Here is a 57,671-nt window from a genome sequence, read left to right as displayed (position 1 = left end):
CCAAAGGAATGAAAGTATTTTTCACCAATTTGTTTCCAATCTTCAAATTGAATACCGAGCTTGAAGGTAGCGTCAGTTGCCTTCATAAACTCTTGCTCATCAATACCCAGCAGACGGTGAAAAGTTCTCATAGGTGGTATGGTAGCTTCGCCAACACCGACAGTACTAATCTCCTCTGACTCTACCAGCGTTATATCCAGCAGCTCCCCAAGCTGATGAGAGAGCGCCGCTGCCACAATCCAGCCGGCGGTGCCACCACCTGCTATTACTACTCTCTTCATGCTACCTGACATTTTCTGTATTCCAATTTTAATGGGATTAGCGATTCAACTTGTTGCTGAGCATGGCCCGCAGCTTCCTAGCTGCGAGCCTATCTAAAGTACGCAAAAATCCTCTCGATTCTGGCGGGAGGTGGGCATTAGACATTTCCGATCCACTAAAAATATAATACTCAAATATGTGCTTCCAAGCTTCCCGCTCGCGAGAAGACTTGTCACGTATACCCAACATAGCAAAGTAAAGCGAGTTCATACCCGAGGTTAGAAAATCTGGAGTATCTTCCCACCAGTAATTTACCAGGACGTTATAAGAAGCTAAGCTTTCCACATGGTGCCACCACATAGTCGGAATATACAATGCATCTCCAGGCTCCAAGTCAACAACCTGAGCCGCCAGTAGCGCATTTCCGAAACGTGGAAATTTATCAAAATCAGGATTTTTAAAATCAACCAGACTGATAACTTGCCCCCCTGGTGTTGGGTCGAGAGGTCCTGGATAGAGATTGCCTATTTGGTTAGGAGGAAAAAGCGTAAACCTGCGCTTTCCTGCGACGCAACAAGCTATATTTTCTAATGCGTCAAAATGACAAGTAGCGGTAGTTTCACCACCAATCCAAATGCTGACCCTTTCATTCAAGGCTTCTGGGTGTTTATCACGCGGTATTACAAGACCATTTTCATCACTGAATCCAGGAAAGTGAGTATTGATTACATTAGATGCGATATAGTATGCAGGCGAACCTCGGCAATCTAGACCCGCTAGAATCGCGTCCATTGTTTCATCAATATAACCTTTGTAACTTTCATAATTAAGTTCTGTATAGCTATCATTGTAAAACATCCTCCCGTTATTCTCTGGAGGTATTTTACAAACAACGGTTGGAGTTCCATTGTAATAAGATTTAAGGTAGTCAACCGAGGCCGAATCTGAAATTCGACCATATTTAACAGCAGGCCAATTACTAACCAACTGTCTAATGACCACCGGCTCAGACGAACCTAGAATTTCTAGGGAAATATTCTTTGAATTGACTTCACTAATCATCTTTATTTTTCACGGTATTATTTTACACCTTCCGAGTTCTTTCTATTTTTCCAACCAATCAGCTTTTTAACATTAGACATCGACGTAGCCATAAAATACGCCGCCTGAAGAAATCCAGATTTGTTAAGCTCCTCAAGCACATCCCCACTCAAATTAGACAATCTTTCCGTACTAACAGTTTCAAAACCCTTAATCTTAATTCTATCTTTATTCAAGAGCTCCACATCAATTGTTACAGCTTCAAGTAGGTCATACCTATTAAATGCTTCGAACATCGACTTTGTAAGGCTTACGCCATCATTAATGGTATTCAAAACCGCCGTGATATAAATAAGATAAGAACTGTGGCCACCATTCTTCTGGAAAAGAATTCGCCCATCATCACATCTCGCCTTTGGGTGCGCCAAATCAATCTGCACCACTGGCCTCGGGTCTTCTTTTACATTATAGGAATCGCGCTTAACGCCGATAAAAAAGGGGCCTCTCGCCAAAGCGGCTGGTACATATTCAGCGCACCACCCATGATGCTTTTGCCTTGTCGGGTCAACCTCGGATAAATACAGATTTTCATCTTTCTGAAGCCCGAATAAAACAACGGCTTGATAATTTCCTGAATCCGGATCTTTACGACAAAGGATTGGGTACTCTTTTTGGACTTCAGAAAACTCGGTTATAAATGTGACCGTGCTCGACACGTCATCACCGAGCTCAGCAGAATACCCTGGATTCACTTTCAGATTTTCATGATCGATATTATTTAGTGATTCTATTTTGCTCATTTGCTTATACCGATTTGTTGACACTCTCTAAGTAGCCACATGAATAAAACTTGAAAAGAGTCGCTTACGCGACTCTTTTCAAACATGCAACCTTCACTTTTATAACCTAGAAGGTGTATCGAGCGCCTATCTGGTAGCGTGCTCCAAGATCGTTGTAGAATATCAACATATTTTCGTTACGAGCATGCTCCCGATAATCCTCACCTGTCATATTGATTCCTTCGAAAGATACAACAAAATTGTCCGTAAAGTTATAACTCAAGTTAAGATCAATTTGTTCATAAGCCTCAACATATCCTGGATTGTTGGCACCCCAACCAATTTGGTTTAGATACTTATCACGCCAGTTGTACGCAAGACGCGCTTCAATTCCATAATTCTCATACATAAGAACCAGGTTCGCAGTGTCACTAAGACCAATTAACGCAAACTGATCTGAAGAAAGGTCAAGATCATCAAACTTCACATCCCCTCTTACAATAGTATAGTTTGCCTGAATGCCAAAGCCAGTGTCACCAAAGAAGTGTTGACCAGCAAACTCAGCCCCATAAAGTTTTGCTTCGCGATTATTGATGGTGGTACTGAATTGGTATTCCATCAAAGGATCATCTGCATTTGGAGTGATGAACTCATAGCCCTCTTGGTCGTTGAGATCATTCACTAAAACGCTATTGAACTCAGATGCCCCACCAGGATACCTATTAGGGTTCGCCAGAATCTGCATCATTGCGTAGAGGCTGGCGTCGTCTTGGTTTGCGCCAATATCCTGTAATGCTGATAAAGCGGCGCGTGCTCTTGGGCCAGAAGTCTGATCCCGAACATTAAACGTTTGAGTTGTGATGGTGGAGCCGGTAAAATTAATAACACGTTTTTCGAACAAACCACCAGATACATAGCTAGCATCGTCAAAATACCACTCCAATGAAATATCCACATTGTTTGAGATAAGCGGCTTCAGCTCTGGATTCTGTCCTGTAGCCTGAACAGTTGTACCCTCATTAAGCGTAGAACCGTTTGGACTTCCGAATGAAATTACCGAACCGAGGCTAGATAGGTTTGGACGAGCAAGCGTTTTACTGAATGAAACTCTACCTATCAGATCATCTCTGATATGGATAGAAACATCCAGATTTGGCAACATCGCGTCATAGTTGTTATATGCGACTGTTGGGTTACCGGGGGGCTCACTTACGGCAGTAAAGTCGTTGTCTGATGACCATATATAGTAGGCCAGGGGCGGGGTATCCGAAGAAGACACCTGGTCTGTTGTTTCGTAGCGCAGACCAGCAAGAACATCCACGTCAACACCCCCCATTTTGCCTTTAGTGGCGAACTGAACATAAACAGCATCGGTATCTTCCTCAATAAGGTTATTACTTCTGCTATTTCTTGTTCCGGAAGGATTTTCATTATTTTCGACACCAATAAAGGTATTTAGATGATCATACTCCTCCACAAGGAAGGCTGCGAGATCACGAGCGTCAGCTCGGAAGCCGATACGGGGTGTGTTACCGACATCAGGGTCCTCAAACTCGCCAGGCAAATCAAAAGCATCAAACAAACCATCAGGGAACTCGCCTGACGCAGTAGCACCCCAGCCACCCAGAATTTGCGGATTGTTACCGTTGTAGTTAATTGAGTTAGAGCTCATTTCGCGACGTTCAATACCAAAATCAAACCGACTGTCGTCATCGAACTCCCAACTACCGTCCAGTTTAAACTGATCCACCTCGGATATTTGCTCGGCGGACCAAATACGCAAGACCGATGAACTGAGATTTTCTTCCAGGTCACCATCTATCGTATGTGTCCATGTAGGGATATCCCGGCCACTAAACCACCAGCTTGCACCGGTCTTAATGTTTGAGCCGACTCCTACGTCAACTGAACCTGCGTGTCCAGGGCCGGTAGGAACACTTTCCATGGTAGAGCTGTGCGCATCAAACGTCATGGTCAAATGATCATTAACCGCCCACTTCAGATTCAGGCCCGCTTGCTCCAGAGTGTCTTCCTGAGAACGATATTGCTGTGAAAAGCCCACATCCCTTCTCGACGTAGTGGGGTCCCCTGCGGTTCCATACACCTCATTTATGAATATTGGCGTTTTAATTTCTGAGTCGTCAAACTCTACATCGGTAATGAACCCACCATTATTCACCCAGGTCGTTAACTCGCCACGGTGCTCTGTTTGATCATTTTTTGTGTATACATAGTCCAGAGTACCAGTCAGATTCTCCATCGGCCGGAATTGAAGAGTGAGTTGGGCATTCGTTCGCTCGCGCTCACGATCAGAGAACGTGTACCGAACGTCATTCGGGCGAGAATAAAGTTGTCCGGCCTCGGGCGCGTTAACAAAAATATCGCTGTCCGCCGGGTTGTTATACAACGTCTGACCATCAGCCTCAGGCCAAGCTTGAACACCCCAGTCGTTGACGGTAGCGCCGATAAATCCTGAATGACGAATTTGATGGCTTGCGCTCAAGGATACACCAAAAACTTCAGAATCATCAGACCAGCTAAATATGCCAGAGACTTCAGGAGTAAAATCATCACCGCTGATAGTAGTGGTGTCATGTACTGCCTTGGCACCAAGGCTGGCAGTGAGGCCGGGATTTTCTAAAGGACGAGTGGTTGAAATATTTACGGTTGCCCCAATGCCACCGGTGGTAATATTAGCTTTGCTAGTTTTGTAAACTTGGATACCTGAAACTGCTTCTGAGGCTAAATTCGCGAAATCAAATGCGCGAAAGTTACCGCCACGACTACTGGAGTCGGCACCCGAACTACCACCGTATGCGGTTCCGCCGGGCAGAGTTCGACCATTCAGAGTTACCATGTTAGTATCCGGACCAAAGCCTCGAACCGTTATGCGCGACCCCTCACCGTTATTTCGCTCAATTGAAACCCCTGTAATTCGCTGCAGGGATTCCGCCAGATTAGTGTCTGGAAACTTACCTATATCTTCCGCAGAAATTGCATCAACTATACCCGCTGAATCACGCTTGATATCCATTGCACGCTCTAACGACGCACGAATACCGGTTACAACTACTTCTTCCAACATTTGGTCGTCCTGGGCCATAGCGCCGGCGCTGGCCAAAACGCAGGAGGAAATACTCGATGCGAGAAATTTTCGTTTAAAACTATATTTTTGTTTACGGTTATTTGAATCAACTTTCATAGCTTTTCCTCAAAGTCAGGTTTTTATTGTTTTGCGCTCCTACCGAGCTGTATACCCTTTAGGAGAGCATTCGGGCAAACGTACACCCCAGTTCGAATGCATAGACTCACTCTAAACACGAGTAACTTGATCAAGAATCCCCAGGGACTGATAGTACCGCCCGACTGGGGAAACCCGGTTAAGAGCTATTGCTATACACTCGAATACTGTTCCAGCCAGAGATATCGCGACCGGATTTGTTCAACACACAACATACATTTACATATAAACTTAATAACGAGTTTGACTAGAATTAAGCCAGCAAAAAGATATATATTGAGTCACTTAATAAGAGGTATGAACTTAAAGGGAGCGGCCGCCCTGCGGCGCGAGCTTACTCTTAGTTTCGTTGGATTTAGCCTACTGCATCTAGTTTTCATCAACGTCAATCTCAATTTTCTTTATTGCGCCAGACCGTTCTAGAACATACATTCTGGTTCCATCATTTGAGAAGGCGACCGCATTGGGCATCGTGAACTCAGCAGAAAGCGCCGGTTCATCTCGCCCCCTGTTTAACCCGACTTTCCCTACGAACACGCGAACTTCACTACTAGCTGGATTTTTGACGACTAGATGATTCATACTTACTACTGGGATATACACACTCCCATCGCGATACTGGATCATATTGACATTCCCGTTAGTAAGAATAGGACCGCTAACGGACTGGATACCTAGATCAGCACTAACCTCCCATACTCTTCCTGTAGACCAGTTTGCTACCCAAATTCGGCCTTGATTGTCACCTGTAATACCGATTACATCCGTCATCTCAGGGATACTGGCATAAACGTTTGATCTGCCATCCGTATCAAATCGCCAGACCGAACTATTTTTTCCGCCATTAAACATACTTACAAATATGTAATCCTGATCATCGATCCAGATACCTGCTGGTCCATCAAGACCATTGGCAAATACTGTCTTTTTTCCATCTGGTGTTACTTTGTAGATTTCATTTGAGTAATATGCTGCAACATAGAGGTTCCCCTCTGAGTCGAAACCTGAACCATTCGCTGAGCCTCCAAGACCTTCACAAAATACCGACACGGCTCCGCTTGGCGTCACCCTCAACACTCGTGCGTCTCGCCCCGTTGATACATAAATATTGTCATCTGGGCCGACACTAAGACCATCAAACGCCGCGTTAGAACCTTGCAGTATTGTGCTTACTTCTACCGGCCTACCGGCAGCATTACACCATTGGGCAAGTAGCGGCATCATGCATACAACTGAACAAGCAATAGCATTTAAGAGAAGACTTCTCATTTGTATCCCTATAGAAATTCCTGTACGAAGTCCCTTGCCTGTGTTTTCTCATAGAAGTGCGTAAAGCATTGAGCAAAAGACTTAAGCTTCGAGAGGAATTTTAATACTGAGGCGCGAGACGATTCGTCCGGATATTTTTTCTCTACCCTATAATACGATGCACACCGATCTGTATGTCATTGTTTTTATTGTGTTTATTCTAACGCCTCACATAATTTGCGCAAAAAACCCGGAAAACGGAGTTTTCTTGAAATCCGGACAACACTATCTACATAACCCGATGTGAAACCATAGAGCCCCAGCCTATAAACTGTCCCCAGAGCATCAATTCTGTTTTTAATATTTTCTCTAAGAGACTCCCAAGACCTTATAAAACAGCAAATTAATCCTGAGATTTCGTGTTGGTGGAAGATAAACATCGTAATAATATTCTTGGTGTCGATTCATAGCATTGCCATCCATTGCAGTAAAGCCGGGTTAACAAGCGCTTGATTTAACTCTGAAATGTAGGTTGTGTGGCTACATTGCTATTCGTCTAGCCGGTACGTAACTTCGCCTTCATTCCAGCATTACCTTAGCTTGAAGCTCCGCATATAGTTGTATATTTGAGTCATAGATTCATTCCAAAAACTCAGTCGGGACTGACCAATACGTTGCCGACAACCTTAGGTAGAAAAAAAGTGGGGGAGTGGGGGAGGGGGGGGATTTACTTGTCAATTTTCGGCTTGCTTTTATGATGGATAAGGATCTTCTACGGAATCGATGCACATCAAACGACTGCGATTACTGCCTCAAAACATAACATTCAAACACACCACTTTACTTGCTTTCTAATGTTTCGATAAAAATATCAAACACTCCGAATTACAGAAGACCTCCAAACATGCAAAGTTCGTTAAAAAATTACTTCAACTGCAGTATATCTCGATCATCAGAGCCGGGTTGTCTTCAATTAATCCAAGATAAAATCTATTCCGTATTAGTATATAGTTACGAGAAATTACAATGCTTACTTATATGTGATCGCATTCCGGTTAGAATGTTTTCAATCTGCTTTGCCATGATCCGATTAACAATCAGCTTGTCCATAATGTACCCTAAAATGCCGAACTTTAGCTGATACTCTGTAAACTGTGTTAGGTTTGTTTTACCAGCCATTTCCTCAAGAGTAGTGGTCCACCGGAAGTACTCTATCGGCCATTTGTGTTCAAATACTTCCATACTGATACTAAACCCTTCTACACTGTCTATTACGCGCTCCCTTACTATACCGTGCTTACCTAATGAGCATTCCCTGGACGCGCCTGGACCCGTGAGTTTTTCAGATACGTATCGGGCGTGCTCCACCAGGGGATTATAGTCTGCAACCGATTCGAGATTCGACAATAGAGCATAAACAAATGCTTTAGGCGCCTCGATCTCAATCGAGTGATATAGTTCACCCATAGATTTTCTCCTATATAATGAAGAGATCGTCCATCTCTAGACAATAAGCCATAAAAATTTCAAGGATTTCTTTGAGCATATAATCTTGAAGATAATTTAGATTTCATAGCCTGTATAAGATTACTACAAAATCTGTTAATGTTTTCGTTAGAATAATTCATGGACTAACGCCACCGCTCATGTCACTTCGAACAATCGCCGCGGAAAATGAGAATCCTCAACAATCCGCCTTATCATTACAGAGCCAGCTATTTATATTTGTCTCAACCGTTAAAGAAAGTATAAGTATAATATTTCTTTCTCTATGTCGAGGTAACTTAGTATAATGTAGCCACCCCCTTTAAGATTGTTTCTTAACATATCGAATTCTTAGCCACCAATTTTCCAGCGTTCTTATCGATTTCACAGATGCCAAAACGAACCTGAGCTTTATATCCTTAACCAATAACCATATTTTGTCTTAATGAAGTATATTTTCCAATCTCAAATACTTCCGATAAGTGCAATAGTACTTTTACCACCAATTCTTACCGAACATGTAATTCTAGCAGTGGTACAAATCAAATATTTCGATCTCATCTCACCGCATTATTAAGCTTTTTTCTATCACTACGTTAGCTGAATTGAGACTAGCTTATTCGCAGCCAATTATATTTATTGTTCTTTAGGTAATGACTTTTGGAAACCCGGCAACATTTCTACAGACTCATACCAACGGATGATGAGAGATGATTCCAGAGTTACACTGGCGAACTTTAGCTGGAATATACTCGACGCTAAAGATAGGTCTGCAATCGTGGGATTTTCATTAACAAGAAATTTTTGACCTTTCAGATTATCTTCAAGAACCTCAAATCTGGAAACGAGTTTAGCTTCTTCTTCGCTAGCAGCATTAATATCTCCATCTTCACCTAGCAAGATCCGATTAACCACTATGGTTTCCACTAATGGGCAAAGCTGGCATTGCGTCCAATCTAGCCACTGCTCCACTTTCGCCAACGCGGCGTAATCTCTCGGATACCAGTCGAACAGCTCATGCTTGACACATAAGTAGCGTAGTATCGCATTGGATTCGTGTATTTTTATATCACCGTCTAACAGAGTCGGGACCTGATGATTCGGATTGATTGCAATGTATTTTTCGCTCATTTGCTCCTTTTCTTTAAGGTTAATCAAATGATTTTCATACTCAATTCCGACCTGTTCCATCAAAGACACGGCTCGTCGGCTGTACTGTGAAAACGGATAACTATACAATTTGTACACGTGATTCTCCTTTCATTAGCTATAAAGCTAGTCAAAGATAACTCTCAGACAATTTAATTTCATTTGTGAAGTTGCGAATTTATAACTAAAATCGCTTCACGTCAGTCACATTTAATTTCAGCACTATACTTTTCATGTCTGACTTAACATTAGGAACTAAATCCTCTTGCTAACAAATTGGAACGAGATCTCCTTTTAGGAGTTCGGGTAGAGCATGCGCAATGGGATACTCCCTCATATTTATAGATCCTACTCCAAGGCATAAAAGGCCCTTATCCCAACAACCCACTACGCCTTTATTGAGATTTCCGGAGGTCTATCTTAGATATTTAGTGGTTTTATTATCCACTTAGGTCGCAGTATCTTGTCGGCCCTGATTAGCTAAGATTTACGATACAAAGTATTCAGCTTGAATCAACTTAGCTCCTTGAAAGACAACTACGTCCAAGGCCCGCTCTAGGCAGTGATAAATAAATATATGTCACCTTCCCAATCTAGACGATATCTTCCTCTAACTAGATGGAATAAAATTTCTTCCACGAATTTATCGAGATTTCTAATACGATAAGTGTAGGCGCATACCAATACTCAGATAAAAATCCCCCCGGCCTTTCGACCGGGGAAAAGCTGGTATAGGCGGAGAGCCTATGCTCATGTACTACAATTCGAAAGTTATCACATGAAAATGAGAGTGACGTCCGGTTTTCGGGATAGTTACAGTAAATTATTCCGGACAAATCTTCATGACTATTAATAAATTTTTATACAACACTCATATCTTAGTATGTATCCCCATATCCGGAATCCGGATGTTCGCTATGTTGCTCGAAAAAGCCCTACCTTGATTTTCTTTAGAGGATTAGCAACATGTAGGTTTTAGTAATCGAGAGGAGAAACTGTCGAATAATCAACAAGTGAACCACGTGCTAGTAGAATAGTAGATTGGAAGGATTGGAAGCAGCAATCTCCCTGTGAGCGCGCATCGTGACTTACACTTGGCGCCCGGGAGCTATCGGGGTAAACTATCGATGGGTTACAACCAAGTTTCTGAAATAAGCGTCTGATGTTCGTTCAGAGTACAGGCCTATTGTTCCGGATCTGTCAGCGCCTAGCTTAAGCTCATTCACCACCAAAGAGGGCTCTATGGCTCCGTTGATATAAAGTTCCGCTTTTCCGCCACTGACTTCAATTCTTAGTCGTGTCCATTCACCCGAGACGAGTGGCGCCCAAGATTCATATTTTCCTGGGGACTGCTCACGGAGAACATGCCATGGATAGCCTGGCTTTGAAAAATACTGAACACTATGATTCCTCTGTAGCTGTGACCTGGAGTTAGAATTCAGCGGGCGGATATAGAAACCTTCAAATGAGTCATCATGCACCCGAAAAATGACTCCGACAAAGCCCCGGGCCCAATCGGGAGAATTGGGGAGTGGCTTACCAGCCACCTCAATTTCAATAGTACCGTTTTTGAACTCAATACCTTTTAACTCTAAATAGGTGCAATTGTCGCACCCTCCCTCTTGTGGACCTTTCAGGTCCGGAGTCGTTACCACATTTAATGAGTCAAAACTATGGTATCTCATTGGTTTGGCTATTACATTGTGCGCCTGGGTGTTTTCAGTGCCCACTAATGGCCACGAGCTTGTATAGCTCTCGGCAAACACATGAGCGCCAAATAACACTGAGACAAGTAATAATAAGTTCTTCATTAATTCCTCGCGAAATCTAAACAAATCTGAAAAGCCCCAAGAAAGGAAGAATCTACATGCTTTCTTCGCTAAACCAGTCCGGAAAGAGGAATACGTACACCTATTACAGATGTTTTAAACAATAAGCATCACGAGATCAATTTAACTAATTGATTAGAAGCGCACAGCTAATAGATATAATATTTGTTCAACCTATGCTGCATAGGTTGGCTCCCCGGTAAAAATACCTATCCCGAAGCATGCGTTGCCGAAACCACCTTACCGATGGCGCAACCATGGTGTTTAATAGCTAAACTTTAATAGAGTCGTGCTTTAATATATGTCCTTACACCAGCAACAGAAACGCTACTCATCGAACCTCCCACTATTGGGTATTAGTACTTAGAAACTTTATTGATGATACTTTATAGTCTCCCTCGTCCAATACTGTTAGCGACCAATCCGTAGCTAGTGAAGTCAGCTTTTTATTCTTATCATTAGGCTGAAAAACTACCCGAAATCCAATTGCTTTCCCCACATTTTCGGTAATTGTAACGCTTTCAATTTCATACATTTTTGGATTAAAATGGTAGGCAGAAAGGCACAGTGAATCGTCCTCGGTGGCGCTACTCAGCGAACTGCATCTGAACTTATCTTCCATATACTCGCTACTAAACTGCTTTACTGGCGTTTCACCGCTTAGCATAGCCAACCACGCATATACGATTGAATAGGCAACATTGGTATTATATGCATCCACGTAGCCCCCTCCTTCCTGCTTTTTTATCTCCGATAACTGAATGGTATTAAAGACTGGAGTGTGAGGATCGCTATATTCAAACCCAACTTTATACCTTATTAGAATATTATTTCTGGCCCCACTAGGAAAAACATTCTGGTAAAGCACGTCTGCAGATAGTAAATTTAGCTCTCCGGTAGTTTTTATCGTATCGATCTTTTTTATGTGATGTGAATTATTCCAATTTCGAACGTGGTTGAGTAACGCGTGAACACCTTCTCGCCCTCGGGATCGATTCCCATAGATGTCCAATACAACATCTTCGCTGGTAATTGAGCGAATATACTCGTCCTCTTTAACAAGATTTGGGCGCTCAAACAATAAAAACCATTTATAGAATTGTGCTCGCTCTTTGTAATGAGGGTCTTCTTTCTCAACGGCACACAAAGCATCAGCAGCAAAGTATATAAAAAGTAGATAGATCAACTTCACAGAAAGGTATTTCATATTACTTTCCTTAAAGGATTAGTCAATATTAGTGACTCTAGGGGGAGTAATTATGATTCAACTGTCGGTTACTTCTCGGATTAAACAAGGTAACTGACTCTCTTCATCTGTATTTTCCTTTCTTTTATCGGGAAGTCGCTTAGTGTAACAAGCACCTTAAACGTTGAGGCAAATTGTGTTCTCTACCAAAGCACACAAAGTTTATCTTTTCTTACATGCAATAAAGTATTCCGGAAGTCTCGATATTTTCTTTATTTCCAAAATTTCGAAACCCGCATCATTTAGAAGGTTAACCAGATTTCTAGATTTAAATTGATGCAATTTCGGCATTATTTCCAACTTCGACAATGTTACGACAAGCATTCTTAATAGCGACATCCGCTCACCTAGGCAAGCGGACGAAATCAAAAATAATCCACCTGGCGGCAACATATTTGACAATCTGCATAGCATTCTTTCTAGGTTGATAATATACGGGAGAACATTGAAAGACGTAATCATATTCCAGTCATTTTCGTTGTCCGAGAGTGAGAAAACAGACCCTACTTCAAAACTGATATTGGAGATTGGGGCACCTTCATTATCTGACTTAGCTACAGCTATCATGCCAGAAGAGATGTCAATTGCGCGTACAGAGTGGACGTGACGGGCCATTGCTTTCGAGATTCCACCTTGGCCACAGCCCACATCAAGCACTTTTTTGGATGGTAGTAAAAACGGCTCCGCGGCGGCAAGAACTTCTCGAGCAGAAAAACCACGTTTTTTCTCTCCAGCGAGGCTGGAAACTCTGTCCCAGAATGCTACCTGACTTTCGAAATTTTCCATGTTCTATATCCTTCTCGGCTTCTCACAATACAACCTTTTATTCCAAAAATCGTCCTCAACAGATATACAAGTTATACTCGGTCTTACACCTTAAACCACTACCATTTGTTCTTACCTTTGCGCCCATCCGAGTTCGGTTTCTTGAATTTACCTAAGCACATCGTCAGCTAGCTTAAACTGGTTAATGGGCTCTCAGAACTTTTTGCAAGACCTCCCCCCCCTGAAATCGGGCCACAACCGCCCTGCGCCTTTGCCATTACCCGGCAAAGATCTATATCGCCAACCTACTGGGGCGGCATCATAAGACTAAATTATAGGCCAAACTCCAGTACTCATTTCGGATATTTTTTATTGCCATCATCCATCGGGTATGCTCCGGGACCAGAGCACCATTAACTATTACCACTTATTGACTATGTTGCTTTTCTACTGAAGACATCGCTTGACATGATACCTTTTGGTGCCATATTATGCAATACCTTATGGTATCACTTTAGTTAGCTATCCCTCTGGAGGGGTTTACATGTCAAATCGAAAATCTTCGTTCTCCCTAATCGTCGACGCGATACTTTCGTCGCTGTGCGCTACACCACTAGTCCTCTTTTCTCTTAGCGCCGCGGCGAATGGCATTACCAGTACCCCAGTCGATCAATTGGGATATGACGTAACGCCGGAAGGCGTCGCATTTGCCCCGCTCAAAGGCAATCGATTTGAGGAACCCTACATGGCCATGGTTCGCCTGCCAGCTGGCCTTGTTAGCCCTCCTCACACTAAAACAGCAGCAATGTACGGCGTTATCGTTCAGGGCGAAATGACACACTCGCTACTAGGCACTAGCGCTGCAGATGAGATTGCTTTACCGGCCGGCTCTTTTTACATAATTCCTGCTGACATTCCTCATGTAAGTAAATGTATCTCTGATATAGATTGTGTAACTTTTCTATACCAAGACGGTAAATTTGACTTTAACCTGGTACAGCAATAATGAAGGCAGCACGAACTCCAGACCTTCAAAGCACGTTCCGCGCACTCGCCGACCCAACCCGCAGAGAAATCCTTGTATTTCTGAGTCAGCACGAAAGCTCAATTGGTGAGGTGGTCGACCAGTTTGATGTTACGCGCGGGGCAATCAAAAAGCACCTAGTTATTCTGGAAGAAGGAGGTCTAATTTCCATTCATACCAGAGGGAGAGAACGAATAAATCGTCTAGAACCAAGCGCTCTACATTCCGTGAACAGCTGGCTGCAATATTTTGAACAATTCTGGGACAATAATCTCAGAAACCTTAAAACCGCGATAGAACAACGTACCCCCACTAATCCAAAAAGGAAAAAACAATGAACTCAACGAATATTGAAAAATCAATTTTTATCAATGCATCACCGGAAGACGTATGGCCCTTCCTTGTAGAGAAAGACAAGCTAGCCGAGTGGTACCACCCAGCAGAAGAAGACCTGAAGCCAGATTCGGATTACATTCTACTGGCACGTGACAATGGCGGTAATCTTCGTCCACAGGTATGGGGCCGTGTTCTAGAGTGGAATAAACCATCTAGATTGTGCACCACCTTTAGCATTTCGCCCTTTTCTGGTAATGAAACAATAGTTACCTGGATTCTGGAACCTGCCGCAGGTGGAACTCGTGTCTCCGTGAAGCATTCTGGTATTTATGAAGCTAGTGGTTCAGAAGCCATGCGAATGTTACAAGCACTCGATGCCGGTTGGGACCAACACCTAAGCAGCCTAAGATATAGTTTTGAATAAGATTTATTCCATACATGCTACACATATCTAAACAGTTCACGTATATTTGTAAGTGGAGCTTGAGTAGCGCCGGCTCGACTTATCTTTTTTATTAAATAGTATTTCAAGGCGACCCTGTGTACCTTAGGGTCGCCGTTTTTACTGGAGTAAATATGCGTTTTAATCATTATGGTGTTCCTACTACTGAGCGTTTTGAGGGAGAGATTGATTTGCCACACTTAAAAATGACTGTGTCTGACCACCTAGCTAACCCATATCGTATACAGTTACAGAGGTACTGGCCTGGAGCGCCTTATCCAGAATTGGTAAAATCCGTACCACATATTGCATTTTCAGTTGATAGTCTAGAGAGCGAGCTTAAACACAGAAAAGTCATAATTCCTCCAAACTCGCCTAGCGAGGGTTTATTAGTGGCGTTTATTGAAATAAACAATATCCCAGTCGAACTTATGGAATTTCTTTCTGATCATACCCATTAACTGGAAACTCCCATATTTTCAGAACATTATCCAAATCTCCTATTTGGTTTTTTATAATTGATGATTCGGCCCTTTGGTATATGCTCTTAGTTCTCGCCAGTCCGTCATTTTTTGGATTGATCGATAAATTAAACCCCAAGGATTGCATTTCACAATGCGCTCTTCCTAGCCTCACAGTCACCACACTGAGCTCAAACTTCACGCATATACGTATCGCTTTTTCAGAAAATTAGTACAATCTCACGCGTTTGGAATCTTTGGATCATACGAGCCTGTAACTCCAATCACATCAGTCAGCTCTGGCGCGCTAGCGTAGAGCCAGCCATCTCCATCAGGTGTGAATTCGTAAACAGAGCTGTTCTGACCACCGTTATACATACCAACATAAACGTTGTCTTCGGAATCGATCCATAGACCGGCTGGGGTGAAAGGAATGTAATTGTTGATGGGTAGCCAAAAGAAACAGCTTCGCTGACTGACGCGTTCTCATTGCTAACGACCATGGCGGAATGATTCAAAATTGTGTCCTCTGCTTCGATGTGAACTATTTCAACTGGGCGGTTGTTGGTGGTCACTTGAAATTGGGCACCACCCTGACCGACAGCCACTTCTACATTGGCAAAACCAAAGAGACGGAGGGAGCAACTACCTGTAGCGCCATTACATCTCCAGCATTCAACGCCCCATCTTCTTCAGTACAGTCTGAGCCGTTTAATGAATATTCTCCGACGGTTACTGACACAGGCACACTCATGTTAGTGCCCATAACGGTGATGGTTTCTGACCGAACTTTGTCGGCAAATTCAGCAATCATCAACTCAATGAAAGAAGATGATTCGGGACTATCATCAAACATCGGTACAGGAACTTCTCCACCGTCATACCCCCCTCCGCAACCAAAGATAAACAGGGGCAATGTACAAAGCAGAGAAATACGAACCGATTTAGAATACTTATTATTACTGTGTTCTAACATTTTTTTCCCAGAAGTTTCTGTTTTATGCGCTCTTCGCCTTGACACCAGGTGTAATCACAAATTCATATCAGACTTCCCATCCGAGCCAGAAGTTGCCTAATTCCTTGATATGAACGAGACTTCTGCAAGGCTTCTGACCAGACTTTGGACTATTCCTCAGACACAAGCTGACCCTATGTTAGTTCCTTTTATCTGATTTATTGTTTGATTTATTGAGGCAATTCGTTTCTTTTCGATTATCCTCCCTCTAGCCTCTCAGGCAATCAATCGCTTTATAGCTGCTTTAGGTTGACTAAGATTCTATTCCTTGGTGATATGTATTTCGTCCGTTTTTGCTCAACGGCGCCGCGCACACCACTTGTATCTTTTTGTTTTTATAGAATTTTCCGACCAACTCTTCAGGCGGAGCAGTAAAATCCCGGAATCCGGAATCCGGACGTCTACTTTTAAATTTTTGCTTAGTGTAATGATATCCTGACGGCAGTTATATATGCCCAGTTTGGGCTATAATTGAATGTGTTCATTCGGCTATTCAGGTAAGCATTTTGTGAAAACTAATCTGTATTATTTGGCTATAGCTGTAGCTATGGCTATGAGCTTGTTAGTATCCACTGACGCCAACGCGAATTCTGACAGCAAACATCTCGAACCGGCCCTACCCGAGGGTAACTGGGTCGGCGAAATTGGTAGGCCGCACGGCCAGGACCACTACGACAACCTCCGCCCCAACTGGCGGGGATCTTTACAGTTTTTCACCCTCACCAACGGCTACTTCCAATTCTATGAACAAGATCGCGAGGGAAGAATACTAATGTTTTACGGCGGTCATCTTGAGAGCGCGACAAATAATGAAGCAGTCCTTATTGTCGATTTTTTTTATCCGGACGCCAGGCCCGAACTTAGATATGCAAAACATAATCAGTTGATCAGCATAAGCCCCGAAAACATGGTCGGAAGCAAAATGATTCTATCATTTGAGCGGAAGGGCGATCTGCTATTGCTTCAGGGCGACTGGTTTCCTACTGACTGGAAAGAGGGGGCTAGAATGCTTTGGCTTGATGAGGGTTACAGGGATCTTCCCTTTGGCCTAACGACTGAAGAAATATACTTTCTGGATGATCGTTTTATAGGTGATCAAAATGCAAACAATTAGCCCAATTGGCATGATTGTTGTTTTTTCCTTGTTCTTGTGCGTTGGTCAAACGCTTTTTTCATCCTCACTTTTATTGAAGTCCTTTTTCCGTGAAAGAAATGTTGCCAATTTGTACTTATTCTTTTTTATGGTGACAACATGCTCCATACTAAGTCTTTACTATTTATTCGACTTCTGGCTCCGTGAGCTCCCCCATTTTATTCTATCCTACACGCCACTGTTACCTGCAGTTCCCGTTAGCCTTTACTTGTATACGCGAGCGATAACCTCCTCCAATCGCTTTCGACATACTTGGGCGCTTGGAGCACACTTTTTACCTTGCCTCATCGTTTTCATGGCGATGCTACCTTTTTATTTCCTGCCTGGCATAGAGAAGATTGAGTGGTTATTTTTCAGAAATAGTAATTACATTACCATGTCGGACACCCAAGTTTTTACTTCTCGTGTAATTCCACTTCTAATTATCGCCATAGTCGGCCATGGACTTTGCTATACATACTTGATAGTTAGATTAATTAGAAAGCACGAGTCCAGCATATCCAATAGATTTTCATATATGGAGGGCGTTAACCTAGCCTGGCTAAAATATATCAGCTTCACTATATTTGCTTTGTACATTGCATACCCTCTTCTCAAGTATTTTCCTATATTCAATAGGAATCCGAATTTATTCTGGATAGCCAGCGTCGTAACGGGCTGCTCTTTTATCTCGATTTTCGCTTTTTTTGGTGTAACTCAACGTCCTATTTTATCCATAGCGCGTAATGAGTATCTTAATATTGACGTCGCCCCATCTGAGAATATCGAACAATCAGAACCAATTATTGGACGGGATAGTCAGCCACATGATGACCAACTCCTCGACCAAATTGCTTCTCATATCGTAAACTTGATGGAGCAAAAAAAATTGTACCTCAACCCAAAACTAAATATCGGCGAGCTTTCTGAAGCGGCTGGCCTCCCCACAAAAGATATTTCTAAAGCTATTAATAGTTGTCTAAAAAAGAACTTTATGGAGTTTATTAATGACTACAGAATACAAGATGCAAAAGTTTTATTGGCAGATGACCCAGATGTCAACGTTTTGCAGCTTGCTTTCGAGGTGGGATTTAACTCCAAAACAGCTTTCTATGAAGCGTTTAGGCGAGTAACCGGCTCTACTCCGTCACAATACCGACGGTCCATATCAAAGCCAACTCAACCAGCCTGATTTTTTTGGTAATCTAAATGATCTCAAGCGACATGATTCAATGGGAAACTAGCAATAGCATCTACTGGACACCACAAGACATTTAGTTCGGCATTATTCATCATCGCATGTATCCGCAAAAAATCGACAAACCCGTTTACGACGGAAGGGTTACATCCCATTTGCACGATCTAGAGATGGTTTTACATGAATCTTATTTCGTACCTTTGATTTTCTGTTGGGTTTGTCTTAGCAAATTACAGCCAATTTCTCACTGAAGATTTTTGGATGTACTGGACTTCCCACGATATTGAGGACAGTTTTATGATTGATAATAAACTGCCCAAGTGGAGGGTCTATGAGCAAGCAATATGACGATGAATTTCGCGCCGAGGCGGTCAAGCAAGTCATCGACAGGGGGTATTCTGTCAATGATGTCTCGAAGCGTCTAGGGGTGTCAGCCCAAAGCTTGTATAAATGGGTGAAAGCAGCCTCACCCACGAAGGAGAACGAGCTAGAGCGGGAGGTTTCAGAGGTTAAGCGAGAGAACCTTCGCCTAAAAGCGGAGCTGAGGCGAGCACAGGAAGACCGGGATATCTTAAAAAAGGCCGCGTACTTTGCCAAAGAGCAAGGGTGAAGTACGCGTTCATTTTGGAGCAGAAGCATCGTTGGCCGGTCAAGCGGCTCTGTCGCCTTCTGGGTGCCACTAGGAGCGGCTATTACAAATGGCTGGACAAGCCCTTTTCTGACCGGTACTACGAAGATCAACGCTTGCTGGAGCTCATTCGGGAGTCGCATGAGGCCAGTGGCCGCGTGTATGGTAGTCCTCGAGTCTTCATGGATCTACGTGAGCTTGGCGAGGTGTGCGGCATCCATAGAGTCGCTAGAATCATGCGCGAATATAAGCTGAAAGCACAACGGGGGTATAAGGCACCCAGAGCAAAATACACTCCACCGGCCGAAGCTTTCCCCAACCACTTGCGGCGAAACTTCACGACAGAACGGCCGGATATTGCTTGGGTCACAGACATCACCTATATTCGAACGTACCAAGGGTGGCTTTACCTCGCTGTAGTCTTGGATTTATTTTCCAGAAAGGTTGTTGGATGGTCGATGAAAGCCACGCTTGCGAAGGAGATTGTTCTTGACGCGCTTATCATGGCTGTTTGGAGACGAAAGCCAAGTGGGGAGGTGCTGATTCATTCAGATCAAGGCTCACAGTATGGAAGCGATGCCTGGCAGCGATTTTGCCAAGATCACGGATTGAAACCAAGTATGAGTCGGCGAGGCAACTGTCAAGATAATGCGGTCGCCGAATCATTTTTTAGCAGCTTGAAGAAGGAGAAAATACGGCGGCACATTTACCGTACACGAGAAGAAGCCAAGTCAGAAATCTTTGATTATATTGAGGTGTTTTATAATCGTGCTCGCCGCCATAAACACCTAGGAAATATCAGCCCAGAGGCATTCGAGAGGGCCGCAGGCTATTAGCCAGAGTGTCCTCGGTATCGTGGGAAGTCCAAACAACTGCCGCCCCACCGGCGCCTCGTTCAAGGATTGAGTGTGCCAGGGATCTCGCATGGATGTTGCCGGGGCGGCAGTTTTATTGATATCAGCGGCTCTCCTTTGAGCCCACAGCATTCTCCGTCTTAGTTGGGAGGATGCACACGCCCACTGTTGGACGAACACTCCTTTCTAAACGATTCAGGTAAAAAAATACTGCTCTATATTAGATCTAACCTTCACTGCCGTGTTGCACCTGCTCTAAGCGCAGGTGCTGCCGCTTTTTAGGCTGAGGTCAATCATTGAAAGTACGCCACCACACTCCGCCAATCCGGGTATTGCTCCGAGCCAAAGTGAATCAACTCCCCCTCAAAATGATCTTGGCCCTTTCCTGCGACATTATCATCAATCAGATAGTCGCCCCGATTGAGATCCTTGTGGGGGCTGATGATCAGCCGATTAACGGCCGCCATTCCCAGGTGTTGTTCAACCCACTGTCGTTTCTCACTGTAACAATGGGGGTTCATCTCTGACGGAGAAGTGAGAATAAACACTTCGAGCTCAGGCTGCGCGGACAGCCATTTGAAAGCGTCGACGGCACCCGGCATGGGGGCCAGGCCGATATACAAGCCCGGTTGGCTTTGTGGAAACGCCAGCTCGGGGTATTTCGTCTGGTGAGCATTGAAACCGGCCTCGTAGTCACAAAGCACGTGGTCCATATCGATGTAGACAATCTTCTTACCGTCAAAGCGCATGGAATAGCCCTTAAAGCTCGAGGTTACGAATGAATGTGTGCCGGCTCGCCTCAGGCTTCAAGCGGTAGAGAATGGCTGGCCGGCCTTTCTCGGCCGACTTCTCACCGGTGTCGACGATTAGATCCGCCTGCTCAATTCGGCGGCGAAACGACTTTTTCTGCAACGGTTTCCCCAGCAGCACCTCATGGACATGCTGTAGGTCTGAAAGGGTGAACTTCTCGGGCAGGGTATAGGCCGGGACGATTGAATACAGTGCCTTCTGTTTGAGTCGTTCGCGGCCGGCTGCGATGATACTCTTGTGGTCAAAGGCCAGATCCAGCTTTTCCAAGTCCTTTAGGTTGACCCACTTGGCATCGGATACGGTGTCTATATGGGTTTCACACTCCTGATGAGCGATGAGTGCGGTGTAGCATACCGTCACTGACCATCCACGCTTATCTCGGCTGCGATTTCCTATGGTTGAGAGCTGCTCTACGTACGGGGGGACAACGCCTGTTTTTTCCTGCAGCTTACGGATTACAGTGTCTTCAAGGGTTCCATCTGCCTCGAGGTCAACAAAGCCGCCTGGCAGGCCCCATTTACCCATCTCTGGGTGATTGGATCGCTCCACCAATAGCACCTTCAACTGCCCTTCACGGTAGGTAAAAAGTACTGCGTCCACACTCAGCAACGGCGAGTCGAAGGCCTTGGGGTCATAGTCACGCAAATACGCTTCTTCGGTCATGGTGGCTCTCTATTAGTGTCTGTTTGACACTTATTCTACGACGACTGATGGGCTAGGACAAACTTTTTGTCTAAAAGACACAAAATAACCTTGACAGTCATAGTGACCTTGAGACACTATTGCATCAACAAAGTGACCTAAAGACACTATCCAAGGAGAACGGCATGTTCGGATTTCAATACTACAAGGCAGATTCCGCCACCTACGTGATTAAGACCTCTGGCGGCAAAGTACGCAAAAAGGGCAAAGGCTTAAGCTTTTTCTATATACAGGCCACCAGCTCAATCGCCGCCATTCCCGTTAGTGTGCAGGAAGCCCCCTTTATCTTTAATCTGCAAACCGCCGATTACCAATCCGTTCGTATACAAGGGCAAATCAGCTTCCGCGTAATTGACCCAGACAAGATTGCGGATGTGCTGAACTTTAACCTCAAAGCTGACGGGCAGTCGTACGCCTCTGAGGACCCGCTGAAACTGACGGATCGGGTCGTACGAGCGGCACAATCTATCGTCCAGAATAAGGTGCAATCGGTAGCCTTGAGGGACTCCTTAGCCTTGAGCCAGCCACTTGTCGAGCTCATGAAAACCGAGCTGGCGGTTCAGCCCGTTCTGGAGGAGCTGGGTATTGCGTTGGTTGATGCCTCGGTGGCAGCCATCACCCCTTCACCCGAGACCAGCAAAGCTCTGGAAGCCGAGGCCCGTGAATCTATCCTCAAAGAGGCCGATGATGCCATCTACGCTCGCCGTAAGTCGGCGGTCGAGCAAGAACGCACAATCAAAGACGCGGAGCTGCAGACCGAGCTTGCCATTCAGCAGAAAGAGCAGGAAATCGCCGAATCTCGCATTAACAACGAACGAGCGATCATGCGAGGTAACGCTCAGACTGAGCAAGAGCGTATTAAGGCGGAGATTGAAGCGGAAAACCAACGAAAAGAGTTGGTATTGCTCAATGTCGAAAATAGCAAACAAGAGGCCGACTCTGAAGCCTACGCCATCGCCGCCCGTATGAAGGCCTTTAGCGAGTTGCCTGTAGAGAACCTTAAAGCTATGGCATTGGCCAATATGCAACCCGAGCAGATGATGGCGATGGCCATGGAGGCTATGGCACAGAACGCTGGGAAAATCGGGGAACTCAACATTGGCCCTGAGGTATTCACCAACATGATGAAAAAGGCGGTCCGCCAATGAGCCGGCGCAGTCAACAGCGGTTTGTCGTCGTTCATCGCAAGACGCGGATGCAAGAACTGGTAGAACGGTTCAACACCTGGCCCCAGGCCAGGTTCTACCTTGAGCACAATCAGGTGGATGTTCAGGACTACCTGGATGAGCACGACCTGTATCAGCAACGGCTCAATGAGGTAGAGCGCTGCCTGAAGGAGCGCGGCCGTTTTCAGTGGCTGGAGCGCAACCTGCTGCCGACCTACCAGTTCAGCCCTGACGATATCGTGGTGGTGATTGGTCAAGATGGTTTGGTAGCGAATACGCTGAAATACCTGAAAGGCCAGCCGGTCATTGCGATTAACCCGGACCCTGAACGTTGGGATGGTCAATTGTTGCCTTTTCGGGTCAATGACCTCGCAGAAATTGTAGCCCAAGTCCAGGCCAAACAATCCAATATAAAAGCGGTTACCTTTGCAAAAGCCTCGACTAATGACGGACAGACGCTTCTGGCGGTCAATGACCTGTTTATTGGCCCCAAAACACATACATCGGCTCGATACCGGCTAAGCTGGAACGGCCAGTCAGAAAGTCACTCTTCTTCCGGAGTCATCGTATCGACAGGCATGGGTTCCAGCGGTTGGTTTCAGTCCATTTTAGCCGGCGCTATGGGGGTAACCGGAAAATTCGGGCACCCTTTATCTGGCGGCTTTGCCTGGGACGACCGTTGGCTGCAGTTTGCCGTTCGCGAACCCTTCCCGAGTCAAACCACAGGGACATCTTTGGTGTTTGGTGAAGTCACTGAGAGTAAACCTCTTCAGCTGGAGTCTTTCATGCCGGAAAATGGTGTGGTTTTCTCAGACGGTGTAGAGCAAGACTACTTAGCGTTTAACTCCGGGTGTATATTGACCATTGGTGTGGCTCAACATCAAGGTGCACTGGTCGCGGCGTAAGTCACCTGGGTCCAAAGGTAAGATGAAGAGTATGGCAATTGAAGACAGAAATAGACGCTTGCTGGTACTGGATGTTGATAACACCTTACTGCACACTCCGGTCTATGACCCGACGACCAGTCTACTGGCTGGATTACCTCAAAGTAAGTCGTCGTTCTACGACTCTTTGCCCGAGGGTGGTATCGAAATCGAGAGAAATTCACCGCTCAAAGTATACCCTCGGCCCCATCTTCAGGAGTTTTTAAGCAACGTCCAAGCGCTTGGTTATGACCTAGCACTCTTTAGCACGGCAACAGAAGCGTATATTCATTCAGTTCTGCCGGCTTGTGAAGTACAACTGGACAGATTTGTCGAGGTTATAGGCAAGGAAACACTTAGACCCTGCGGCGGCGGAAAAATCAAAGACGTCAGTCAATTCGTTGACCTAGGGTACAACCTGAAGGATATCGTGGTCGTTGATGACTCGCGTGATATTCACGTACATCCCGACGCGGTTATTAGTATTTCCCCATTTTATGTGACCAACAAATACTGGGCTGAAGACTCAGAGCTAATCTCAGTCATCGAGAAGCTGAAATATATAGGGCGTCGATCGCTGGTCGAGCTTCGCGAGCAATACTGGCATGAAACTACCCGAGAAGAACACATTCGCCAACTTGCTGTGGCCGCGTTTAATAACCAGAGTCACAAACCGTTGCCTTTTCGACCGGAAGTGTTCAAAAAGGTATTGGTCGATGTCGATCACGTGCCAGACGAGCTTCCACCGATCGATCTGTCGATAGATCGGTTTCTAATCTATAAAGACAGAAAATTGGTTGGTGGCGCCGAGAAAAAGGACAACACCTTACACATAATCAATTTTTTCCCGAATGAATGGAATCAATTTTTATCTGATATCAATATCGTTCCTCTGAATAAAAACACCATCAACAGTTTCCTCTGGTCGTCAAAAAGAGTAGAGCTGCAGGAGATGTGTCAATTTCTTGGGTACAACGTCTCAGTCGATGATCCATTTACATTAGCCGCTGTTACATTGCAACTTATCGACTTTCAAGGTCTGCATATACTCGCACTTCAGGAAGATAGCCTCAATGAAACGCCGAGCCTATTTGATCTGTAATTAAGTCTCTCACCTTGTGTTTACGCCGCGCCAGCGATACCTTCCAGAGTAAGTTTGGGATACCCTATCGAAGCAGAGACCAATCATGCCAGCACCTGTCGACAAAGATCACAAATAGTGAAAATACGTACCATGGGGTTATTGACTCAATAATACTATACTAGAACTTGCCAACCGTTATAAATAAAAAGGAGGCCCGTAAAATTCACGTTAGCCTCCTGACGATACAACGCCTACTGCCTTACTAGCGTATAATCATTATTTACTTTATAAGTATCGTACACGGGCGGAATATGCCGCTCTCGGCTATAGCCCTTTTGGTTAACCCACTGAGAAGGACTGACCACCTCTTGGAGAGTAATCTTGCCAATGGACTCAGTAAAGCTATTCATGTCACCTTTCTGCAGGACCGCCGCGCCTATGACATACTGTTTATTCAGCGGTCGACCAGCCTCTTTGGAAAGCTCATGCGCCACATTTAGCAATCCTGTCGTTGCACGAAGCCGACCTGATGTATGCGAAAACATACGAAAAGCGAAATCCTTGTCCGACACATCAACTTTGTTATCTTCACTGAGAGCAGCCAGGTATTTACCGGTAAAGGTTACATACCGATTAAACCTCTTAGAAACCATGTAATCATCTAAACGGTGACGATAGCCAAATCTCGTCGAAATCTGCTCATAGCTATCCACAAACCCCTCGCACCAAGGCATTCCCGTCAACACAATAGGGACACCTACAGCGTCAGCCAAATCTCGCACCCAATCCGCAATGGTTGCAAGAACCCCTAAAGATCGATTTTGCATCAAGGTCTGAGCTTCATCCAAAAGAATAAGCTCAACCCCGCACGTAGAGCAGAGCATAGAAAGCGTTTTTAAAGCAGTACGGCTATCTTTTGCGACCCCATTTTGAGGGTCACCCAGACTAATCAATATTTCACTTAGAAATGCCTTCATGGTTTTCGGAGATCGGATATTTACGTAAAGTACAGGAACCCTTGTCCTAAACCCTTCATCCACCCGGAAATTCCTACGCTCATAACGCTTCAACAGCTCCGACTTACCAAGGCCAGACTCACCTGTTAGCAACAAGTTTAAATTCCCCTCGGACACATAGGGAACCCGCCTTAGCATGTCAAATTTTCTGTAAATGCTTCGAACCTCAGGGGAAACAATAAATGGGTAGCGGTTTTTCTCAGTCATTCCACACCTCCACTTCATAAAACCCTTCATCGTTCATACCCACAACAACGACCTCTCTCGTAGGTTCTAGATTGACTGATTCAATATTCGAAGAAATACCAACTCCAGCCAATCGAGCTTCCTTATTCGCCACAACTTGCGTTTTTCGGCGAGCGTTTCTCTGATGAATTGACTCGGCATCGGCATACAGTCGAATTTTGGCTTCCTGCAAAACAGCATTACTTAGCGTTTCCCTTGACTTATCGCGAACCCTCTTAAGAACTCTCTTGTGGGCGTAGAGTGTCAATCCGGAAGCGTATTCGTAATTTTCACACGGAACCTTTATGTACATCCCGTTCAAGTCATCCTCTACATATATATGAGAAAGATCAAATGGGCTATATTTAATTCTTAGCTCCGAAACACCATCTCGACGATATATATCCCGCAGTAGAGCTGAGTTGTATTTTAATTTTTCAAATTGTATACCCCATCGTTGTAAAGTCCTTACATCAGTACACATCAATGAGGTTTCAACGAACTTTTCATCCTCTTCAGGAACAGGAAAATCACACAAACACGCTTTCCACTTATCCAGCGGAGAAACCCCGTCCTCCCCTGGACTCAAGTGGTAATGATTTACTATCCAGTCAAGAAACTTAGTTCTGAACTCTGAAAATGTTAAGTCTGCTTCAAACTGAGCTTTGTATTCACTCTTTGAATCCTTGTTTCCGTTCGTTTTTCCAGGCTGGGCATCAAGAAACACTGTATTAACAGTTCGAAAAAACCTTTCTATAGAACCTTTGTAGTTTGGCGACCTGACTGGAGCGTAGTGAAGTACAGTACCAATTGTCTCTAGGGTAGCTTCCAAATCATTCCCCCAGAATTCCGGACCATTGTCCGTGACCAACTCCTCCATCAGCCCATGCGCAGGCCACTCTCCCAAAACACCATGGTCTCGTAAGATCTTTTCCTTACTTAATAACGAGGAAGCAATCGCCAAGGAAACGGATGCATAACTAGGCTCCTCAAACGAAACCTGAATTCCTACAATCATTTTTGAGTAGTGGTCTATAAGAGCGCTTAAGCAAGGCTTTCCTAAAAGAGTCTTACGGTCATCATCTAGTACAAATATATCAAGCTTCGTATGGTCCGCCTCCACTCGCTCCAGTATTCTAGTGCTAACAGGGGCAATCTCGTAATCTGCGCCCTCGTAGCGACCAATATTTTCGCCCGATCTTGTTCTAACTTTGTCAACATACCGCACCTTATCTAGGTGATATTTAACTGTGCTATAAGCAGGTATTTTAAGATAATTATGCTCTTCCAAGTTTAGGTTATGCTGAAGGACCTTTGCTTCAACTTTTCTCCACGCGGTTTTCGCAGACATTTTGTTCTTATTGTAAAACTGCTCTTTTACCGCCTTAATAATCCCAACAACAATAGGGTGTAATTTTATTAATCTATTCCCTTTTTTGGCGTGCAGTGGTATGAGGCCCTTCGCCTTCATACCTTGTTTCTCGTAGCTATTAATCCAATTTATTAGCGTAGATGGCTTAGGGGGGGATTGATCTTCAATTTCGCAAGAAACCCTTGAGATTATTGGCTCTAGTTTTTTCCTAGACTTTTTTCTATGATCACTTGCCAGAAACCCCTGGACATATTTCAAGCGACGGGCTACTTCATACTGAATATGCTCGGGATAATCTCGAAATACAATGTCACCCTTCCAGTACTCCTCCGATAAAAATGTTACCGAACCACGCTCCGATAATTGCTCTAGCTTTTCGCAGTTTTCGTTTACTACAGTGCGGCCATCTAAACAGGCTAAACGAATCGTTTCCCTTGATGCACTTCGTATCATCCAAGAACCATTTAGTGACTCATCCTCAATGCGAACAATTAGGCCTGGCGCCCAACGAGTATCTTTTCTCATTTTTTACACCTCAAGAGCTCTGAATATGTAGGAGTACAGGGGTGACTGCACTCTTAGAAACGTAGTCACGAACAGACCCGACCAGCTCTTGCGGCAAGCGCGCACATAGGTCAGCTATTCTTTCAGGTAAGTCTATAGGAGCTGGAACCTGGACACCTTTGGGTGAGATCTTAGCGTTACGAGACCGATATCGATGAGCTATCTTGAGATCGTGAAGAGTTTCCGGTGCTCGAATCAACTCTGCATCAGCGACAACCAGTGTTGATTTCTCGACACGAAGCAGCTCCGCCACGCGGCCAAGCTTGTACCAATATATCTCTTTCAGCTCATCAACACTTCGCTTCACCTCTACATAGACAGAAACACCATCCTTGAAGATAACTATGAAATCCGGTGTATAACTCCACTTCGGTATCTCACCCTTTGGAGAGGTAAAAGTTCTAGGCTGAGGATAGTATTCTGACACGTCAGAGTCGGCCTCCAGGTGGTAGCAAAAATCCTTTTCTAGGGCCGACTCGACCAAAACCATTTTGTAGGGAGTCAGTGAAGACTCGTAAGGTGGCGTCTTGGTTGATGGAAATTTGAACAAATTTTTTACGGTAGAAGACTTAATCTTTCTTGCAGGCGTGGCCATAGGATTCACTCTCAATCAAAAGTGTGAGTTGGCTCAAGGGGCGGGTGCTAGCGCTTTTTGCTGGCGGAGCTTTCCCCTCGACAACCAAATTCGCGTTTTCGGGGGCTTGACGACGGGCCATATTGAGGTGAGAATGAGTTCTGCGACGAAGGTCCATCCTTCCTTAAAAGCCGAAGCAAGCGTCAGTTTGTTTCGGTTTTTTCGTTTTACATACCGGCATCTCCCTCTAGAATTGACAATATCCGCCCCTGCTTCTCAGCAGGGGCCTCTCGTAAGTATTCATTCATACGGTTCATAGCCACAATATGTTCGGCGGACACCTCGCCGGGAGCTACGACTAAGCGTCTTGACTCAGCGGCTGCCTTTTTAAGCTTCTTATACCCCTCTCCGGACATATCAAGAGCTATCGCTATTTGGCGCACCTTATCTTTCGCAGGCGGCTGTCGCTTTCCATTGACCATTAAAGAGATATAGCTGGGACTCCAGCCCATGCAGCGAGCCAGCTCCTTTTGCTGACAATTACTAGACCTCAAATACTCCTTTAGCAGGCTTCCAAACGGGCTCATTACATTAACTCGGCTAATAAAAGCTATGCAATTTAGGTAGGTTAACTTCACTTGTCAACTCGCCCGAGATAAAATATTTCAACAATATCAATCACTTATATCATCATCGTGTAACGATAATGACATTTTAAGACGCCGCATACTCATGAGCGGGGAGCTCCAAGCTCGGCAGCGAGAATAGCTGACCAGCAGTCAACGCGAGACTAGAGCTCATCCTAATTAGCAATAATTCTCATATTCAATGCTATTGCGGGGCAAGCGAGATTGCGACATGGGAAAGTTACTAGCCCGTCCGTACAGACACGGTGACGAATGTGTCATCAGCCACCTTATCCGACTGAGCGAAGCGAACGGCTTTCTGCACATTGGTCATCTACTCCAATTTGCAGGCCTCAACTGGAAAAATTTGAGAATACCGACACTTGAGTTCATAACTGGCGAGCAGGATTTGAACACGTACTTGTCAGCAATGAGGATCAACCAAACACCCAACTCTCCAACAGCCCCACTGCATCGACAGCACAAAAAATCAACCTCTTCAGCCAAACTGTTCGTCAAGCACCCCAAAGTCTGTTCAATTTGCCTAGAGGAGAACGGGTACAGCTCATATCTATGGAGTATTATTGCGTACACAGCGTGCCATAATCACAGGGTGATGCTGGTTGACACTGACCCAAGCTCCCACAAACGGCTGAGCTGGTACCGCACTCACCTACGGGAGTTCAGTGAAGATTCTCCTATAATCGACGCTCCTACGCAGAGTGCCAACTCCAGCGCATTAAGCTTGAGCTCACTGATCTACCGACTTGCCGAAGGTAGGCCTGCTCTCAAGGGCCACCCAGCCGCACTCCAAGACCTTAACCTATCTGAAGTAGTGAGCATGGTGCAGTTTATCGCCCATTACCAACATAGGCTTACGGAAGGCGGGCGGTTCAACCCCGCCCAAATGGACAATCTAACCATATCCCAACATTATTCAACGGCCGTGGAGTCTCTCAAGTACTGGCCAAGAGGCTTCCACCAGCTACTAAGTCAATACCTGGTTAACCCGATGAGCAGCCGAGGCCACTTTGGCATTAACAAGCACTACCGGGACATCCACGAAAAGCTCTATCAGCAACAAGCAAACAATGGTATTAAGCGGCTCAAGGCCGCATTTGACCAATACATCGACCTAAATTGGCCAACAGCTCTGCAAACCAAAAACCTGACAAGACTCGATGTAACAACCGAAGATCGGCCTCTTATTTCACAAAAAGAAGCCCTGGCTATATTGGAGTGTCGGGAGCCGCGGCTCAAAAAGCTCATTGAGCAACGCAAACTCACACTACAAGCGTTCAAGGGGAAAGCTTATTTCAACAGAGCAGAGGTTCAGGCTTTAGCCAACCTTTATCAGGAAAACTGGAGCTTCGCACAAGCATGCAAGGAGACCGAACTATCAAGACACCAACTACTACAATTGCTCAGAAGCAAGCTAATCAAAACACTCCAACGCCCGAACCACCAAAATCGGGACTGGCTTATCGACAAACAGGCCTGGATAAAGCAAATCCAATCCTTTCAAAAAAAAGCCCAACCAGACTGTATCGGCTATACCTTGGCAGGGTTTCAAAAGCAGGGGTTCGACATCGTTAAAGTGTTTAAATTATTGAAAAAAGGCTCTCTTACTTACGAATTCAATCCCAATACAGCGAAACCGTTTAGTATCAAGCAGTTAAGACAGATAAATACACACACTAAAAAGCAGCATCAAGGATGATGCACATTTTTATTGACACTCAGACAAATAACCCCCAATATATTTGCATCAACACCAATGATGCAAATATATGAAACTCTCCGAAGTCGCCAAAATAACCGCCGGCCATCCATTTCGCGGAAGAATCGTGCATACGGAAGACTCCGTCGTAGTTGCACTACAACTTAAGGATGTCCAGCCACAAAAAGGCATTAACTGGGACTCATGTACTCCAACCAGCCTGGCCGGCAAGAAATCCCCAAACTGGCTGCAAGAAGGCGACATTTTAGTAGCAGCCAAAGGAAGCCAAAATTACGCCGTATTAGTGGATGGCACACTATTAAAGGCCAAGAAGCAAGCCGTAGCCGCCCCACATTTTTTTATTGTTAGGACAAAAAACAACCTAGTGCTGCCAGGCTACCTAGCCTGGCTACTAAACCAACAACCCTGCCAGAAGCACTTTGAGCAGGGCGCAGAAGGCACTTTAGCTAAAAGCATTCGACGGTCCGTACTGGAAAACGCTCCGATAATGGTACCCCCCATAGAAGATCAACATGCCATCATTGGACTCAGCACCGCAATGAGCAATGAGCAGCAGCTAGCCGAGCAACTACTACGAAATAGCAAAAAGATAATGACAGCTATCGCCCTAGACCTTTATAGCCAAGAGGCGAAATCTGGCAACCACACATCAACTAACAAGAACTCGGCAAAAGCCTGATTAAGGAACAAGTGGATGAGCACTATCGACACAATCAACCAAGACAGTATTAACAAAGCGCTCTGGAACGCCTGCGATACCTTCCGTGGCACCATCAGCGCCGACACCTATAAAGACTTCATCCTTACCATGCTGTTCCTCAAATACATCTCCGATGTATGGCAGGATCACTACGATGGCTACAAAGCCGAATACGGCGACGAGCCGGAACTCATCGAAGAAATGATGAAGAATGAGCGCTTCGTTCTACCTAAAATCGCAAGTTTTTACACGCTGTGGGAGCACCGCCACGAACCCGGTAACGGTGAGCGTATCGACCAGGCGTTGCACGCCATTGAAGAAGCCAACGGCACAAAGTTAAAAGATGCTGGTAAGAGCGTATTCCAGGACATCAGCTTTAATACCGACAAATTGGGTGAAGAAAAGCAAAAGAACACTATTCTGCGTCACCTGTTGGAAGACTTTGCCAAACCCGAGCTTAACCTTAAACCCAGCCGCGTCGGTACGCTGGATGTGATTGGTAACGCCTATGAATACCTGATTAAAAACTTCGCGGCCAGTGGTGGCCAGAAAGCCGGTGAGTTTTATACCCCGCCCGAAGTCAGTGACCTGATCGCCGAGTTGTTAGACCCACAACCGGGTGACAGCATTTGCGACCCCGCCTGCGGTTCTGGCTCGCTGCTGATGAAGTGTGGCCGCAAGGTCGTGGCCAACCACGGCAGCAAGCAATACGCCCTGTATGGGCAAGAGGCCATTGGCTCCACCTGGTCACTGGCAAAAATGAACATGTTCCTACACGGCGAAGACAACCACAAAATTGAATGGGGCGACACCATCCGCAACCCCAAGCTGCTCGATAAAAATGGCGACTTGATGCTGTTTGACATCGTAACCGCCAACCCTCCGTTCAGTCTGGATAAATGGGGTCACGACGAAGCCGAGCACGACAAGTTCAGCCGCTTCCGCCGAGGTGTACCGCCAAAAACCAAAGGCGACTACGCCTTTATCCTGCACATGATCGAAACCCTCAAGCCCAAAAGCGGAAGAATGGGCGTGGTAGTGCCGCACGGCGTGTTATTCCGTGGCTCGTCTGAGGGAAAAATTCGCCAGCAACTGATTGACGAAAACCTGCTAGATGCGGTGATCGGCCTGCCAGAAAAGCTGTTTTACGGCACCGGTATTCCAGCGGCGATTCTGATCTTCCGTACCGACCGTCATTCCCGCGAAGGCGGGAATCCAGGGGTTATGTTTATTGATGCCAGCCGCGACTTCAAAGCCGGTAAAAACCAGAATCTGCTAACTGAAGACAATATCGCCAAAGTAGTTGAGACGTATCGTGCAGGTAAAGATATCGATAAATACGCCTACGTCGCCAGCCTCGAAGAGATCAAAGAGAACGACTACAACCTGAACATCCCGCGTTATGTCGATACCTTTGAAGAAGAGGAAGAAATCGACTTGATGGCGGTACGTGCAGAGCGTGAACAGCTAAAAGCTCAACTGAGCGAGCTGGAAACCGAGATGGCTAAGTATCTGGAGGAGTTGGGATATGGTGCCTAGGGATTGGACGATTGGTTCACTGAGTGACCTTGCAGATACTGTTATGGGTTATGCATTCAAAAGTACGGACTTTACGCCAAATGGGATTCCTCTATTAAGGATGGGAAATCTGTACCAAAATACTCTTGATTTTGAACGTAGCCCAGTATTTCTTCCCGCGACGTATAAAGACGAATACAAGCGATTCGTCGTAAAACCTGGTGACCTAGTCATGTCGATGACTGGCACAATGGGTAAGCGAGATTATGGATTCACTGTTGAAATTCCTAAAAGTGCGCCGGAATCACTTCTTAATCAACGAGTGATGAAGTTCGTCCCTAAAGATAAGACTAGTACGGGCTTTCTACTCAGCCTTTTGAGAAGCGAAATAATATTATCGCGTCTCTATTCCTTCCCTGGCGGGACGAAGCAAGCAAATTTATCAGCCAAGCAAGTTCAGGATCTCCCGGCACCGATACCCCCATATCCCGAACAAAAGAAAATCGCCCAAATCCTTTCCGCCTGGGATAAGGCTATCAACACCACCGAACAGCTGCTCACAAACAGTCAGCAACAGAAAAAAGCCCTGATGCAACAACTGCTCACCGGCAAAAAGCGCCTACTGGATAAGAATGGGGTTAGGTTTAGCGGGGAGTGGAAAGATCACTTTTTGACTGATGCCGCACAGGTAATTGTAAGCCCAGTTGATAAAAAAACTATAGATGGTGAGATTCCTGTAGAGCTCTGTAACTACACCGATGTTTACTACAACCATCACATTACGCGCGGCTTGAACTTTATGAAAGCCACTGCGAAGCCTGCTGAGATTGAAAAATATACTTTGCAAATTAACGATGTGATTATTACTAAAGACTCAGAGACTCCTGGAGACATTGCAGTGCCTGCATTGGTATCGGAGGATCTTGGAGGAGTGGTATGTGGCTATCACCTTGCGATCGTGAGACCTAAAACTGAAACAGCAAAAGGGGCTTTTCTGAATTATCTGTTTTCATTGCCAAAAACTAGATATTACTTCTTTACCTTGGCGACAGGTGCAACCAGGTTTGGCCTTTCTATCGGCGGGATCAATAAAGTTCATTTTCGGATCCCTCCCCTTGAGGAGCAGCAAAAAATTGCAGATGTAATTTCGATCGCAGACCAAAAGATTACCAGCTTGCAACAGAAGTTGGATCGCTTGAAGCAAGAGAAAAAAGCCCTGATGCAGCAGCTGTTAACGGGTAAGCGACGGGTTATCAATTAATTAAAGGACTAAATATGCCTACAAAAGTTTTTATCAGCTACTCACATAAAGATGAAGAGTTTAAGAACAGCTTAACTGAACACTTGTCCGGTCTTGTAAGATCGGGAGCTATCAGTGAATGGAATGATAGAAAAATAATCCCCGGAACTGATTGGAGCCATGAAATCAATGGAAACCTTAAAAATTCTGATTTGATTTTATTTTTAATCAGCTCATCGTTCTTGAGTTCTGACTATTGCGTGAATATTGAAGCAGAAACAGCTTTATCAATGCACAACTCGGGAGAAGCGCAACTTATACCTATTGTTATTCGAGCCGTTGAGTGGTCGGATTCACCACTTTCTAAATTACAAGGCCTCCCCAAAGATGTTAAGCCAGTAGCATCACCGAATAATGATGAAGCCTGGGTTGACGTCATTCAGGGGATTAAAAGACATATAAGTGAGTTCCAGCCAAAAGCAAATGAATCCATTAATTTGGTCAAAGAAGGAAAAATATCTCCATCCGAATCCATACGGGAATGGCTAGACGACACAGAAATAACACTAACCCACAGAAAAGTAGACAGAATAAGACTTCCAGATATCTACATCATTCCTGACGTTGAAATTAATGACGACGCGAGGAACGAATTAAGAATATATAGGAGCGCTTGCTCTTTACCGAACAAATTTGAAAGGTTCCTCGTATTTGGCGAGGAACAGCAAGGTAAAACCTCACTTTTAAAACACTACTACAAATCATTTCTTACTCAATCAAAAACTCCCTTAATACTGGAAGGTAGCAAGGTTAAGGATGCAAACCCTGAGGTTATAATTAAGAAAGAGCTGGATCGGCAGTATGAGGGACTAACATATGAAGATTTCATGGCCTCACAAGAAAAAATTATAATAATTGACAATATTGATGAAATAGGGCTCAACCGAAGATATCGAGATAAATTCATAAGTGATATATGCCTTTTTGCTGATAAGTGTATATTTACGCATCAGCTAGCTTTCTCTTTGCTTGTGGATGAAATTCCTGCACTCGATGATTTCGGGCGAGCCGAGCTTATAGGACTTGGAAATAAAAAAAGAGAAGAAATTATTCAGCGATGGATATCGCTTGGAATAGAACAAACCATATCTGAAGAAGATCTCTATACTAGATGTGATGAACTCAAGGAAACGATAAACTCAATTGTAAAGAAAAATATAGTCCCGCCGAAGCCTATTTACATTTTAATGTTGCTCCAAATGTTTGAAGCACACTCCAAGTTAAATCTTGAGCTTTCTTCGCACGGGCATTGCTATCAACAACTTATTTATCAGTCATTCGAAAATGCCAAGATAAATGAGAGGGAATTTGATAAATATTTGAACGTATTGACTGAGCTTGCTTGGTGGATATTTTCAAACAACCAAAACCCCAACGAGGCGCAACTGGATAGTTTTTTTGAAGACTATTGCAAAGTGTACCTTGATGTAAACAAAGAGAATGTCATCTCCAAACTATCAAATCATTCAATCTTACAAGTGAAAGAATTTAGAACAGGATTTAAATACCCATACATATACTATTTTTTCGTTGGGAAAAAGATTTCTGAGTCCTATTTGGAAAATACAGACATCCAAAGACAAGTAAATTACCTTTTAGAAAATCTCCACAGAGAAGATTTCGCCAACATTTTGATATTTGTTGCTCATCACACCAAGGATGGTTGGGTGATAAATCTCCTCCAGAATGTACTCTCTGAATTATTCAATGAACACCCATCTGCAACACTTGAAAAAGAGCAGCTTTCTTTTATGGATGATTTCATGAAACAAATTCCTGAGCTTATTTTGGAGCAGAGAGAAGTTCAGAAGGAGCGAGATGCTTATAACGAAAAACTTGATACTAATGAACGATCTCACGATGATTTGGATGAATCCGAATCGCCAGACATACTAGCTGACATAAACAAAACCTTTAAAGGAATGGAGATAGCTGGTCAAATTATTAGAAATCGCCATGCATCTTTAAAAAGGGATTCTCTAAATATCCTTGCTGAAAACGGCATTAATGCTGGACTTAGGTTTCTAAAGTACTTTATTGCCATATCTGATGTAGCCAAAAATGAAATAGTTAAAGTTATTTCTGCTCATCTATCGGAGAATCCCGGACTTACAAACGGAGAAATTGAGAAGCATGCAGAGAATGCTTACCTTCACCTAACCTACGGCGTAATAAATAGCGTAGTTCGAAAAATTGCCACATCAGTCGGGTCTAAAGAGGCAATGGAAATATATAAAGCAATAGAAGAGAAAGAATCGACCCCAGCCCTGCTACTTCTTAAACAATCTATAGAACTCCATTTTTTGAAGCGAATTGATATGAAAAGCATCACTCAAAGCGCTGAGAAGTTAAAAGGAAACTTTGTTTGCACTCGGATTTTGAAAGAGCTCGTCATTCAACATATTTATATGTTCCCTGTCGATTATAAAGAGAAACAACAGCTATCAAAGTTACTTGGACTGTCAGTCAAAGGACAGCAACTAATAGAGCAAAAACAGAAACGTATTGGATAACCCTGAGCTGCTGCACCTCGAGTATCAGGGGTTGAAGAGAGATAACGAATGACACAATACACACCCAAATTTCAGGAAGAATACAGTGCCAAGTTACCGGCCCTGACGTTATTGACCAACCTCGGGTGGTCGTTCCTCTCTCCTGAACTCGCGTTAGCCGCTCGTGGTGGCAAGGCCGATGAGGTGGTGTTACGCCAGGTACTGCGTGGTGAACTGCAAAAGCGCACTTTCACCTTTGCGGGTAAGAACTACCCGCTGTCTGAAAAGGCTATCGACAACCTGATTGCCGAGGTGTGTAGCCCCGCACTTAACGAAGGCCTGTTATCTGCCAATGAGCGCCTCTACAACCACCTGCTGTATGGCATCTCCGTCACTGAGTTTGTGGATGGTAAAAAGGCCAGCCCGACTGTCACTCTGATTGACTGGCACAACCCGGCGAATAACAGCTTTGTATTTACCGAAGAATTTACCGTTACCCGCTCGGGGGGAGTGGAAAGTCGCAGACCCGATATTGTGTGTTTTGTAAACGGTATTCCTTTGGTGGTGATAGAAGCCAAGCGCCCGGATGGCAATGCCAAGAAAGGCCCCACCATTGACGAAGGCATTTCGCAAAGCCTGCGTAATCAGCGCCATGATGAAATCCCGTTATTGTTCGCCTATAGCCAAATGTTGTTATCCATAAACGGCAACGAAGGCCGTTATGGTACCTGTGGCACACCCGCTAAGTTCTGGGCTGCTTGGCGTGAAGAAGACATCACAGATGCCGAGATGTACGCCATTAAAAACAAAACGCTCAAAGATGAACAGTTGGCAGGCCTATTCAGCCACCGTCCGGTAAAAGACCTGGATTGGTACCAGAGCCTGACTGCTGCGGGAGAACTTGCGGTTACTGGGCAAGATCAATTACTGATTAGCTTGTTAAGCCCTACTCGGTTGCTGGAGATGACCCGTTACTTCACCTTGTTCGATAAAAAGGCTGGCAAAATCGTTGCCCGTTATCAGCAGGTATTTGGTATCAAGCGACTAATTGAGCGTATCAATACCCGAAGTAGCACTGGTGGCCGTGAAGGCGGTGTGATTTGGCACACCACGGGTTCGGGTAAGTCATTCACTATGGTGTTTTTAAGTAAGGCGCTGATCCTGCACGAAAGCCTGAAGCAATGCCGTATTGTAGTGGTGACTGACCGGGTAGATTTGGAAACCCAGCTGAGCAAAACCTTTGCCTCTGGCGGCGAACTGGCCGGGAAGAAAGACAAAGAAGCAGCCATGGCGACCTCCGGTAAACGCTTGGCTGAACAGATTGGCAAAGGCACTGAGCGGATTATCTTCTCGCTCATCCAGAAGTTTAATACCGCTACCAAAATGCCAGAGTGTGTAAACAACAGCTCTGACATCATTGTGCTGATTGATGAAGGCCACCGCAGCCAAGGTGGTGAAAACCATATTCGTATGAAGCAGGCGCTGCCGAATGCTGCCTTTGTCGCCTTCACCGGCACACCACTGTTAAAAGACGACAAGACCACCAATAAGTTTGGCCCCATTGTGCATGCTTACACCATGCAACGCGCGGTGGAAGACCAGACGGTAACGCCGCTTCTGTATGAAGAGCGTATTCCCGACCTGGATGTGAATGAACGCGCCATCGACAGTTGGTTTGAGCGTATTACCGAAGGGCTTTCAGAGGAGCAAAAGGCCGACCTAAAGCGCAAGTTTGCCAAGAAAGGCCAGGTATACGGTGCGGATGACCGCATTCGTTTGATTGCCCTGGATATTGCCAACCATTTCGTAAAGAACATCGACGAAGGTTTGAAAGGCCAGTTAGCCTGCGACAGCAAAGCATCTGCCATCAAGTACAAAAAGTATCTCGACGAAGCAGGCTTGTTTGAATCGGCCGTTGTGATGAGCCCGCCAGATAGTCGCGAAGGCAATACGACTGTGGATGAGGCTACCACACCGGAAGTCACTCAGTGGTGGAAAGACAACGTAGGCAGTCAGGATGAACAGGCTTACACCAAACACCTGATAGAGCGCTTCGATAAAGATGACTCACTGAAGATACTCATCGTGGTTGATAAGCTGCTCACGGGCTTTGATGAGCCGAAAAACGCTGTGCTGTATATCGACAAACCGCTGAAAGAGCACAACCTGATCCAGGCGATTGCACGGGTAAATCGCCTGCACCCGAAGAAGAAGTTTGGTCTGCTCATCGACTATCGCGGCATTCTGGCTGAGCTGGATACCACCATCCAGAAATATCAGGATCTGGCCTCCCGCACTCAGGGCGGTTACGACATCAATGATATTGCCGGCCTCTACAACCAGATGAGTACCGAGTACAAGCGCCTGCCACAGCTCTATAAGCAGCTATGGGCCATATTCGATGGCGTTAAAAACAAGAACGACATTGAGCAATTGCGTCAGGTGCTGGTTCCAAAGATTGAAGAGCGTGGAGGCGAGCTGGTTGACGTGCATCTAAAGGTGCGTGAAGACTTCTACGAAGCCCTAACAGCCTTCGCCAGTTGCTTGAAGGTAGCGTTACAATCCGCCACCTTCTTTGAAGACAAGAGCTTTAGCGACCAGGATCGTCGACACTACAAAGAAACCGTGAAGCAATTCTCCAGCCTGCGCCAACTTGTGCAGCAAGATGCGGGCGAGAGAATTGATTACGACGAATACGCCGAACAAGTGAAAAAGCTGCTGGATAAGCATGTGGTGGGTGTCGAGGTTAAAGAGCCTGGTGGCGTGTATGAAGTGGGCAAGATGGGGCAAAAGCAACAGCCGGAAGACTGGAGCGAAGATAAAACCCGTAACGAAACCGACATCATCAAAACGCGCGTAACCCGCATGATAGAACAAGAGCTAAGGGACGATCCGTATGCTCAGGAAGCGTTCTCCAAGCTGCTGCGCCAGGCCATTGAGGAAGCTGAAAAACTATTCGACCACCCTCTGAAACAGTACATGCTGTTCCGTGAATTCGAAGAGCAAGTTCAAGACAGACGCTTGAACGACATACCCGATGCCTTTGCTGGGAACCGCCATGCTCAGGCTTACTTTGGTGTATTCAAGAAAGTGCTGCCTGAAGCCTTGGCTGTCTTCGACCAGCAGGTTCAGGATAAGTGGGTCAAAGTTGCCTTTGAAATTGACCAGGCGGTAGAAACCTCCGTTGCAGAGAACTCCATCAACCCCCAAAACATTGAAGCCGACATCCGTAAAAAGCTACTGCCACGCATGTTCCAGGAATGCAAAGCCATTGGTGGCGGTATGGATCAGGCCAAGAAGATTGTTGAGATGATTGTTCAAATCACTCGGGTCGGGTTGAACGGTGCTTGAACGGGTATAACCAGATGAATGTGCCGATTAAACCTCAAAGTCAGACCATGAGCTTTCGCTACGGCGACGAGCAGATTACGTTTGAGCGAGTTACGCGCCCGCAGGCGACTGGCAAGGTGTTAATTAAGGTTCATCCCGACTGTCGGGTAATCGCATCGGCTCCTGAGGGGGCTGCGAGCAAAGCCGTGTTATCTGCTGTTAAAAAGCGTGGACGTTGGATATACGAACAGCTTCGGGATTTCCGCAAACAGCTTGAATTCACCACACCACGGCAATACATCAGTGGTGAGAGCCATTACTACCTGGGAAAACAGTACCTGCTGAAAGTGATTGAAGCGCCTGAGCAGGTTCAAGGCGTGAAACTACTACGTGGAAAACTGGAAGTATCAGTACGAGCGAAGTCCGCTGACAAGGTTAAAGAGCTACTAACAGACTGGTACAAAGCGCGGGCCAAGGAAACCTTCGCCAAGCGACTCGATGCAATGCTAGGACAAGCCCTTTGGGTAGAGGAACGACCACTGCTGCGCATACTGACCATGCAAACTCAATGGGGCAGCTGCTCACCCAATGGCCGAATCACCCTGAACCCTCACCTGGTTAAAGCACCTCGTGAGTGTATTGACTACGTGATTTTGCATGAGCTTTGCCACATAGCTGAACATAACCACAGCGAGCGGTTCTATCGGTTAATGGACCAGGTAATGCCAAAGTGGGAGAAGACGAAAGAACGGCTGGATGGGATGGCTTCAGTTTATAACAGCTGAAAGCTTGTTAACGGGTGGCCAGCCCAATGTTATCTTTTCCCAGCTTTTTATTATTCTTCCAAGGTAAATTAGATGCCTAACACCTGCTGCGAGCTTTTTATTGTCAGCTATTGGCTTGTAGATCTCTGAAACACGTATCTGCGCAATATTATTAACTGAATCCAAGTTATCCTGCTCAAAAACTGATTGCAGTACCCGATCAAGCCCCATAAATATTGCGGCGTATTTTTTATATTTTGCGCAGCTTTCCTTGTGACTGTCACCTTTATAGCTAATATATAAAGTAGTTTCATTACAAATAAGAACTAAAATTATCAGTCGTGTAATGGCGTCTTTACTGGGGGCATCTGAGCGAAGTAACTCCGACATATAATCCACTCGCGCCTCAACAGAAAGCCCCACCAAAGCCCCCGCAACAGTTTCAGCACGAAGAATTTCTAGCTTTTCCCTAATTTCAGAGATGTCAAATAACATTATTTCTAAAGCTGACAATATCTCGAGTTCGTAATCGAGGCAGCTCATCTCAAACAAGACTAGCCGCTGGACTTGCTCAGTCCCTTCATAATATTTCAGAGCTTTTAGAACGACCCCCTCATGTATACTCGCTTCTTCGTCGTTTGTCTCCGCCAGCTTTTGGTAATGTAAATGACAAAATCGGTAAGCTTTAAGTCGCCAATTGAAACGTAAGTAAGGGGCTTCTCTATAGCAATCAGGACATTTCCGGTGTTCTCTCAGCCAAATCCCACCCTCATAAACCCTAACGGGCTTGATAGTATCGGGAGAAACATGCTTTCTCAGAAGCCCTTCTAGTAACCATCTGTCACTTTCTCCCTTCGGATTTTCATAAACACCAATCTTGGGGTGTAGGCGATAATATTTTTTTAGGTACCTTTTAAAAGCTTTGACACCAGAAAATCCGTTCTTATCAGCTAACCGCTCAATATAGTCAGAAAGAAGCTCATCCACGTACTTCTCCCCTCGATACAGCAACCCCAACCGCCACCCCTTCACTCAAAATCCAGAAAAAATGCACCAAAATCGCACTTTTGTTCAAACTTATGCTGCATTTGTTCAAACTTATGTCGCATTGTTCAAACTTATGCGCGGATTTACATTCAGGCTATCACATCGGCCAGACTGCCTTTTTCCTCGAGCCACGCCTTGCGGTCAGAAGATCTTTTTTTGGCGAGGAGCATGTCCATCATCTGGTTGGTGTCGTCGCCGTCTTCTATGCGCAACTGCACCAGGCGGCGGGTGTCGCGGGCCATAGTAGTTTCGCGCAGTTGTAGTGGGTTCATTTCACCCAGACCTTTAAAGCGCTGCACGCCGACTTTGCCCTTTTTCTTTTCGGCTTCTATGCGCTCGAGGATCCCGGCTTTTTCGCTGTCATCGAGAGCATAGTAAACGTCTTTGCCCACATCAATACGATAGAGCGGAGGCATGGCTACGTAAACGTGGCCGGCCGCTACCAGTGGGCGGAAGTGGCGCACAAACAGGGCGCAGAGCAAGGTGGCGATGTGTAGACCATCGGAGTCAGCATCGGCGAGGATGCAGATTTTGTTGTAGCGCAATCCCTCTAAGGAGTCCGTAGCTGGGTCAATACCAAGCGCGACGGAGATATCGTGCACCTCCTGGCTCGCCAGAATTTGCCCGGAGTCAACCTCCCAGGTGTTTAGGATTTTTCCGCGCAGCGGCATGATCGCCTGGTAGTCGCGATCGCGCGCCTGCTTGGCCGAGCCGCCGGCCGAATCACCCTCCACCAAAAACAGTTCACTTGTGGCTGGATCGTTGTTGGAGCAATCCGCCAGTTTTCCGGGCAGCGCCGGGCCCTGGGTGATGCGCTTGCGCGCCACTTTTTTGGAAGAGCGCACCCGCTTTTGCGCATTATTGATGCATAAGTCGGCGATCTTGTCGCCCTCTTCAGTGTGCTGGTTCAGCCACAAAGCAAAGGCGTCTTTGGCCACACCGGAGACAAACGCCGCCGCCTCGCGCGAGCTTAACCGCTCTTTCGTTTGGCCGGAAAACTGCGGGTCCGCCAGCTTGGAGGAGAGCACATAGGCGCAGTTGCTCCAGATGTCTTCCGGCGCCAGTTTGACGCCGCGCGGGACCAGGTTGCGAAATTCGCAGTAATCGCGCAGCGCATCCAGCAGGCCGGTGCGCAAACCATTCACATGAGTGCCGCCTTGGGCCGTGGGGATCAAATTAACGTAGCTTTCCTGAATCAGTTCGCCACCTTCGGGCAGCCACTGCACCGCCCAGCTCGCCGCCTCGGTGGGGCCGGAAAACTCACCGACAAAAGGCGACTCGGGCAGCACCTCCCAACCCTGGGTGTTGCCACGCAGGTAATCGCGCAGGCCGTCTTCGTAGTACCAGGTGTCTTTTTCGCCAGAGGTTTCGTCATTGAACAGGACAGTCAGGCCCGGGCAGAGGACTGCCTTGGCGCGCAGCACGTGACGCAAACGGCTGACAGAAAATTTGGGCGAATCAAAATAACTGGGGTTGGGCACAAAGCGCACACTGGTGCCGGTATTGCGCTTGCCGCAGGTGTCGATGACTTCGAGGTCAGATTTTTTTTCGCCGTCGCCAAAAACAATGCGATGCACCTGGCCGTCGCGCTTGATGGTCACTTCCAGCAGGGACGACAGGGCGTTCACCACCGACACCCCCACCCCGTGCAAACCACCGGAGAACTGGTAGTTTTTGTTGGAGAACTTACCCCCGGCGTGCAAGGTAGAGAGAATCACCTCGACGCCCGGCTTGCCCTGCTCCGGGTGGATATCCACCGGCATACCCCGACCGTCGTCAGTGACGGTGACCGACTGGTCTTTGTGCAGGGTCACTTCCAGAGTTTTGGCGTGGCCAGCAAGAGCTTCGTCGACACTGTTGTCGATGACTTCTTGCGCTAAGTGATTGGGACGTGTGGTTTCGGTGTACATCCCGGGGCGTTTTTTAACGGGGTCCAGCCCCGTCAGGACTTCAATATCTTCAGCGGAATAGTTGGCCATAGGTGTTGTTGTTCAATCAGAGGACGCCGTTTCAAACGCCCGGAAAAATTCGATAATCTCTGGCAGGTGCCGTTCAAAACCAACAAAACTGTGGTCGCCGCCCTCTTCTACCAACTGCCGGCACGCGGAATACTTGGCCACCGCTTCGCGGTAGTCCAGCGTCTCATCGCCGGTTTGCACCATCAGCCAGTAATTGTCGGGGCGCTTAATCACCGCACAGTCGGCCGCCCGGATTTGCTCCAGGTGCTCGGGCTCCAGGCGGTAGCTATCATCGGTGTGATAGGCGTCCAGGTCAACTCCAAGATAACGTGGCATAAATTGCCAAGGCGCCACCGAGGGGTTCACCAGCACCGCAGGGCGGTGGTAGTGCTCAGCCAGCCAGGTGGCCCAGAAACCGCCGAGCGAACTGCCTATCAGCCAGATGGGCTCTGGCTGCAGAAATTCCATGAGCGCTTTCAGCTCAGCCTGGGTTTGCGCCGGATAGGGGGTTAATTGCGGACAATGGAACGTCACATCCGGCGCATGAGCGCCAATCCACTGCTTCACCTGAGTCGCTTTGTGCGAGTGAGGTGAGCTTAAAAAACCGTGCAGATAAATTACCGCTGCCATAACAACTGCTCAGTATCCTGCCGATCGATAATCAATGCCATATTGCTTGCCTGTAACTCGGGAGATGCCCGTTTTGAGCGTGCCATCGGGGTAGAGATCAAACCACCGGTAGCCCGGCATCACCGTATCGACGGTAAAGTCGTCGCACTGGGGTTTGAATTGCACGCAGGTCGAGGGTGTGGCCAGCATCAGCTGGCCCTTGCGCTGGCGCTCGTACAACTGGTGTACGTGCCCCCAACTAATGGCCTTTACCTGCGGGTGCTCGTCTACCACCGCGAAAAAGGCCTCGTGATTGCGCACGATGTACTGGTCAATCCACTCACTGCCCACCGGTACCGGCTGATGATGCAACATCACCAGAGTCGGCCGCTGACTGTTGGCCACCAAAGTGGTCTGTAAAAAAGCCAGTTCGGGGGCGGACAAATCGCCATGCACAAACCCGGGGACGCTGGTGTCGAGCAGTACCAATAACCAACCGCCCACCTCCATGGTGCGGTGCGCGGGCTTGCCGGGGTGATTGATAGCGGCCATAACCCCCGCCAGATCGTGGTTGCCGGGCAACCAGCCCATAGGGCAGTCAAAGTAGCGGGCCATGGTGTCGATAAAGCGCCGATAGCAGGCCGGCTCCGGGGTGCTGGCCACATCGCCAGTGCAAACCACCGCCGCCACCGCACTCTGCTCGTGCTCAATGAGCTCGAGTACATCCTCCAGCGACTGGTCGGTATTGAGCCCCAGCAGCGTCTCCCCATCGAGCAAGCCCAGATGGGTATCGGTAATTTGGATCAACCGGGCCGGCATGCCGGGGTTATCGGTTGGTGATGCAGTCGCCACCATGGTGCTTGCGGATCCTTAATTTGAGTCAAACATCGTCCGTAACGGCTAAGGCCTGTTGGCACTAACGATAAACGCTAACCGGAAATGGCGCTAGGGGTGGCGGGGGGTTAAGCACACAAACTATGACGATCTGCCCAAAATTCCAGCGGATAACGACGGTTACGTCAGATAAAGCGGTATTATTTGACCAGTAGACTAAAGTCGTCGAGCGAGTGGCCATGCTCCAGGCAGTGGGTCAACCACTCCCCGAGAAAGCGGTTGAACTGGGATTTTTCATCCGCCTGATACATTTTACCGTTGGGGTAATCGTAGCGCGCCTCAAGGCGGCGGTGCCCCTCCCAGGCCAGTACCTCGGCGAGTTGGGCGTCGTGGTAAAGTCGCACCACCAACTGAGGTGGCTGCAGCCAGTGGCTGCCGCCCTCGTCTTCGCGGCGCACTCTCACGGTAGTGGTGTAGCGCATACGCTCGGTTACATCGATGCGCATCTCCCAGCGGCTCTCGCCGCGCTCCACGGCAAATTGCCAGTGCTCGCGCGCCGCCACCCCGGGGGTCAATTTACGCAGCAGCCAGTAGTTGGCCTCACACTGGGCCATGTGCTGCGGAAAATCGACTTTGTAGCGCTCTTTTAAGGCGATGGTTTAGCCCTCGTGTTCTGCCCGAAGTGTGTCTCTATGACATTGTAACCACTGCAGCGTGATAAGTGCAGCGGGATTGTTCCAGCGGCCGGTGTAAAGCTGCGCAAACACACCCTTGGCGGGCAGCACATGGACCTTGATGTCCTCGTTTTCTTCATCCAGACCAAAAATGCCACCGGCGCCAGACAGGTCACACAAGCCGCAGTACAAGTGCAGCTTTTCATCGCAGCCACCGGGGCTGGCCAGGTAGTTGCCGATGTACCTGAGTGCCACCGACGCCATACCGGCCTCCTCCACCAGCTCGCGGCGCGCCACCTCTTCAGGCGTTTCACCGGGCTCGACCATGCCCGCCACCACCTCCAGACACCAGGGGCCCGCAGCCTCAGCCATGGCACCAATGCGAAACTGCTCCACCAGCGCCACCTCATCGCGCGCCGGGTCGTAGAGCAGCACACCCACGGCCTCGCTGTGGTAGACGATCTCCCGCGTGAGCGGGCGGCACCAGGAACCGTCGCGAAACAGCCGGTGCCTGAGCCTGACTTTTTCAGCGCGGAAAAATCCCCGGTACAAGTCCTCGCGCTCAAGGATGTCCACATCCGCGCGCCCAAACTCAGGGGGCTTAATCTGCGCACTGTCTGTCATGCCGTCACCTTTTTTACACTTTGTGATAAAGCTCCGAGCCCGTCTCGCGAAACTCGCGCGCCTTTTCTTGCATCTCGGCTTCCACATCGAGCATACGCACCACTTGCTCGCCGGTATCGGGGCTGCCTTGCGCGGCGGCGTAGTCTCGCACTTCCTGGCTGATTTTCATGGAGCAGAACTTGGGGCCGCACATGGAGCAAAAGTGGGCCACTTTGGCCGATTCCTTCGGCAGGGTTTCATCGTGATAGGCGCGCGCCGTGTCCGGGTCCAGCCCCAGGTTAAACTGGTCTTCCCAGCGAAATTCAAAACGCGCCTTTGACAGGGCATCATCGCGCAATTGCGCTCCCGGATGCCCCTTGGCCAGGTCCGCCGCGTGGGCGGCAATCTTGTAGGTAATAATACCTTCTTTTACGTCGTCTTTGTTTGGCAGGCCCAGATGCTCCTTGGGCGTGACGTAGCAGAGCATCGCACAGCCGTACCAGCCAATCATGGCCGCACCGATGCCCGAGGTAATGTGGTCATAGCCAGGGGCGATGTCGGTGGTCAGTGGGCCCAGCGTATAAAAGGGCGCCTCGTCGCAGCAGGCCAACTGCTTGTCCATATTTTCTTTGATCATGTGCATGGGCACATGGCCCGGACCTTCAATCATCACCTGCACATCGTGCTGCCAGGCAATTTTGGTGAGCTCGCCCAAGGTTTCCAGCTCACCGAACTGCGCCTCGTCATTGGCATCGGCAATTGAACCGGGGCGCAGCCCATCACCCAGGGAGAAAGAGACATCGTAGGCTTTCATGATCTCGCAAATGTCTTCAAAGTGAGTGTAGAGAAAATTCTCTTGGTGATGCGCCAGACACCACTTGGCCATAATCGAGCCGCCGCGGCTGACAATACCGGTGACGCGCTTGGCGGTCATGGGTACGTAACGCAAGAGTACGCCAGCGTGAATGGTAAAGTAGTCCACCCCCTGCTCGGCCTGCTCAATCAAGGTATCGCGGAAAATCTCCCAGGTCAGATCCTCGGCCACACCATTGACTTTTTCCAGCGCCTGGTAAATCGGCACCGTACCGATGGGCACATGGGAGTTGCGGATAATCCACTCGCGGGTTTCGTGAATGTTCTTGCCCGTGGACAAATCCATAATGGTGTCCGCGCCCCAGCGGGTGCCCCAGGTGAGTTTTTCCACCTCCTCTTCAATGGAGCTGGTCAGCGCAGAGTTGCCGATATTGCCGTTGATCTTCACCAGAAAATTGCGGCCGATGATCATTGGCTCCAGCTCGGGGTGATTGATGTTGGCGGGTATGATCGCGCGGCCCCGGGCCACTTCACTGCGCACAAATTCCGGCGTAATTTCGGCGGGGATGGCCGCCCCGAAATCGTTGCCGCCATGCTGTTTATCCAGCACGCCCAGCTCGCGCGCCTGGGCCAGCGCCATGTTTTCGCGTATGGCAATGTACTCCATCTCGGGCGTGATAATACCCTGGCGAGCGTAGTGCATCTGACTGACGTTTTTGCCGGTGCGGGCGCGCCGCGGTGTGCGCTGGTGGTGAAAGCGCAGCGGCGCAAGGGCCGGATCGCTGAGCCGCTCACGGGTAAAGTGCGAGTTGGCGCCGTCCAAAAGCACGGTATCGCCGCGCGCCTCGATCCAGCCGCTGCGAAGATCCGCCAACCCCCGGCGCACATCGACGCTCGCTTGCGGATCGGTGTAGGGGCCAGAGGTGTCGTAGACCCGCACCGCCGCGTTGGCCTCGCCGCCAAATTCTGTGGGCGTGTCGCTCAGGCTGATTTGGCGCATGGGCACGCGAATATCGACCGAGGAGCCGGTCACATAGATTTTTTCCGAGCGCGGAAAAGGCTGCACACTGGCCGTGTCTACCTGGGCGCTTTGGCTCAAATGGCGATTGGGGGACTGACTCATAAAAACTCCTTTCGGGCATAAAAGTGATTCAAAGGGCCGCGTCCGCGCCCCACCTGTAACTTGGGCGCCGCCTGCAGGGCTTGTTGCACATAGGCTTTGGCAGCACGGCACGCCTCGAGCGCCGGCTTTCCGAGGGCGAGATAGGCACAGGCGGCGGCACTGAGCGTGCAACCTGTGCCGTGGGTATGGCTGTGTGTGAGTTTGGGCGAGCGCAGCAGCTGCAGACCATCGGCGCTGCAAAACACATCGACGGATTCCTCGCCGGGCAAGTGTCCGCCGGTCAACAACACAGCATCGGAGCCCAGCCCCAACAGGGCCAGCGCCTGCTCTATGACCTCGGGCAGATCTTGCGCGCGCGGCTGGCCCAGCAGCGCGGCGGCCTCGTCAATGTTTGGGGTAATCAGGGCGGCGAGAGGAATCAGCGCCGACTTCATAGTCGCCACAGCGTCCGATGCCAGCAACACCCGGCCACTGGAAGACACCATCAGCGGGTCCACCACCAGCGGCAGGTCCAGGGTTTCCAACTCCTGCGCCACCCGCATCACTGTCTCACGGTTGGCGAGCATGCCGGTTTTCACGGCAGCCACCGGCATGTCGTTCACAACGGCCTGGATTTGCGCGGCCACCAGCGCCGCCTGCATTACCTCAACATCGGCAACGCCCTGGGTGTTTTGCGCGGTGATGGCGGTGATTGCGGTGGCGCCGTAGACGCCGCAGGCGGCAAAGGTTTTGAGATCGGCCTGAATACCGGCGCCGGCCGAGCTGTCGCTGCCGGCGATGCTCAGCGCTACCGGAAGCAGTGGTGATGCAGGTGAATCGGACGGCATGCCAAGCTCCTGTGCATAAGCGCAGGAACCAAAGCTTTCACCGAATCAATGTCTGAACAATCAAGGTTTAAACAAAGGGTAGGCGTGGCCACAACCGGGGCGGGAGACAGGGGAAAATAAACGTTGGCTGTGATCATCATAAAGCTCTCGTTCCCTACGCCGGTACTAACCGGATCAGGTCGGCGGGACTCTCTCAGCCTCGCTACGCGAAGCACCCCGACAAGAAAGACTGGCAGTCTAGTGAAAGTGACCCCCACCTGTAAAGCGGCCAATTTACGGTTTTTTACCCCTCAAGCGGAAAATGAACGTTTATTCATATCGACCTGAAAGCTCCAAACGGATAAACTTTGGGGCTGATTACAGAGGCTTCTCCCTACTCCAATTTAGGCAGTGCAACTTTTTTGGCGGGAAAGACGTCTCACTGACACCGCACACTTTGCCGCGCAGCCACGTCCGGCAGTCGCTTTCAAACGGAAGAATGACCAACTGGGAAACCAAATGAAGAAGACGAAACGCTACCTAATCGCCGCGCTGGTCGCACTGAGCAGCAGCGCCCAGGCCAACTCGATTCTGGACATTTATCAGCTGGCGCTGGAAAACGACCCCCAGCTCAAGGCCGACCGCGCCGCCTATGAGGCAGGTCTGGAAAACAAGACCATCGCCCGCGCCGGGCTCCTGCCGCAAATCAGTGGCAGCGGCAGCTACACCCTGAGCGAGTCGGAAACCACCTACGAAATCAGCAATGGACAGGCCGTCACCCAGCCGCCCGGCGAATCGGAGAGCGATGTGGTGCGCTGGGGGTTGAACCTCGACCAGGCCCTCGTTGATCTCAACGCCTGGCACACCTACCAGCAGGGCATTGCCCTGAGCGAGCAGGCCAAGGCGCAGTACTCCGCCGACCAGCAGAGCCTGATCGTGCGCGTTGCCGAGGCCTACTTCAACGTTCTGCGGGCCATCGATAACCTGGAGGCAACCATCGCCGAAGAAAAGGCGTTGGAGCAACAACTCGAACAAACCAAGCAGCGCTTTGAGGTGGGACTTACCCCCATTACCGACGTGCACGATGCCCAAGCCGCTTTTGACAGCGCCCAGGCCGCCACGCTGGAAGCGCGGGGCCAGCTGGGTATCCGCTACGAAGCCCTAGAGGTACTGACCGGCCAGTCCCACGATGCCATTGCGCCTCTGGACGAAGACTTCCCTGTGGTGCCGCCCTCACCTTCAGAGCGTCACGCCTGGGTGGAGTTTGCCCTGGAAAACAACTTTACCTTGCAGGCCGTCAGTGAAGCGGCCAATGCCGCCGAGCAACAGGCCAAAGCCGCACGCTCCAACCACCTGCCGACACTGAGTGCCAACGCCGGCTACACCGAGACCGATTCGGAAACCGACGTCATGGGCACGCCCACCAGCTACTACGAAAGTGAAGGTCATTCGGTGAGCCTGGAGCTTCGTGTGCCACTGTTCAGTGGCCTGCGCACCTCGGGCCAGCGCCGCCAGGCCTATGCCCGCGCCATGCAGGCCGATGAGGAATTTAACTTTCAGCAGCGCAACGTGATCCAGAACACCCGCTCTCTGCACCTGGCAGTTGAGACAGGCGTGGCCCGCGTTAAAGCGCGCAAACAGGCGATTGTCTCCAACGAAAGTGCGGTCAAGGCGACCCAGTCGGGTTTTGAAGTGGGCACCCGCAACCTCGTGGAAGTGCTATTGGCGCAGCGCTCGCTGTATCAGGCGCGACGCGACTACTCCAACGCACTCTACGATTACATTATTCAGATGACACGCCTGCGCGAATCCGCCGGTATGCTGACCCCGGCCGACGTGGAGCGTATCGACGACTTCCTGAAAGATGGCACCATGGTGCGCCGCAGCGACTATGGCCTGTAACGCGTCACAGTGAAATAAAAAAGCAGCCGATGGCTGCTTTTTTTATGGCTGAAGCATCGAGTCAATCACGCCGAGGGTGCGATCCAGTGCCCCGCGATTCGCCTCAGCGACCTGCAGGGCCGCCCGGCCACCGGCCAGCCTGAGGGATTCATCCTCCACCAGCGCTTGCAGCGCCGTGGCCAGATCCTCACTGCCCTGAACCACCTGCAGGGCACCAGCCTCAATCAGCAGCTTGGAGACCTCAGTAAAATTGTGCAGCACAGGACCACTCAGCAGGGGCCTGGCCCACACCGCCGGCTCGATAAAGTTGTGCCCGCCCACATCCACCAGCGACCCCCCCATAAAGACAATGTCGCTGGCGCCGAACAGCAGTTTCATCTCGCCCATGGTATCGCCCAGCAACACATCCACACCGGGCGGCGGTGTGGCGCCGCCGGAGCGCCGCTCAAGAGTAAAACCGCGCTCGGCAATCAGTGCGGCCACCCGCTCAAAACGCTCGGGGTGGCGCGGCACCAACGCCAGTAAAAGCCGCCCGGCGTCTATGCCCGCCCGACGCAGTTTTGTCAGCGTCTCCAGGATAATCTCATCCTCCCCCGCATGAGTGCTGGCGACCATCCAGATCAGGCGGCGACCACCGACAGACCATTGGGATTTGAGCACGGCCGCCTGCGAGCGCAGCTCCCCGCCGATCTCGATATCAAACTTGATGTTCCCGGTGACCTGGGTTTTGTCCTGCGCAAGACCTAGGGCGTGGAAGCGCTCGGCGTCGGCCCGCTGCTGCACCGCCGCGCGACTCAGGTCACTTAACATCTCTGCGGTAAAGCCAGGCAGGCGTGCATAACCGCGCGCTGAGCGCTCTGATAGCCGGGCGTTAACCAAAAGTGAGGGCACCCCTAGCTCGCGGCAGGCGGCCAGAGTATTGGGCCAGAGCTCGGTTTCCATGATCACCAGCAGGTCGGGGTCTACCCTGCGGATAAAGCGCCGGACGGCTCCGGGTAAGTCGTAGGGCATGTAAAAATGTTGGACTCGGTCACCCAGTGCGTGGCGAATACGCTCAGAGCCAGTGAGCGTCATGCTGGTAACGATCAGCTCGCAGTTCTCCCGCGCCAGCAAGCGCTGAATCAAGGGCAGAGCGCCGAGAAACTCACCGACCGAAACGGTATGAATCCACAACTGCTGGTGCTCACCGGTCAATGGCCGGACAAACCCAAAGCGTTCGGGCAGACGCGCCAGATGCCGGCGGTCGAAGCGCGCGCGCCACAGCTGACGCAACAGAATCAGTGGAATACAAAGATAGTAAACGAGGCAATAAACCAGTCGCATGAAAAAGCTGCCGACAAAAGCCGACAGCATAACGGCAGTAGAGATTGAGGGAAAGCGCGTTAACCCGCGGATCTGACGGGCCCGGCAGCGGGCCCGACGGGTTATCAGTGATTGCTGACTTTGAGCGCGCTGAAGACCTCGTTGAAACTATGAGCCACAGGCTCGATGTCCAGGTGGCGGCCCAGGCGATGGGCCACTTCGTCGGCGCTGATCATGCCGCAGATCTGGTCTTTGGCGTCCAGCACCAGTAGATAGTGTTGGCCTTCAAACTCCAGCACCTCCACCACATCCGCTACCTTTGCGCGCGCCAGGACCTCGCGGGTAATGCCCTGCAGCCGCACTGTGGGTGTCATAATGTCTTTGACACTGAGGTCGGCGCGAGCAACGCCCATGGCGGAGGCCGTGGCGAGCACTTTGACGCTCTCAATATCACGCAGACTGACCACCCCCAGCAGTTGCTGATTGCGGCCCACTACCAGCGTGATTCTGGCGTGGGTAATGCGCATCAGATAGGCGGCATCATCGACGCTCACCCCCTGATCCAGCACCATGGGCTGGCGAATGTCAAAATCGAGAAAGACCTTTTCGGCCGGGCTGGAAAGGGTAATGTCTGGCGTTTCAATATGGCTGAGCGCGAGGTTATGGTTTAAACGGCACACGGGAATACTGGGTACGGGTTTCATATCTGTCTCCGGGTAGCAGGCGCCGGAATCAGACGCGGCGGTGCTACGCAATGATGTTTACAAGGTTTGGTGACTTGCGAATCAGAGAGATAGAACCGGTGGGGCCCGGGCAATAAACGCCGGTATGGGTTTTAGGGCAGGAGCACCTGCTGAGGCGTAGAGCGCGGCGCCGCTGTAGGCCTCGCTGGCCGGCGCTGGCAGCGCGCGGATAACATCGTGATCGGGTTCTTCGAGGGTGTCCACCGGCGTCGGCGTGTGAACGGCCAGCAGTTCGTGGACCAAGTCGCGGGGCTCGGCCCCGGACACATCGGACTTGCGCGCCTCGGCACCAAGGGCAAGGCTTAACAACACCAGCGGCAAACACAACCAACCCAGCACCCGTGACAGGGCACCTTTGCGGTCGGTCGGTATAGCGGCCTGCAGATGCATAGTGCGTATAACCTGAAGAGGCAGGCGGCGCCGTGGTGCGAGCCATCGCCTGAGAAAAGGGGCGGCCCTTGTGAGGCCATTACTTTCTATTTAAGGCCAGCGCCGGCAGAATTCAAGTCGCCTGTGAAAACTTTACCCGCGCTGACAAAGATTGGCAGCCCTACCAGTCCATTTGCTCTTTGATGTACTGCGTTAGCCGCCCGGCGTTGGCCTTGTGATGCACCACACGTGGGTGCTGGCCGTAACCGGTAAAGGGGAAAAACACGGTGCCCAAGCGCGCCTGCGGATGAGACTGCTCAAAGCGCGCTACCGCCGCCTCAATATAACCGGGCCAGGGCGAGCCCTCCCGCGTGGCATCCATGCTGCCCAAAGCCGCCACAATAAGCGCTTCGGGGTAGCGGGTGTGAATACGCTGGATAAAGTCGTAATAGGCCTGGATACGCTGTTCATCGGTGGGCACCGGGTTCAGACGTTTCTCCACTAACCAGCTGTCATTCTGCAACAGGTTGATCACCACCACCTGAGGTGTCCAGAGGCTAAAATCCCACTGGCTGTCATTATCGCCCACCGCCGTCAGCTGATCGTAAAAATCTGGCATGGTGAAATCAAACCAGCTCACCATAATGCCTATGCCGCTTTGCGAGATGGCCCGGTAATCGGCTCCCAGCGCCCGCGCGGTAATCGCGCCGTAGGACATAAAACTGTTCTTGTCCTCCAGCCGGCCGTCCTCGCCCTCGAGCGGCGACATGTTGCCCATACCGCTGGTGATCGAGTCACCGTAAATTTCAATGCGCCTGGCGGGAAGCTCGGGCGCCGCAAGCATCTGTGCCTCGTCGTCGAGGTTCAGGCCGAGAAAGCGAGTGGCGCCCTCTTCTCCTTCAGTGCGTTTCACCAGCGTCAACCGATGCTCACCACCGGTCAGGTTATTAGCCACCGGATAGGTGTGCTTACCGGGCTTGAGGTCCAGGACCACCGGCTCATTCCAGCGCTCATCGATAAAGGCACTGTAAAAATTGCGGCCGCTGTCATCGTCCAGCACCAGGGCGACCGAGCGACCGCGAAAAGCCGCATCAATGCGTGTAGCCGGCCAACTCATCACAGGCGCCGCGGGCTCAGCAAAGTCGATGCGGCCGCGGTAACTAAAGTGTGTTTGATCCGGCGCAATCAGCTGCTCAGCGCAAAGGCCGGCGCTCATAAACAGCAGGCACAGGCAAACCGTGGCTCTCAGGGACAAAGTGGGCATGGCGTTCTCCTTATGGTAAGCGCGCATTTTAAAGCCTGTTGCCAAGCCCTCGCTACTGTTGATCGTCACGATGAATCACCACAAGCTCCCGCCCGGAGGGCAGGCGAATACGCGTTACCCGAATACCCGCATCTTTCTGCAAGGCGACATCATGCTCGTCGTTAGGATAAACGACATCTGGTTTGCGAGGCCTGTGCCGACGCAAGTATTTTTTGATAAAGCTGAACATCCCCAGCACTCCATGTGCAGGGCTCTATCGATGGCGGACTAATAAGGGGAAAGGAAAGCTTAGAAGGCCGCGATCGATTCGCGGCCCCTGTTATTTTCAGATAAATCCAATAAGCTGCGAAACGGAAAAGCGCACGTGCATCAGGCGACCGGTGGAGGCCCAAGGCTGGCGACAAGTAAAAATAGTGCGTGATTTCATAGCAATATTCGCAGTTTCACAGTGAGCGAAAGATAGTACACAAAGCAATCAACTTGCGCAACACGAAGGCGTACCACCAGCTCGCTTTGTATGGCGTTTGTGTTTGCCGAGTGTTGCAATTGTGCGTTTTCGGGTTATGACACGCCGTATTCCAACACCAGTAAAAAGATCAACATGGCCGCCAAGATCCCCGCCGCCGAGGTCACATGTGGATGCCGCAGCCGCCACAGGGCCGCCCACTGTTCACGGGCAGATAATTTGTGGGCATCACCCAGGCGCGGGTACACCCAACGCTTAAGCTCATCCTCGGCAAAAAAACGCAGATTCTGATTGCCTAAAGCGACCGCGACGTCATCGGCCAACAGAAATTGGGCGCTGTAGCGAATATTGCTGCCTCTGGCGACGGTGCGTCGACCAGCCGCATCAACTAACACCAGAGAATCGCCAATTACCCCGAGCCTGGACTTCACAATAGAGTTCAAAATGCGCTGCGCCATTAGGTTAACAACACCCAGAAACACCAACATAGCGAACATCAGCCACAGCAAGCTCGGAGAAAAGCCCGCCGCACCAAAACCAAGCGAAAGGACCAGCAGCGCAATGGCCACCCAGCAGAACCAGAGCACGGCGGGCAAGCGGCGGTGCCAGGTGGCCAGGCCGCTGCGAATCCATAAAATATCGGCGCGGCCGGTGGCGGTGACCTCGCCACCGACGTCAAACTCGGCAGGCTTTGTCCAAGCGCTGAGTTTGCGACGGGTTTGATCTTTCTCTAAACGCCAGGCGGCAATAGAACCGCTCACCATCACCAGGGCAAACAACAACAGCGCCAGCAAGATAAAACGATGATAGCGCTCGTGCTCAGTGCGGTAGCCTTGCTCCAGGGTGGCCAGTGTCTCAGACTGCACGTCAAAGACCTCGCCCGTGCCGGGGTGGAGACGGACCAGCTTTGGCTCGGAGAAGTCACTCACCCAAAGCGCATCCTGCCAGAAGTGGATGGCCAGCGGATCATTCAGCCCCGCCTGCGCCAAGGCGGCCGGCCCCAGGGGCTGGCTCAGCTCGCCGGTGGCGCTTAAGAAACGCAGCTTGCCATCGGCCATGGCGTGGTTACCGAGCAGCACCCACAGCCCAACGTCGCTCTCGGCCAACTGATGCGGCCAGCGATGACTATTACCCGCCGCGACTTCAAACGTTTGTAGCACCTCGGCAAAACGCTCAGTGTCGGTATCGATCTGCACCACACTGTGGTGATTGGTGTCGGCCAGCCAAAGCTCATCACCGCGCAGCAGCAACTGATTGGGAAATGCAAAACCCTCACGGCGCGAGGCCAGGGGTTGACCGCTGGCACTGAGCTTGTAGAGGCTGTGGTCCGATGTATCCGCCAGATAAATCAGATCGCGGCGCCGATCGATCACAAAACGCGAACTGCGGGCCGGCAGAACTTCGGTGTCGACGAGGGGCTGACACCTTACTGGGTCGAGCGCGCAGCGGTAGAACCCATCGGGCCTGGTGAGATCAGCCGGGCCAGTGGTATCCGGCCGTAAGGGCCCTTCACGCAGCCTGAAAAAAGCCCGTAGGTTTTGCCACACGCTGCGGGGCTTGGCGCGGTGGTAAATCAGCAGATCGCCATTGGCAAAAAAATCAAAATCGCCGGCCGGGTGGAGTCCCGCCGCGCCAAGATCTTTGGCCGACAATTCGCGGCCTCTGCTGTCCAGCCAAACCAGATGGCGATCGAAGTTGACAACCAGCTGCCCCTGATCAAGCCGCATAAATCCGTAACCGAACAAGCGCGCCTGCCCAGCGGATGCCCACAGGTAGATCGCGAGCGCCATACCCGCGCCAAGCACAATACCAATAGCGGCAATTCTAGACTTTCCCTGCATGGACTTTCCCCGTCAAAAGCAAGCGCGCATACTACTGAAACGAGGCTACTCTGTCAGGTCCGGCATCGGCACAGCCGCCCAATTACCGATATACTACGCGCCTTGAATTTCCCAAGCCGGCTCACCCATGACCTTAAGCAGTACAACCGACAAAGTGATCAACCTCGACACCGCCATTATCGGCGGCGGTGTGGCGGGGCTGTGGCTGCTTGAGCGGCTGCGCGACCGGGGTTATAGCTGCGCCCTGTTCAACAAAGGCTCTCTTGGCGCTGAGCA

Annotated in this window: 50 protein-coding genes, 1 pseudogene and 1 riboswitch (2 of these 52 cut by a window edge); of the genes and pseudogenes, 20 read left to right on the top strand and 31 right to left on the bottom strand. The window is 48.9% G+C overall.

Features of this window, described 5'->3' with window-relative positions; genetic code table 11:
* The 10 genes from QWI16_RS01955 to QWI16_RS01910 all read right to left on the bottom strand — a co-directional run.
* Positions 1-293, bottom strand: the 5' portion of a protein-coding gene (locus QWI16_RS01955; RefSeq protein ID WP_302711041.1) for a tryptophan halogenase family protein. The gene continues 1,189 nt to the left of window position 1, outside the view; 293 of the gene's 1,482 nt are visible here — the first part of the coding sequence; its start codon is at positions 291-293; its stop codon lies off the left edge, out of view.
* A gap of 25 nt (positions 294-318) precedes the next feature.
* Complete coding sequence (locus tag QWI16_RS01950; RefSeq protein ID WP_302711040.1) at positions 319-1,323, bottom strand: cupin-like domain-containing protein; 1,005 nt, start codon at positions 1,321-1,323, stop codon at positions 319-321.
* Between the two features lie 17 nt (positions 1,324-1,340).
* The gene (locus tag QWI16_RS01945) at positions 1,341-2,102 is read right to left on the bottom strand and encodes a SapC family protein (protein WP_302711039.1); all 762 of its coding nucleotides are present in this window, start codon (positions 2,100-2,102) and stop codon (positions 1,341-1,343) included.
* 106 nt (positions 2,103-2,208) lie between these two features.
* Positions 2,209-5,283 (bottom strand): TonB-dependent receptor, encoded by a 3,075-nt coding sequence (locus QWI16_RS01940; RefSeq protein WP_302711038.1) that lies wholly within the window; start codon positions 5,281-5,283, stop codon positions 2,209-2,211.
* Positions 5,284-5,691: 408 nt separating this feature from the next.
* On the bottom strand, positions 5,692-6,591 hold the full coding sequence (locus QWI16_RS01935; protein ID WP_302711037.1) for a Vgb family protein: 900 nt from the start codon (positions 6,589-6,591) through the stop codon (positions 5,692-5,694).
* 990 nt (positions 6,592-7,581) lie between these two features.
* A complete protein-coding gene (locus QWI16_RS01930; protein ID WP_302711036.1) occupies positions 7,582-8,037 on the bottom strand; it encodes an SRPBCC family protein in 456 nt (151 codons plus the stop codon).
* A 654-nt stretch (positions 8,038-8,691) separates the two neighbouring features.
* The gene (locus QWI16_RS01925; protein ID WP_302711035.1) at positions 8,692-9,303 is read right to left on the bottom strand and encodes a glutathione S-transferase family protein; all 612 of its coding nucleotides are present in this window, start codon (positions 9,301-9,303) and stop codon (positions 8,692-8,694) included.
* 1,022 nt (positions 9,304-10,325) lie between these two features.
* Positions 10,326-11,015 carry a 3-keto-alpha-glucoside-1,2-lyase-like domain-containing protein gene (locus QWI16_RS01920; protein ID WP_302711034.1) on the bottom strand — a complete coding sequence of 230 codons (690 nt, stop codon included), beginning with the start codon at positions 11,013-11,015 and terminating at the stop codon, positions 10,326-10,328.
* A 364-nt stretch (positions 11,016-11,379) separates the two neighbouring features.
* On the bottom strand, positions 11,380-12,240 hold the full coding sequence (locus QWI16_RS01915) for a hypothetical protein (RefSeq protein ID WP_302711033.1): 861 nt from the start codon (positions 12,238-12,240) through the stop codon (positions 11,380-11,382).
* Between the two features lie 201 nt (positions 12,241-12,441).
* The gene (locus QWI16_RS01910) at positions 12,442-13,065 is read right to left on the bottom strand and encodes a class I SAM-dependent methyltransferase (protein WP_302711032.1); all 624 of its coding nucleotides are present in this window, start codon (positions 13,063-13,065) and stop codon (positions 12,442-12,444) included.
* 523 nt (positions 13,066-13,588) lie between these two features.
* On the opposite strand from QWI16_RS01910, the gene QWI16_RS01905 reads away from it, so the two are divergent.
* The 4 genes from QWI16_RS01905 (at position 13,589) to QWI16_RS01895 (ending at position 15,307) form a co-directional block, all read left to right on the top strand.
* A complete protein-coding gene (locus QWI16_RS01905; RefSeq protein WP_302711031.1) occupies positions 13,589-14,050 on the top strand; it encodes a DUF4437 domain-containing protein in 462 nt (153 codons plus the stop codon).
* Positions 14,050-14,406, top strand: coding sequence for an ArsR/SmtB family transcription factor (locus QWI16_RS18715; RefSeq protein ID WP_368045273.1), 357 nt, complete (start codon positions 14,050-14,052; stop codon positions 14,404-14,406). The genes QWI16_RS01905 and QWI16_RS18715 overlap by 1 nt, the downstream gene beginning before the upstream one ends.
* The gene (locus QWI16_RS01900; RefSeq protein ID WP_302711030.1) at positions 14,403-14,828 is read left to right on the top strand and encodes an SRPBCC family protein; all 426 of its coding nucleotides are present in this window, start codon (positions 14,403-14,405) and stop codon (positions 14,826-14,828) included. Before QWI16_RS18715 ends, QWI16_RS01900 begins: the two co-directional genes overlap by 4 nt.
* A gap of 152 nt (positions 14,829-14,980) precedes the next feature.
* Entirely contained in the window at positions 14,981-15,307 is a 327-nt protein-coding gene (locus tag QWI16_RS01895) for a VOC family protein (protein ID WP_302711029.1), read from the top strand.
* 610 nt (positions 15,308-15,917) lie between these two features.
* Here the strand turns inward: QWI16_RS01895 and QWI16_RS01890 are convergent.
* Entirely contained in the window at positions 15,918-16,283 is a 366-nt protein-coding gene (locus QWI16_RS01890; protein WP_302711028.1) for a hypothetical protein, read from the bottom strand.
* Positions 16,284-16,830: 547 nt separating this feature from the next.
* Here QWI16_RS01890 and QWI16_RS01885 point away from each other — a divergent pair.
* From QWI16_RS01885 to QWI16_RS01875, 3 genes are all read left to right on the top strand, one after another.
* On the top strand, positions 16,831-17,436 hold the full coding sequence (locus QWI16_RS01885) for a hypothetical protein (RefSeq protein ID WP_302711027.1): 606 nt from the start codon (positions 16,831-16,833) through the stop codon (positions 17,434-17,436).
* The gene (locus tag QWI16_RS01880; RefSeq protein WP_302711026.1) at positions 17,423-18,646 is read left to right on the top strand and encodes an AraC family transcriptional regulator; all 1,224 of its coding nucleotides are present in this window, start codon (positions 17,423-17,425) and stop codon (positions 18,644-18,646) included. The genes QWI16_RS01885 and QWI16_RS01880 overlap by 14 nt, the downstream gene beginning before the upstream one ends.
* 337 nt (positions 18,647-18,983) lie before the next feature.
* Positions 18,984-20,116, top strand: a protein-coding gene (locus tag QWI16_RS01875; RefSeq protein ID WP_370659907.1) for an IS3 family transposase whose coding sequence is annotated in 2 segments (ribosomal slippage) — positions 18,984-19,221 and positions 19,221-20,116 — 1,134 coding nt in all. Because the reading frame shifts where the segments join, the coding sequence is not laid out codon by codon here.
* Positions 20,117-20,427: 311 nt separating this feature from the next.
* Here QWI16_RS01875 and QWI16_RS01870 read toward each other — a convergent pair.
* Both QWI16_RS01870 and QWI16_RS01865 read right to left on the bottom strand, forming a co-directional pair.
* Positions 20,428-20,883, bottom strand: coding sequence for a 5' nucleotidase, NT5C type (locus QWI16_RS01870; RefSeq protein ID WP_302711025.1), 456 nt, complete (start codon positions 20,881-20,883; stop codon positions 20,428-20,430).
* Positions 20,884-20,893: 10 nt separating this feature from the next.
* A complete protein-coding gene (locus QWI16_RS01865) occupies positions 20,894-21,607 on the bottom strand; it encodes an NUDIX hydrolase (RefSeq protein ID WP_302711024.1) in 714 nt (237 codons plus the stop codon).
* A gap of 164 nt (positions 21,608-21,771) precedes the next feature.
* On the opposite strand from QWI16_RS01865, the gene QWI16_RS01860 reads away from it, so the two are divergent.
* From QWI16_RS01860 to QWI16_RS01850, 3 genes are read left to right on the top strand one after another with little or no spacing between them, the layout of a single operon-like run.
* Complete coding sequence (locus tag QWI16_RS01860; RefSeq protein WP_302711023.1) at positions 21,772-22,794, top strand: SPFH domain-containing protein; 1,023 nt, start codon at positions 21,772-21,774, stop codon at positions 22,792-22,794.
* Positions 22,791-23,717, top strand: coding sequence for a diacylglycerol kinase catalytic domain-containing protein (locus QWI16_RS01855; RefSeq protein WP_302711022.1), 927 nt, complete (start codon positions 22,791-22,793; stop codon positions 23,715-23,717). The genes QWI16_RS01860 and QWI16_RS01855 overlap by 4 nt, the downstream gene beginning before the upstream one ends.
* 31 nt (positions 23,718-23,748) lie before the next feature.
* On the top strand, positions 23,749-24,837 hold the full coding sequence (locus tag QWI16_RS01850; protein ID WP_302711021.1) for an HAD family hydrolase: 1,089 nt from the start codon (positions 23,749-23,751) through the stop codon (positions 24,835-24,837).
* Between the two features lie 233 nt (positions 24,838-25,070).
* On the opposite strand, the gene QWI16_RS01845 is transcribed toward QWI16_RS01850, so the two are convergent.
* The 4 genes from QWI16_RS01845 to QWI16_RS18710 all read right to left on the bottom strand — a co-directional run bounded on the left by QWI16_RS01845 (position 25,071) and on the right by QWI16_RS18710 (position 29,157).
* A complete protein-coding gene (locus QWI16_RS01845; RefSeq protein WP_302711020.1) occupies positions 25,071-26,042 on the bottom strand; it encodes a TniB family NTP-binding protein in 972 nt (323 codons plus the stop codon).
* The gene (locus QWI16_RS01840) at positions 26,035-27,957 is read right to left on the bottom strand and encodes a TnsB C-terminal domain-containing protein (protein WP_302711019.1); all 1,923 of its coding nucleotides are present in this window, start codon (positions 27,955-27,957) and stop codon (positions 26,035-26,037) included. The genes QWI16_RS01845 and QWI16_RS01840 overlap by 8 nt, the downstream gene beginning before the upstream one ends.
* A 10-nt stretch (positions 27,958-27,967) precedes the next feature.
* On the bottom strand, positions 27,968-28,591 hold the full coding sequence (locus tag QWI16_RS01835) for a hypothetical protein (RefSeq protein WP_302711018.1): 624 nt from the start codon (positions 28,589-28,591) through the stop codon (positions 27,968-27,970).
* 206 nt (positions 28,592-28,797) lie between these two features.
* Positions 28,798-29,157 (bottom strand): helix-turn-helix domain-containing protein, encoded by a 360-nt coding sequence (locus tag QWI16_RS18710; RefSeq protein ID WP_368045275.1) that lies wholly within the window; start codon positions 29,155-29,157, stop codon positions 28,798-28,800.
* 241 nt (positions 29,158-29,398) lie between these two features.
* Here QWI16_RS18710 and QWI16_RS18705 point away from each other — a divergent pair.
* From QWI16_RS18705 to QWI16_RS01800, 8 genes and pseudogenes are all read left to right on the top strand, one after another.
* Positions 29,399-29,806 (top strand): annotated as a pseudogene (locus tag QWI16_RS18705) (TniQ family protein); the annotation flags it as partial.
* A 231-nt stretch (positions 29,807-30,037) separates the two neighbouring features.
* Positions 30,038-30,916: a hypothetical protein gene (locus QWI16_RS01830; protein WP_302711017.1), complete on the top strand. Its 879-nt coding sequence runs from the start codon at positions 30,038-30,040 to the stop codon at positions 30,914-30,916.
* Positions 30,917-30,986: 70 nt separating this feature from the next.
* A complete protein-coding gene (locus tag QWI16_RS01825) occupies positions 30,987-31,616 on the top strand; it encodes a restriction endonuclease subunit S (RefSeq protein WP_302711016.1) in 630 nt (209 codons plus the stop codon).
* Positions 31,617-31,631: 15 nt separating this feature from the next.
* Complete coding sequence (locus QWI16_RS01820; protein WP_302711015.1) at positions 31,632-33,176, top strand: type I restriction-modification system subunit M; 1,545 nt, start codon at positions 31,632-31,634, stop codon at positions 33,174-33,176.
* The gene (locus QWI16_RS01815; protein ID WP_302711014.1) at positions 33,166-34,416 is read left to right on the top strand and encodes a restriction endonuclease subunit S; all 1,251 of its coding nucleotides are present in this window, start codon (positions 33,166-33,168) and stop codon (positions 34,414-34,416) included. Before QWI16_RS01820 ends, QWI16_RS01815 begins: the two co-directional genes overlap by 11 nt.
* Positions 34,417-34,430: 14 nt before the next feature.
* Positions 34,431-36,968 (top strand): toll/interleukin-1 receptor domain-containing protein, encoded by a 2,538-nt coding sequence (locus tag QWI16_RS01810; protein ID WP_302711013.1) that lies wholly within the window; start codon positions 34,431-34,433, stop codon positions 36,966-36,968.
* Positions 36,969-37,016: 48 nt separating this feature from the next.
* The gene (locus QWI16_RS01805) at positions 37,017-40,298 is read left to right on the top strand and encodes a type I restriction endonuclease subunit R (protein ID WP_302711012.1); all 3,282 of its coding nucleotides are present in this window, start codon (positions 37,017-37,019) and stop codon (positions 40,296-40,298) included.
* A 14-nt stretch (positions 40,299-40,312) separates the two neighbouring features.
* Entirely contained in the window at positions 40,313-41,062 is a 750-nt protein-coding gene (locus tag QWI16_RS01800) for a M48 family metallopeptidase (protein ID WP_302711011.1), read from the top strand.
* On the opposite strand, the gene QWI16_RS01795 is transcribed toward QWI16_RS01800, so the two are convergent.
* The 8 genes from QWI16_RS01795 to thiD all read right to left on the bottom strand — a co-directional run bounded on the left by QWI16_RS01795 (position 41,045) and on the right by thiD (position 49,529).
* The gene (locus QWI16_RS01795; RefSeq protein WP_302711010.1) at positions 41,045-42,028 is read right to left on the bottom strand and encodes a TniQ family protein; all 984 of its coding nucleotides are present in this window, start codon (positions 42,026-42,028) and stop codon (positions 41,045-41,047) included. The genes QWI16_RS01800 and QWI16_RS01795 overlap by 18 nt on opposite strands.
* Before the next feature lie 149 nt (positions 42,029-42,177).
* The gene (gene parE / locus QWI16_RS01790; RefSeq protein WP_302711009.1) at positions 42,178-44,067 is read right to left on the bottom strand and encodes a DNA topoisomerase IV subunit B; all 1,890 of its coding nucleotides are present in this window, start codon (positions 44,065-44,067) and stop codon (positions 42,178-42,180) included.
* 12 nt (positions 44,068-44,079) lie between these two features.
* Complete coding sequence (locus tag QWI16_RS01785; protein WP_302711008.1) at positions 44,080-44,676, bottom strand: YqiA/YcfP family alpha/beta fold hydrolase; 597 nt, start codon at positions 44,674-44,676, stop codon at positions 44,080-44,082.
* Between the two features lie 9 nt (positions 44,677-44,685).
* Positions 44,686-45,510, bottom strand: coding sequence for a 3',5'-cyclic-AMP phosphodiesterase (gene cpdA / locus QWI16_RS01780; RefSeq protein WP_302711007.1), 825 nt, complete (start codon positions 45,508-45,510; stop codon positions 44,686-44,688).
* A 179-nt stretch (positions 45,511-45,689) separates the two neighbouring features.
* Positions 45,690-46,103, bottom strand: coding sequence for a DUF1249 domain-containing protein (locus tag QWI16_RS01775; RefSeq protein ID WP_302711006.1), 414 nt, complete (start codon positions 46,101-46,103; stop codon positions 45,690-45,692).
* Positions 46,104-46,148: 45 nt separating this feature from the next.
* Positions 46,149-46,787, bottom strand: coding sequence for an NUDIX domain-containing protein (locus tag QWI16_RS01770; protein ID WP_302711005.1), 639 nt, complete (start codon positions 46,785-46,787; stop codon positions 46,149-46,151).
* Between the two features lie 13 nt (positions 46,788-46,800).
* On the bottom strand, positions 46,801-48,702 hold the full coding sequence (gene thiC, locus QWI16_RS01765; RefSeq protein WP_302711004.1) for a phosphomethylpyrimidine synthase ThiC: 1,902 nt from the start codon (positions 48,700-48,702) through the stop codon (positions 46,801-46,803).
* Entirely contained in the window at positions 48,699-49,529 is an 831-nt protein-coding gene (thiD, locus tag QWI16_RS01760) for a bifunctional hydroxymethylpyrimidine kinase/phosphomethylpyrimidine kinase (RefSeq protein WP_302711003.1), read from the bottom strand. Before thiD ends, thiC begins: the two co-directional genes overlap by 4 nt.
* A 134-nt stretch (positions 49,530-49,663) precedes the next feature.
* A riboswitch (TPP riboswitch) is annotated at positions 49,664-49,758 on the bottom strand.
* Between the two features lie 269 nt (positions 49,759-50,027).
* Between thiD and QWI16_RS01755 the strand changes: the two genes are divergently transcribed.
* Positions 50,028-51,410, top strand: coding sequence for a TolC family outer membrane protein (locus QWI16_RS01755; protein WP_302711002.1), 1,383 nt, complete (start codon positions 50,028-50,030; stop codon positions 51,408-51,410).
* 42 nt (positions 51,411-51,452) lie between these two features.
* Here the strand turns inward: QWI16_RS01755 and waaA are convergent, their stop codons facing one another.
* From waaA to QWI16_RS01725, 6 genes are all read right to left on the bottom strand, one after another.
* Positions 51,453-52,733: a lipid IV(A) 3-deoxy-D-manno-octulosonic acid transferase gene (gene waaA, locus QWI16_RS01750; protein ID WP_302711001.1), complete on the bottom strand. Its 1,281-nt coding sequence runs from the start codon at positions 52,731-52,733 to the stop codon at positions 51,453-51,455.
* A gap of 104 nt (positions 52,734-52,837) precedes the next feature.
* A complete protein-coding gene (locus QWI16_RS01745) occupies positions 52,838-53,416 on the bottom strand; it encodes a CBS domain-containing protein (protein ID WP_302711000.1) in 579 nt (192 codons plus the stop codon).
* Between the two features lie 81 nt (positions 53,417-53,497).
* On the bottom strand, positions 53,498-53,845 hold the full coding sequence (locus tag QWI16_RS01740) for a hypothetical protein (RefSeq protein WP_302710999.1): 348 nt from the start codon (positions 53,843-53,845) through the stop codon (positions 53,498-53,500).
* Between the two features lie 160 nt (positions 53,846-54,005).
* Complete coding sequence (locus QWI16_RS01735; RefSeq protein ID WP_302710998.1) at positions 54,006-55,157, bottom strand: SGNH/GDSL hydrolase family protein; 1,152 nt, start codon at positions 55,155-55,157, stop codon at positions 54,006-54,008.
* Positions 55,141-55,317: a hypothetical protein gene (locus tag QWI16_RS01730; protein ID WP_302710997.1), complete on the bottom strand. Its 177-nt coding sequence runs from the start codon at positions 55,315-55,317 to the stop codon at positions 55,141-55,143. The genes QWI16_RS01735 and QWI16_RS01730 overlap by 17 nt, the downstream gene beginning before the upstream one ends.
* A 332-nt stretch (positions 55,318-55,649) precedes the next feature.
* Positions 55,650-57,395 carry an NHL repeat-containing protein gene (locus tag QWI16_RS01725; protein WP_302710996.1) on the bottom strand — a complete coding sequence of 582 codons (1,746 nt, stop codon included), beginning with the start codon at positions 57,393-57,395 and terminating at the stop codon, positions 55,650-55,652.
* A 127-nt stretch (positions 57,396-57,522) separates the two neighbouring features.
* On the opposite strand from QWI16_RS01725, the gene QWI16_RS01720 reads away from it, so the two are divergent.
* Positions 57,523-57,671: the 5' portion of an NAD(P)/FAD-dependent oxidoreductase gene (locus tag QWI16_RS01720; RefSeq protein WP_302710995.1), read on the top strand. Its footprint extends 1,045 nt past the window's final position; 149 of the gene's 1,194 nt are visible here — the first part of the coding sequence; its start codon is at positions 57,523-57,525; its stop codon lies off the right edge, out of view.

The sequence above is a fragment of the Gilvimarinus algae genome, assembly GCF_030518215.1.
GTDB lineage: Bacteria > Pseudomonadota > Gammaproteobacteria > Pseudomonadales > Cellvibrionaceae > Gilvimarinus > Gilvimarinus algae.
This window is presented reverse-complemented; position numbering and strand designations above follow the sequence as displayed.

Bases quoted from the DNA above. Each gene is read 5' to 3' on its own strand.
- QWI16_RS01880 (WP_302711026.1), top strand. From the start codon at position 17,423: ATGCAAACAATTAGCCCAATTGGCATGATTGTTGTTTTTTCCTTGTTC.
- QWI16_RS01890 (WP_302711028.1), bottom strand. From the start codon at position 16,283: ATGTTAGAACACAGTAATAATAAGTATTCTAAATCGGTTCGTATTTCT.
- thiD (WP_302711003.1), bottom strand. From the start codon at position 49,529: ATGCCGTCCGATTCACCTGCATCACCACTGCTTCCGGTAGCGCTGAGC.
- QWI16_RS01825 (WP_302711016.1), top strand. From the start codon at position 30,987: ATGAAACTCTCCGAAGTCGCCAAAATAACCGCCGGCCATCCATTTCGC.
- QWI16_RS01920 (WP_302711034.1), bottom strand. From the start codon at position 11,015: ATGAAGAACTTATTATTACTTGTCTCAGTGTTATTTGGCGCTCATGTG.
- QWI16_RS01725 (WP_302710996.1), bottom strand. From the start codon at position 57,395: ATGCAGGGAAAGTCTAGAATTGCCGCTATTGGTATTGTGCTTGGCGCG.
- QWI16_RS18715 (WP_368045273.1), top strand. From the start codon at position 14,050: ATGAAGGCAGCACGAACTCCAGACCTTCAAAGCACGTTCCGCGCACTC.
- QWI16_RS01830 (WP_302711017.1), top strand. From the start codon at position 30,038: ATGGTGCAGTTTATCGCCCATTACCAACATAGGCTTACGGAAGGCGGG.
- QWI16_RS01900 (WP_302711030.1), top strand. From the start codon at position 14,403: ATGAACTCAACGAATATTGAAAAATCAATTTTTATCAATGCATCACCG.
- QWI16_RS01935 (WP_302711037.1), bottom strand. From the start codon at position 6,591: ATGAGAAGTCTTCTCTTAAATGCTATTGCTTGTTCAGTTGTATGCATG.
- QWI16_RS01850 (WP_302711021.1), top strand. From the start codon at position 23,749: ATGGCAATTGAAGACAGAAATAGACGCTTGCTGGTACTGGATGTTGAT.
- QWI16_RS01740 (WP_302710999.1), bottom strand. From the start codon at position 53,845: ATGCATCTGCAGGCCGCTATACCGACCGACCGCAAAGGTGCCCTGTCA.
- QWI16_RS01820 (WP_302711015.1), top strand. From the start codon at position 31,632: ATGAGCACTATCGACACAATCAACCAAGACAGTATTAACAAAGCGCTC.
- QWI16_RS01910 (WP_302711032.1), bottom strand. From the start codon at position 13,065: ATGGAAAATTTCGAAAGTCAGGTAGCATTCTGGGACAGAGTTTCCAGC.
- QWI16_RS18710 (WP_368045275.1), bottom strand. From the start codon at position 29,157: ATGAGCCCGTTTGGAAGCCTGCTAAAGGAGTATTTGAGGTCTAGTAAT.
- QWI16_RS01835 (WP_302711018.1), bottom strand. From the start codon at position 28,591: ATGGCCACGCCTGCAAGAAAGATTAAGTCTTCTACCGTAAAAAATTTG.
- QWI16_RS01895 (WP_302711029.1), top strand. From the start codon at position 14,981: ATGCGTTTTAATCATTATGGTGTTCCTACTACTGAGCGTTTTGAGGGA.
- QWI16_RS01745 (WP_302711000.1), bottom strand. From the start codon at position 53,416: ATGAAACCCGTACCCAGTATTCCCGTGTGCCGTTTAAACCATAACCTC.
- QWI16_RS01940 (WP_302711038.1), bottom strand. From the start codon at position 5,283: ATGAAAGTTGATTCAAATAACCGTAAACAAAAATATAGTTTTAAACGA.
- QWI16_RS01860 (WP_302711023.1), top strand. From the start codon at position 21,772: ATGTTCGGATTTCAATACTACAAGGCAGATTCCGCCACCTACGTGATT.
- QWI16_RS01840 (WP_302711019.1), bottom strand. From the start codon at position 27,957: ATGAGAAAAGATACTCGTTGGGCGCCAGGCCTAATTGTTCGCATTGAG.
- QWI16_RS01865 (WP_302711024.1), bottom strand. From the start codon at position 21,607: ATGACCGAAGAAGCGTATTTGCGTGACTATGACCCCAAGGCCTTCGAC.
- QWI16_RS01950 (WP_302711040.1), bottom strand. From the start codon at position 1,323: ATGATTAGTGAAGTCAATTCAAAGAATATTTCCCTAGAAATTCTAGGT.
- QWI16_RS01730 (WP_302710997.1), bottom strand. From the start codon at position 55,317: ATGTTCAGCTTTATCAAAAAATACTTGCGTCGGCACAGGCCTCGCAAA.
- QWI16_RS01755 (WP_302711002.1), top strand. From the start codon at position 50,028: ATGAAGAAGACGAAACGCTACCTAATCGCCGCGCTGGTCGCACTGAGC.
- QWI16_RS01915 (WP_302711033.1), bottom strand. From the start codon at position 12,240: ATGAAATACCTTTCTGTGAAGTTGATCTATCTACTTTTTATATACTTT.
- QWI16_RS01775 (WP_302711006.1), bottom strand. From the start codon at position 46,103: ATGGCCCAGTGTGAGGCCAACTACTGGCTGCTGCGTAAATTGACCCCC.
- QWI16_RS01905 (WP_302711031.1), top strand. From the start codon at position 13,589: ATGTCAAATCGAAAATCTTCGTTCTCCCTAATCGTCGACGCGATACTT.
- QWI16_RS01945 (WP_302711039.1), bottom strand. From the start codon at position 2,102: ATGAGCAAAATAGAATCACTAAATAATATCGATCATGAAAATCTGAAA.
- thiC (WP_302711004.1), bottom strand. From the start codon at position 48,702: ATGAGTCAGTCCCCCAATCGCCATTTGAGCCAAAGCGCCCAGGTAGAC.
- QWI16_RS01845 (WP_302711020.1), bottom strand. From the start codon at position 26,042: ATGACTGAGAAAAACCGCTACCCATTTATTGTTTCCCCTGAGGTTCGA.
- parE (WP_302711009.1), bottom strand. From the start codon at position 44,067: ATGGCCAACTATTCCGCTGAAGATATTGAAGTCCTGACGGGGCTGGAC.
- QWI16_RS01870 (WP_302711025.1), bottom strand. From the start codon at position 20,883: ATGCGCTTTGACGGTAAGAAGATTGTCTACATCGATATGGACCACGTG.
- waaA (WP_302711001.1), bottom strand. From the start codon at position 52,733: ATGCGACTGGTTTATTGCCTCGTTTACTATCTTTGTATTCCACTGATT.
- QWI16_RS01855 (WP_302711022.1), top strand. From the start codon at position 22,791: ATGAGCCGGCGCAGTCAACAGCGGTTTGTCGTCGTTCATCGCAAGACG.
- QWI16_RS01810 (WP_302711013.1), top strand. From the start codon at position 34,431: ATGCCTACAAAAGTTTTTATCAGCTACTCACATAAAGATGAAGAGTTT.
- QWI16_RS01800 (WP_302711011.1), top strand. From the start codon at position 40,313: ATGAATGTGCCGATTAAACCTCAAAGTCAGACCATGAGCTTTCGCTAC.
- QWI16_RS01815 (WP_302711014.1), top strand. From the start codon at position 33,166: ATGGTGCCTAGGGATTGGACGATTGGTTCACTGAGTGACCTTGCAGAT.
- cpdA (WP_302711007.1), bottom strand. From the start codon at position 45,510: ATGGTGGCGACTGCATCACCAACCGATAACCCCGGCATGCCGGCCCGG.
- QWI16_RS01770 (WP_302711005.1), bottom strand. From the start codon at position 46,787: ATGACAGACAGTGCGCAGATTAAGCCCCCTGAGTTTGGGCGCGCGGAT.
- QWI16_RS01805 (WP_302711012.1), top strand. From the start codon at position 37,017: ATGACACAATACACACCCAAATTTCAGGAAGAATACAGTGCCAAGTTA.
- QWI16_RS01930 (WP_302711036.1), bottom strand. From the start codon at position 8,037: ATGGGTGAACTATATCACTCGATTGAGATCGAGGCGCCTAAAGCATTT.
- QWI16_RS01785 (WP_302711008.1), bottom strand. From the start codon at position 44,676: ATGGCAGCGGTAATTTATCTGCACGGTTTTTTAAGCTCACCTCACTCG.